Annotated in this window: 34 protein-coding genes, 2 tRNA genes and 1 pseudogene (2 of these 37 running past the window's edge); 16 read left to right on the top strand and 21 right to left on the bottom strand. The window is 62.3% G+C overall.

Features of this window, described 5'->3' with window-relative positions; all coding sequences use genetic code 11:
* Together ispH and ACT01B_RS07240 are read left to right on the top strand one after the other, a co-directional pair.
* On the top strand, window positions 1-154 hold the 3' portion of the coding sequence (ispH, locus tag ACT01B_RS07235) for a 4-hydroxy-3-methylbut-2-enyl diphosphate reductase (RefSeq protein WP_445146694.1). Its footprint begins 806 nt before the window's first position; 154 of the gene's 960 nt are visible here — the last part of the coding sequence; the start codon falls outside the window, past its left edge; the stop codon is at window positions 152-154.
* 52 nt (window positions 155-206) lie between these two features.
* A tRNA-Thr gene (locus tag ACT01B_RS07240) sits at window positions 207-282 on the top strand.
* 224 nt (window positions 283-506) lie between these two features.
* Here the strand turns inward: ACT01B_RS07240 and ACT01B_RS07245 are convergent.
* Window positions 507-1,646 (bottom strand): hypothetical protein, encoded by a 1,140-nt coding sequence (locus tag ACT01B_RS07245; protein WP_445146695.1) that lies wholly within the window; start codon window positions 1,644-1,646, stop codon window positions 507-509.
* A 716-nt stretch (window positions 1,647-2,362) separates the two neighbouring features.
* Between ACT01B_RS07245 and ACT01B_RS07250 the strand changes: the two genes are divergently transcribed.
* The 6 genes from ACT01B_RS07250 (at window position 2,363) to ACT01B_RS07275 (ending at window position 9,352) form a co-directional block, all read left to right on the top strand.
* The gene (locus ACT01B_RS07250) at window positions 2,363-2,869 is read left to right on the top strand and encodes a GspH/FimT family pseudopilin (RefSeq protein ID WP_445146696.1); all 507 of its coding nucleotides are present in this window, start codon (window positions 2,363-2,365) and stop codon (window positions 2,867-2,869) included.
* Window positions 2,870-2,970: 101 nt separating this feature from the next.
* Entirely contained in the window at window positions 2,971-3,471 is a 501-nt protein-coding gene (gene pilV / locus ACT01B_RS07255; protein ID WP_445147444.1) for a type IV pilus modification protein PilV, read from the top strand.
* Window positions 3,468-4,484 carry a prepilin-type N-terminal cleavage/methylation domain-containing protein gene (locus ACT01B_RS07260; RefSeq protein ID WP_445146697.1) on the top strand — a complete coding sequence of 339 codons (1,017 nt, stop codon included), beginning with the start codon at window positions 3,468-3,470 and terminating at the stop codon, window positions 4,482-4,484. Before pilV ends, ACT01B_RS07260 begins: the two co-directional genes overlap by 4 nt.
* A gap of 40 nt (window positions 4,485-4,524) precedes the next feature.
* Window positions 4,525-5,130, top strand: a complete 606-nt coding sequence (locus ACT01B_RS07265; protein ID WP_445146698.1) for a pilus assembly PilX family protein — start codon at window positions 4,525-4,527, stop codon at window positions 5,128-5,130.
* A gap of 58 nt (window positions 5,131-5,188) precedes the next feature.
* Window positions 5,189-8,839 carry a pilus assembly protein gene (locus ACT01B_RS07270; protein ID WP_445146699.1) on the top strand — a complete coding sequence of 1,217 codons (3,651 nt, stop codon included), beginning with the start codon at window positions 5,189-5,191 and terminating at the stop codon, window positions 8,837-8,839.
* A gap of 9 nt (window positions 8,840-8,848) precedes the next feature.
* Complete coding sequence (locus tag ACT01B_RS07275) at window positions 8,849-9,352, top strand: type IV pilin protein (protein WP_445146700.1); 504 nt, start codon at window positions 8,849-8,851, stop codon at window positions 9,350-9,352.
* 74 nt (window positions 9,353-9,426) lie between these two features.
* On the opposite strand, the gene recD is transcribed toward ACT01B_RS07275, so the two are convergent.
* The 3 genes from recD to recC are packed head-to-tail and all read right to left on the bottom strand — an operon-like array spanning window position 9,427 to window position 18,609.
* Window positions 9,427-11,409 (bottom strand): exodeoxyribonuclease V subunit alpha, encoded by a 1,983-nt coding sequence (gene recD, locus ACT01B_RS07280; protein WP_445146701.1) that lies wholly within the window; start codon window positions 11,407-11,409, stop codon window positions 9,427-9,429.
* On the bottom strand, window positions 11,399-15,058 hold the full coding sequence (gene recB, locus ACT01B_RS07285) for an exodeoxyribonuclease V subunit beta (protein WP_445146702.1): 3,660 nt from the start codon (window positions 15,056-15,058) through the stop codon (window positions 11,399-11,401). Before recB ends, recD begins: the two co-directional genes overlap by 11 nt.
* Complete coding sequence (gene recC, locus ACT01B_RS07290) at window positions 15,055-18,609, bottom strand: exodeoxyribonuclease V subunit gamma (RefSeq protein ID WP_445146703.1); 3,555 nt, start codon at window positions 18,607-18,609, stop codon at window positions 15,055-15,057. The genes recB and recC overlap by 4 nt, the downstream gene beginning before the upstream one ends.
* 703 nt (window positions 18,610-19,312) lie before the next feature.
* Between recC and ACT01B_RS07295 the strand changes: the two genes are divergently transcribed.
* Window positions 19,313-20,077, top strand: a complete 765-nt coding sequence (locus ACT01B_RS07295) for a hypothetical protein (RefSeq protein ID WP_445146704.1) — start codon at window positions 19,313-19,315, stop codon at window positions 20,075-20,077.
* A gap of 60 nt (window positions 20,078-20,137) precedes the next feature.
* Here the strand turns inward: ACT01B_RS07295 and ACT01B_RS07300 are convergent, their stop codons facing one another.
* Both ACT01B_RS07300 and ACT01B_RS07305 read right to left on the bottom strand, forming a co-directional pair.
* Window positions 20,138-20,590 (bottom strand): hypothetical protein, encoded by a 453-nt coding sequence (locus ACT01B_RS07300; RefSeq protein WP_445146705.1) that lies wholly within the window; start codon window positions 20,588-20,590, stop codon window positions 20,138-20,140.
* Window positions 20,591-20,920: 330 nt separating this feature from the next.
* The gene (locus ACT01B_RS07305; protein ID WP_445146706.1) at window positions 20,921-22,732 is read right to left on the bottom strand and encodes an FTR1 family protein; all 1,812 of its coding nucleotides are present in this window, start codon (window positions 22,730-22,732) and stop codon (window positions 20,921-20,923) included.
* A 440-nt stretch (window positions 22,733-23,172) separates the two neighbouring features.
* On the opposite strand from ACT01B_RS07305, the gene ACT01B_RS07310 reads away from it, so the two are divergent.
* Window positions 23,173-23,967 (top strand): SDR family NAD(P)-dependent oxidoreductase, encoded by a 795-nt coding sequence (locus ACT01B_RS07310; protein WP_445146707.1) that lies wholly within the window; start codon window positions 23,173-23,175, stop codon window positions 23,965-23,967.
* Between the two features lie 66 nt (window positions 23,968-24,033).
* On the opposite strand, the gene ACT01B_RS07315 is transcribed toward ACT01B_RS07310, so the two are convergent.
* From ACT01B_RS07315 to ACT01B_RS07345, 7 genes are all read right to left on the bottom strand, one after another.
* Window positions 24,034-25,332, bottom strand: coding sequence for an amino acid permease (locus tag ACT01B_RS07315; protein WP_445146708.1), 1,299 nt, complete (start codon window positions 25,330-25,332; stop codon window positions 24,034-24,036).
* A gap of 33 nt (window positions 25,333-25,365) precedes the next feature.
* Window positions 25,366-27,699, bottom strand: coding sequence for an Orn/Lys/Arg decarboxylase N-terminal domain-containing protein (locus ACT01B_RS07320; protein WP_445146709.1), 2,334 nt, complete (start codon window positions 27,697-27,699; stop codon window positions 25,366-25,368).
* A 106-nt stretch (window positions 27,700-27,805) separates the two neighbouring features.
* Entirely contained in the window at window positions 27,806-30,121 is a 2,316-nt protein-coding gene (locus ACT01B_RS07325; RefSeq protein WP_445146710.1) for an Orn/Lys/Arg decarboxylase N-terminal domain-containing protein, read from the bottom strand.
* A gap of 197 nt (window positions 30,122-30,318) precedes the next feature.
* Complete coding sequence (locus ACT01B_RS07330) at window positions 30,319-31,809, bottom strand: DcaP family trimeric outer membrane transporter (protein ID WP_445146711.1); 1,491 nt, start codon at window positions 31,807-31,809, stop codon at window positions 30,319-30,321.
* 60 nt (window positions 31,810-31,869) lie between these two features.
* The gene (locus ACT01B_RS07335; RefSeq protein ID WP_445146712.1) at window positions 31,870-32,820 is read right to left on the bottom strand and encodes an amino acid ABC transporter substrate-binding protein; all 951 of its coding nucleotides are present in this window, start codon (window positions 32,818-32,820) and stop codon (window positions 31,870-31,872) included.
* 35 nt (window positions 32,821-32,855) lie between these two features.
* The gene (potE, locus tag ACT01B_RS07340) at window positions 32,856-34,187 is read right to left on the bottom strand and encodes a putrescine-ornithine antiporter (RefSeq protein WP_445146713.1); all 1,332 of its coding nucleotides are present in this window, start codon (window positions 34,185-34,187) and stop codon (window positions 32,856-32,858) included.
* 292 nt (window positions 34,188-34,479) lie between these two features.
* Window positions 34,480-36,159 carry a SulP family inorganic anion transporter gene (locus ACT01B_RS07345; RefSeq protein ID WP_445146714.1) on the bottom strand — a complete coding sequence of 560 codons (1,680 nt, stop codon included), beginning with the start codon at window positions 36,157-36,159 and terminating at the stop codon, window positions 34,480-34,482.
* 918 nt (window positions 36,160-37,077) lie between these two features.
* On the opposite strand from ACT01B_RS07345, the gene ACT01B_RS07350 reads away from it, so the two are divergent.
* Genes ACT01B_RS07350 through ACT01B_RS07360 form a run of 3 tightly spaced genes read left to right on the top strand, consistent with a single transcriptional unit; the run spans window position 37,078 to window position 43,179 of the window.
* On the top strand, window positions 37,078-38,535 hold the full coding sequence (locus ACT01B_RS07350) for an efflux RND transporter periplasmic adaptor subunit (RefSeq protein WP_445146715.1): 1,458 nt from the start codon (window positions 37,078-37,080) through the stop codon (window positions 38,533-38,535).
* A complete protein-coding gene (locus ACT01B_RS07355) occupies window positions 38,532-41,717 on the top strand; it encodes an efflux RND transporter permease subunit (protein ID WP_445146716.1) in 3,186 nt (1,061 codons plus the stop codon). The genes ACT01B_RS07350 and ACT01B_RS07355 overlap by 4 nt, the downstream gene beginning before the upstream one ends.
* A 43-nt stretch (window positions 41,718-41,760) precedes the next feature.
* Window positions 41,761-43,179 (top strand): efflux transporter outer membrane subunit, encoded by a 1,419-nt coding sequence (locus tag ACT01B_RS07360; RefSeq protein ID WP_445146717.1) that lies wholly within the window; start codon window positions 41,761-41,763, stop codon window positions 43,177-43,179.
* Between the two features lie 186 nt (window positions 43,180-43,365).
* On the opposite strand, the gene ACT01B_RS07365 is transcribed toward ACT01B_RS07360, so the two are convergent.
* The 4 genes from ACT01B_RS07365 to ACT01B_RS07380 form a co-directional block, all read right to left on the bottom strand.
* Window positions 43,366-43,854 (bottom strand): nuclear transport factor 2 family protein, encoded by a 489-nt coding sequence (locus ACT01B_RS07365; protein WP_445146718.1) that lies wholly within the window; start codon window positions 43,852-43,854, stop codon window positions 43,366-43,368.
* A gap of 324 nt (window positions 43,855-44,178) precedes the next feature.
* On the bottom strand, window positions 44,179-45,141 hold the full coding sequence (locus tag ACT01B_RS07370; RefSeq protein ID WP_445146719.1) for a fatty acid desaturase: 963 nt from the start codon (window positions 45,139-45,141) through the stop codon (window positions 44,179-44,181).
* 34 nt (window positions 45,142-45,175) lie between these two features.
* Window positions 45,176-45,592 carry an SDR family NAD(P)-dependent oxidoreductase gene (locus ACT01B_RS07375; RefSeq protein ID WP_445146720.1) on the bottom strand — a complete coding sequence of 139 codons (417 nt, stop codon included), beginning with the start codon at window positions 45,590-45,592 and terminating at the stop codon, window positions 45,176-45,178.
* A 286-nt stretch (window positions 45,593-45,878) separates the two neighbouring features.
* Entirely contained in the window at window positions 45,879-46,199 is a 321-nt protein-coding gene (locus ACT01B_RS07380; RefSeq protein ID WP_445143612.1) for a hypothetical protein, read from the bottom strand.
* Window positions 46,200-46,751: 552 nt separating this feature from the next.
* Here ACT01B_RS07380 and ltrA point away from each other — a divergent pair.
* Window positions 46,752-47,993, top strand: a complete 1,242-nt coding sequence (gene ltrA / locus ACT01B_RS07385; protein WP_445143493.1) for a group II intron reverse transcriptase/maturase — start codon at window positions 46,752-46,754, stop codon at window positions 47,991-47,993.
* 684 nt (window positions 47,994-48,677) lie between these two features.
* On the opposite strand, the gene pbpC is transcribed toward ltrA, so the two are convergent.
* Window positions 48,678-51,128 (bottom strand): penicillin-binding protein 1C, encoded by a 2,451-nt coding sequence (pbpC, locus tag ACT01B_RS07390; RefSeq protein ID WP_445146721.1) that lies wholly within the window; start codon window positions 51,126-51,128, stop codon window positions 48,678-48,680.
* A gap of 52 nt (window positions 51,129-51,180) precedes the next feature.
* Window positions 51,181-56,169, bottom strand: coding sequence for an alpha-2-macroglobulin family protein (locus ACT01B_RS07395; protein WP_445146722.1), 4,989 nt, complete (start codon window positions 56,167-56,169; stop codon window positions 51,181-51,183).
* Between the two features lie 196 nt (window positions 56,170-56,365).
* Here ACT01B_RS07395 and ACT01B_RS07400 point away from each other — a divergent pair.
* Window positions 56,366-56,524 (top strand): annotated as a pseudogene (locus tag ACT01B_RS07400) (integrase core domain-containing protein); the annotation flags it as partial.
* A 227-nt stretch (window positions 56,525-56,751) separates the two neighbouring features.
* Here the strand turns inward: ACT01B_RS07400 and ACT01B_RS07405 are convergent.
* Window positions 56,752-56,826 (bottom strand) — tRNA-Val (locus ACT01B_RS07405).
* Window positions 56,827-56,960: 134 nt separating this feature from the next.
* Here ACT01B_RS07405 and ACT01B_RS07410 point away from each other — a divergent pair.
* The gene (locus tag ACT01B_RS07410; RefSeq protein ID WP_445147445.1) at window positions 56,961-57,302 is read left to right on the top strand and encodes a lipid-A-disaccharide synthase N-terminal domain-containing protein; all 342 of its coding nucleotides are present in this window, start codon (window positions 56,961-56,963) and stop codon (window positions 57,300-57,302) included.
* Between the two features lie 18 nt (window positions 57,303-57,320).
* Here the strand turns inward: ACT01B_RS07410 and metH are convergent, their stop codons facing one another.
* Window positions 57,321-57,671, bottom strand: partial view of a methionine synthase gene (gene metH, locus ACT01B_RS07415; protein WP_445146723.1) — the final stretch only. 2,337 nt of this gene lie beyond the right edge of the window; 351 of the gene's 2,688 nt are visible here — the last part of the coding sequence; its start codon lies beyond the right edge, outside the window; its stop codon occupies window positions 57,321-57,323.

The raw sequence follows: 57,671 nt of genomic DNA on the forward strand, positions 1-57,671 counted from the left end.
TTCGGCGCCTGAGAAGCTCGTCCGCGACGTGATTGCGCGCCTGCAGTCCTGGGGTGCCGGCGCCGTCAGTGAGCTGGACGGCGAACCGGAAACCATCACCTTCGCGCTACCCAAGGAACTACGCATGGTCGGCAGTTCTTCCGCGAGTCTGTGAGCGCGAACGTCTTGCACGCTTTCCTTCAGCTCCGTAGAATTGGCGGTTCCTCGCCGGAATAGCTCAGTTGGTAGAGCGGCGCATTCGTAATGCGTAGGTCGTAGGTTCGATTCCTATTTCCGGCACCAGCACCAAAAAGTCATTGAGCATCAATCAGTTGCCTCGATGGTCTAGCAGCAAATAGGTCACCTTTTCAGGTCACCAACAAGAAAGCCCCGAGGTTCTACCTCGGGGCTTTTCTTTTGCGTGCTCACGAAACGCGGATCGGCATCGCCGCGACGCCGTCAGCAGTGACTGCGGCGCGAAAACACCCGTGAGATTGATACTTCCTGGCCCGGCGGCACTGGAATATTCACTGTTGCTCTTCGGTGGTCGGGACGAGAGTGACGACGAGGTCGTTGGCGACATCGTCGATCGCCGCGTAGTTGAATACCGGGTTCTCCGCCGACAGTGCCGTGGCCACGCCGAATGCGCCGCCTTGTGAAGCGTCGACATTGACTTCTCCGACGAATTTGCCGGTGCGCGTGAACTCCACGATTTCACTCGGATGCAGAGGGTCTGCATTGACCGCGTCACCGTTGGCGGTGAGTAGATGCCCATTCGGAGCAAATGCCAACGCCAGTGGACCACGCAAATGGGGACTCACAAAAACAAGGTGGCCTTTGTTCACTGCTGTACTGCGCTCGCCCGCGTTGGGCACTGCGAAAATCGCATTGTCCGCTGTAGACGCGACGAACAGCGTGCCTGTGCTCCCGTCATAAGCGAGCCCCGTTGGTCCCAAGACCAGCGCTGCCGCGTTGGGCTGATGAGCGTACCCAACGGCAATCTGTACTTTTTTGGTGACCACGAACCCGGAGGCGCCAATGCTGACATCCAGTCGCGACACGGTGCCGCTGAGCGCGTTGGAGACGAATATTTGCGCATGATTGCCTTGATCGTTGATGGCCAAATCCCAGGGGCTGTCCAGGAACGTGCTATTGGACAGCGTCGTCACCAAGTGGCCATGGGCGTCGATGACTTGGAGCGTTCCCGGCGAAATCGTGTTTATCGTGCCGTCTGTCGTAGGCAGGTTTCCGACGATTACGAAGCCCCGGCTAAGCACACCCAGTGCGGTTGTCAGACCCGCTTGGTGGCTTTGGAAAAACGTGGTGGCGCTGCCGGGAGTACCCGCTGCGACACCTGGCGCCAAATCACCCGTGGGCGTCAACTTGACGATCGTTGTTCCCGTGCCCTGCAGATTGTTAATGTTATTGAAATTCGATACCAGTACGTCGCCGGGCGCTATGGATCCGCCCCGAGGGAAGTTCTGGGGCACGAACGCCACGCCGTAAGGGTTCAAGTCTCCGTTGGCCGGGATCGTGGACGATGTGATGCCGCGCGGCAAGAAAGCGTCCTGCGAATCTGTCGCTTGCGCACTATTGATGGAGTAAAGGAATACGAACGCTAGCCCCATCGCGGATATTCGGGTCATCCTTCGAATATTCACGCCCATGGTTATCTCCTCCTTCAGTCGGGGACACCAGGACCTCTCCACTCCCCTGAAACGTGTGGTCCAGGTGCGGTGCACGCCGGCGCGCCGCCCTAGGGGCGGTCACACGTCAGAGATGTGCATTGCCTAAAGTGATTCCCTCCTCCATGCGAGATGGTTCATCGGTCATGGCGAGAGATTTAGATCACATTCATCCAGCTCTACGTGGTCCGCCACCACGTTCGTAGATGGCTATCGAGTTCATCCGCCTCACGCATAGCACCGACCACCGATATCGGCGAGGGCGATAAGCGGCTCGTTCAATCTCGTGAGGGCTTGCTGGGGCTGCCGCCCACCCAAAGGCTCTGACTGGCCCGCCCTTTGAGGTCTATGGTTGCCAATCGTCAAGTTATTGCGCTCTCCTCCGGCGGTGTCAGCGATGCATGGTGCGTAACCCTTTGATCTTCATGGATCGCACGAGTAATGCTGTAAATCCGGGCGCCATGGCGTAAGAACTTGCCGCCTGTCGGCAGATTCATGCCGCTGGTCGGCGCAAGTATTTACGTTTCCGTCAGCTTGACTAGAGTCTGCTGCGAGATAGCAGGGGGCTCTTTATGCAGATCTTGTCGGGTCGGACCAACGGTGGGCAAACGGGAGGCGGATTCGCTTCGAAGGCAATGCCGAGTGTGCGAGCGCCAGCGCGCGAAACCCCCAGGTTGGATGAGCGCGGATTCACTCTGGTGGAGCTGTTAATTACGCTCGCTGTGGCTGTCGTGCTGATCATGGCCGCCGTGCCGAGTTTCCGTCAGTTGACGATCTCGAATCGGCTCACCACCACCGCCAACGATCTCGTCGCCTCCATCAATACCGCTCGGATGGAAGCAATCAAGCGCAACGCCAGTACGCAATTGTGCAGCGGCAGCGTTTCGGCCAATTCCACGAATGCGCTCGGGACGGCATGCGGCACGTCTGCCGGGGCCGTCTATGCGATGACGGGAACCGATACCACACAAGTGCGCGCCGCCGTGGCGGGCCTCGCGTCGCCGCTCCAACTGAAGGGCGATCTGAAAGCGCTGCGCTTTCGCGGTCAGGGCCAGGGCTATGCGGTAGGTGAGTCGAGCCCCTATACCGGCTTGGTCGCGGATCTCTGCACGACCGCGCTGGAGGTGGACAACCACCGCATCATCTCGATGACCGCAGGCTCGGCGATCGTAACTACGACGGAGTCGGGGAGTTGTTCGTCATGAGGGCCTTTGCAGCACCGGTGCTTTCCCGTTCGCTCCATAACGGCGTCGTTCCCAACGCGCCGTCCATGCACGCAGGCATCTTCATTTCTCGCCGCATCAACATGACACGTCGATTTTCCCCTCGCGTGGCCATTCATCGTGGTGCGTCATCGACATCTGCACAGCGTGGCGTCGGCCTCATCGAAGTACTGGTGGCCGTGCTGATTCTCTCGATCGGCTTCCTGGGCATGGCTGCGTTGCAGGCGAAGTCGCTGTCCACCAATAACAGCGCCATGGCCCGCAGCATGGCCACGATTGCCGGCTACTCGATCCTCGACGCCATGAGGACCGATGTCGCTGCCGCTTCGAGCGGGGCATACAACACGTCTGCCCCATTAAAGGCCAACGCGTGTCCCGCCGCTGATAGCACGCTGGTCAAGACGCAGCTCAATGACTGGTGCAGCCAGCTCGGCGCGACCTTGGGCAAGACGGAAACCACCACAGGCGCGATCAGCTGTTCGGGAATCCGAGGCGACTGCTTGATCACCATCACATTTGACGACAGCCGCGCCGGAACGGGTGGCGCAAGCAACCAGGTTGTTGTCACCAAGGGCATGCTATGAGCGCGCTGCGGACTTTGAAGCGCAACCGCTTGGGGGCGGTGCGCCATCACGCGCACGGCTTCACCTTGATCGAACTCATGGTGGCCATGTTGCTGGGCCTGGTGGTGATCGCTGGCGTGGGTAGCGTGTTTCTGTCTAACCAGCAGGTGTATCGCGCCAATAAGGCACTGAGCGACGTGCAGGACAGCTCGCGCATTGCCTTCGAAATGCTTGCACGGGATATTCGTAACAGTGGACTCACCGCCTGCAGCAACAGCAGTCGCGTGGGCAACGTACTCAATACTGGCCCTAGCAATGGCGGAAGCGTCTGGTGGGCGGACTGGAACAATGCCGTCCACGGCTACGCCGGAAACGATGCGGTGGTTCCTGCAGGCACGGGCCAGGGCGATCGTGTGTCTGGCACACCCTCGCTCCAGCTTATCGGTGGTGACGAAATAAGCTTTAGCGTCGCGACGCACGACGCTTCTGGCGCGCAGTTCACGTTGAACGAAAGCAGCGCGGATCTGGGTTCGGGCGATGTTTTTATCGTGTGCGATTTCGACCACGCGGCCATCTTCCAGTCCAGCTCATTCAGCCATTCGGGCAAGACGATTGGGCACGCTACCAGTGGCGGCAACTGCTCGGCCGGGCTTGGCTATCCCTCGGTGTGCACGGCCGCAGGCAACAGCTACAACTTCAGTCCCAACGCGCTGATTACACGTCTCAACGTATCCGATTGGTACATCGGCCAGGGTTCGGCCGGAGGGACCTCCCTGTTCCGGCTAGGGAGTACCGGCGGTACCCCGATCAGGCAGGAAATGGTGACCGGCGTGACAGGCATGACGTTGTTGTATCGCCAGTCCGGGCTGGCAGTGGCGTTCGTCGATGCCGCCAACGTTACCAACTGGGCAGCCGTAACCGCGGTGAAAGTCACGTTGACGATACAGGGCAGTGACCCGCGCGCCGGCATGAACGCCAGCCCGATTTCCCGTTCGTTTACCGCAACCACAACGTTGCGAAATCGGGTGATGTGAGATGAAGTCTTTATACCGACCCGTAGAACCGACAGCTGCGTTGACTGGCCCTTCAACGCAGAGCCACGCGCGTCGTCACCGTATAAGCACCAATGTCGCCCGACAGCGCGGCGTCGCGCTCGTGGTGGCGCTGATCCTGCTGGTCGTGATCAGCCTGGTGGGGTTTGCCGCTGTGCGCGGAACCATCATGCAGCAGAAGATGGCGGCCAATCAGTACGACAGGCAGATCGCCTTCCAGAGTGCTGAAGGGGCGTTGCGTGCCGCCAAGCTGCGAATTGCCTCATATCCTGGTGACGTCGCGCGCAACTGTCGCACGGGTGCGACGGTGTGTTTGTCCAACCCATTCAATGATCCGAACCTGCCGGCCAACAGTATCCATGACGTTGCCAAGGGCACGGCCGACGGTCAGTTCACGGCGGCTCCGGTGGCGGCGAGCCAGCCGCAGTACGTCATCGAAAACATGGGCAACTGGGCTGACCCCACATCCGATACCGGCTTCAGTCAGAACGCCAGCTCGCACAACTATGGCGTATCCGGCGGTTCCACCACGGCCGTCTATTACCGCATCACGGCGCGCAACGGCGATCCGGCTTTGATTGGCAACCGCGCGGCAGTCGTGCTCCAGGCAGTCATCAAGCAGCGCTAAGTCACCTTGACCCAGCGCGGGCTTGTTTCGCGCGGCCTTCTTCCATAGCGGACTCGTCATGAAGAACACATCCCGTTTGCACCGCGCGCTCGGCCGCTTCCTGGGCAGGCTGCTGTCCGTGAGCCTGACCGTCTGGACCCTCGGCGTCATCTATTCGCCAGCCTGGGCTGCAGTCGCGGTTGATCAGCAGCCGCTGATCATCCAGAAATCGCTGCCGCCGAATATCGTGCTGATGCTCGACGACTCCGGCTCGATGGCGTGGGACGTAATGCCCGATTGGGGCTATCTGAGCAGCACCGCGGCAGATGCCTTGACCAGCAGTACGGTCAACGGCCTGTACTACAACCCCGCGGTCGATTATCAGGCGCCATACGCGGCAGACGGATCGCAATACCCCAACGCCACGTTCGCGTCGGCATGGATCAACGGCTTCAAACAGTCGGCGGGTAGCGTGGATCTGTCGTCGTACGATGGCTCGAACGATGCGAGTCAGAATGGCGCGTCGAAAAGCAGTATCGGTTACTCGCAGAATTTTACCGCGACATCGACATCCAATTATGCGGCGACGACAGGCTGCAACCCTGGGGACACGTTGCAGATCTCTGGCACCTATAAGGGGCAGTGCAAGGTAAATGGGCGCAACTCGTATTACGCCCCTGGGCCCCAATGCAACAGCGGCGACACGTATAGCTCAAGTTCCAAGATGTGTGTCGCTACGACGACCACGAATACTTACCTTTTCAAGTACACCATCAAGAATGCCAACGGCACCTATACGCGCTACTACGTGGGAAAGTCCGGCGCCTGTGCCGCAGCATCGCTCGATGCGTCCGTGTGTACCGAGAGCACCGCAGCGCAGCAGAATGTGGCTAATTGGTTCTCGTATTTTCATACGCGCATCCTGATGGCCAAGAGCGGCTTGATGAATTCGTTCGCGGGTTTGGACGCGACGTTTCGTGTTGGCTTTGGCTCGATCGACGGAAACAACGATGCCAACCTGCCAACCGATCAGACCAAGAAGAACGGCATCAACATCGCCAACGTCAAACCTTTTTCCGATCAGAAGACGGCTTTCTGGAAGTGGCTGGCCGGTGAGACGGCAAACAGCGGCACGCCACTTCGCTCGGCGCTCGATGCCGTGGGCCAGTACTACCAGACCGCGCAGCCGTGGTCGGCGATGTCCTCCGATCCTGATTACGGCACGGGTACTGGGAAGGGCGAGCTGGCATGCCGCCAGTCGTATACGATTTTGACCACGGATGGTTTCTGGAATGGCGCGGCGGCGTCGACCAGCATCGGCGATGCCGACAGCACCAGCAAGACCATCGCGGGGCCGAACAATCAGTCGTATACCTTCACGGCTGCCCCGCCTTACAAGGATGGGGTCTCCGGCACGCTTGCCGACGTGGCCATGTATTACTGGGTTAGCGATCTTCGTTCCACCCCCAACGAGGTGCCGACCAACACCGAAGATCCGGCGTTCTGGCAGCACATGACGACGTTCACCCTTGGACTGGGTTTCACGCCGACAGGCATCAAGCCAAGCGGCACGACAGTGGACCAGATCTTCAACTGGGCACGCGGCGGCACGGCGATCGCCAACTTCAGCTGGCCAGCGACGTCGGCCGACAGCATCAACAATATCGCCGACCTGGCGCATGCCGCGGTGAATGGTCATGGAGGGTTCTATTCCGCCACCAGCCCGCAGGCCTTTACCAGCGGCTTGAAGGATGCTCTCAAACGCGCTACGGAACGAGTCGGTACCGGTGCCAGTCTTGCTGCCAATTCCACCCAGTTGAAGGCGGGTACCGTGGCATATCAGGCGAACTACTACACGGCGAAATGGAAGGGTGATCTCAAGGCGTTGGCTATCGATACCAATAGCGGTGCGATTGCCACGAATCCAAGCTGGACGGCTGCCACGGTACTGCCCGCCTATGCAAATCGCACGATCTACACCTACAACCCCGTGGCGATATCGGCCGACGTGGCGGTGTTTACTTTCACTAGCGGGAATGTCGATCAGCTCTCGGCGGCGCAGAAGAGCGCCTTGGGTAGCACCACGGCAGACCAACAGAGCATGATCAATTACTTGCGCGGTGATTCCTCGCAGGAGCTGCGCAATTCAGGGGCGCTTCGTAGCCGCGACACCGCGCTGGGCGATATCGTCAACTCCCAGCCGATCTATGTGGGTGCTCCCGATCCCAACGAGTTCGTGGGTCAGAGCTTCACCGGTTCGAGCACCTTCGCCACCTACGCCACCAACAAGGCATCGCGCACGGGGCTCATTCTGGTCGCCGCCAACGATGGCATGCTGCACGCATTCGATGCGCGCACCGGCGTGGAGGCTTACGCCTATCTGCCGGGCGCGGTGATCACCAGCAATCTCAAACAGCTGTCCGATCCCAACTACGGCGGCAGCGATATCCCACACCAGTTTTTCGATGACGGTGAACTGACGGTTGCCGACGTCTATTTCGGATCTCCGGCGAGCTGGCACACCGTGGCCGTGGGAACCACTGGGCGTGGTTTGGCGAAAGCGGTCTACGCAATCGATGTCACCGATCCGACTACGTTCAAATTGCTGTGGGAGCGGTCGGCTTCGGATAGCGGCACCAATAGCGGCTTTATCGGCCAGATGACCGGCAAGCCGGTGATCGTACAAACGGCCGCAGGGGCGTGGTCGGTGTTGATGGGCAATGGCTACAACAGCGCCAATGGCTCGGCGGCGCTGCTTCAGTTCGCCGTGGCCGACGGCACGCTGAGCGTGCACGCCACCACGGATACGGGTACCGGCAACGGCATGGCGGCGCCGACTGTATGGATCGGCGACAACACCAAAGGTATCGGCACCGCGGCGTATGCCGGCGATGCCAAGGGCCAAGTGTGGAAGTTCGTTCTCAACGATGGAACCGACGCCAAGCCCAGCAGCACGGGTAGCCTGGTGTTCACCGCGCAAGATAGTGGCGGAGTGGTGCAACCTATCACCGCTGGCATGCTGATGGGCCGTGATCCGGCAACCAGCAACCTCTGGCTGTTCTTTGGCACGGGCAAGTACCTGGCATCCACCGATCTCGGTAGCACCGCCACGCAAACGTGGTACGGGCTGATCGTGCAGTCGAGCGACGATGTGCTGGTCAGCAACCTCGCCACCAAAGGGCGCAGCGCGTTGGTCGAGCGAGACATCATTGTGGAGACGGCCGGTGATTCGGCCGCGACGCCGCCGGTGTCACCGGGGCGCGCGATCACGGCGGCATCCACCTTGAGCGACTTGGTGGGCAAGTCCGGCTGGTATATGGATCTCACGTCGCCACTCAATGGTGCAGAGGGCGAGCGGATGGTCACGCCCAGTCAGTTCCAGGGCAGCTTGTTGGTGGGCACCACGCGCATCCCTCAAGCCACGGACGTCTGCAATCCATCGGGCCGCGGCTGGATCATGGCGATCAATCCGTTTACCGGCAATGCGCCGTCGTCGAGCTTCTTTGATCTGAATGGCAATGGCTCGATCAACGATAGCGACGCGCTCACCTCCGGCGGAAAGACGTACGTCAACAGCGGCATCGGTTTCAGTTCGTTGCCGAACAATCCGATCTTCGTCGGCGGGGTGATGCTGGTGAGCTTCGATAACGGCGCCAATGGCGCGGTGAATACAGCCGGTTCCGACGGCATCTCCGTACGGGTGTCTTGGCGCGAGATGGGCAACCTCTGAGGTATGACGATGAGTGCGACTGGTTCGTTCGAAAGGCCGCTCGCGGCGCGTGCTGGTGGCGCTAACGACCACGTGGTTCGCGGCCGCCAGGAGAGTAAGAATCACCATGCGATGCAGGGGTTTTCCCTGGTGGAAGTGATGGTCGTGGTGGCAATTATTGCGATCCTCTCCGCCATCGCGTATCCGTCGTATACCCGGCACGTCGCCAAGGTGAACCGTGTCGCCGCGCAGGGATGCCTGGGGGAATACGCGAACTACATGGAGCGGTTCTATACGACCAATCTGCGTTATGACCAAACGCCTTTGGGGGTGGCTAATGCCGACCCGCACCTGGACTGCCAGAGTCGAAGCGCCGCCAGCTACACCATCGCACCGACGAGCGCGTCGACGAACTACACCATTACGGCGACCCCGCTAACTGTCCAATCAGCTAGGGAGGGTGGACAGTGCGGCACGCTGACGTTAGACCAAAAGGGCACGCGCACGCCAAGTACTTCCGGCTGCTGGCAGTAGCGCAGTCGTCTATGTTGGAGACAAGGCCGGCGCATGCCGGCCTTTGTTCTTCCCACGAGACATGAAGATCCACGTCATTCGCTGAAAGCTTCCCAGTGCGTATGCAATCCCGAATGGCGGCGTACGGACTGCTGCGTGATGTGAGCGATGATTGACGCAGGCGCGAGCAGGCTAAACCATCGCCGTGCCCGCGTTATCCCGGTATAGAGCAGCTCGCGCGTAAGCACGGCGCTTGCTTCATCGGGCAGGACGAGTGCGGCGTGGTCGAACTCGGAGCCCTGGGATTTGTGCACGGTCATGGCATAAACCGTTTCCCGTTCACCCAGGCGCGAGGGCAGGATGAAGCGGATGCGCGTGTTGGCTTCGTTCGCTTCGCCCGCCACTTCGAAAGCAACGCGCAGATGCAGCCTGCCGTTTTCGTCAGGTACGCGTAGCGCGATACCGACGTCGCCGTTCATCAGGCCGAGGTTGTAGTCGTTGCGTGTCACCAGCACGGGGCGACCCTCGTACCATTCACGGCTTGCGTCGATCAGTCCAGCGCGGTGCAGTATGTCGGTCACCTGGCGATTGAGTCCCTCGGCGCCCATCGGGCCGTGGCGCAGCGCGCATAGCAGCTGGAAACGGCCGAAGCTCTGCAGCACGCCACGCGCCCAGGTGTCGAAGGCCGTCGCATCCGCATCGGCGCGGGGACGCTCGCGGCGCACCCATTCGAGGTAGTGGCGGTAGCCTTGGGGGGAGACGCCGTCAGCGGGCGCGGCAAAGCGGCTGGCGCCGCCGTCGAGTACGAGTTCCGCGAGGCGCTGCGTGTCGGCGGCCGAGTCAGCCCAGGCAATATCGATATGCGGTCTGCTTAGCAGCTGCCGCACCCTGGTGACGTCACCTTCGTTTGTCGCCTGCGCGAGGATGCCGATGCCGCTCTCGGCACCAAAGCGGTGGCTTTGGCGCAGCATCGCCACGTGCTGGTCCAGCGGTGCCGCGTCGGCACGCACCCAGGCGTCGACATCGTCGCCCGTGGTCTGGCGCAGCCAGTCGGCCGTGGCCGGACTGTAGTGCGCCATTTGTGCGCGGCGGCAGAGATCGCCCAGCACGGCACCCGCTTCGACGGAGGAGAGCTGGTCCTTGTCGCCGAGCAGGATCAGCCTCGCATCATCCGGTAGCGCGGCCAGCACGGCCGACATCATCTCCAGGTCGATCATCGAGGCTTCGTCGATGACCAGGACGTCCAGGTGCAGCGGATCGCTGCTGTCGTGGCGGAAGCGGCGCGTATCCGGTCGTGCACCCAGCAACCGGTGCAGCGTATCGACCTGGCTGGGAATCGTTGCGCGCACGTCGTTGTCGACATCGAGTTGTGCGATCTGCGCGCTGATCGATGCCTGCAATCGAGCCGACGCCTTGCCGGTGGGCGCGGCCAGACGGATGCGCAGCGGTCGGGGGGAGTGGTTGCGCTGCAGGGTTTGCAGCAGGCCAAGCAGGCGCACGACGGTGGTGGTCTTACCGGTGCCTGGCCCGCCGGTGATGACGGTGAAGGCGCCGCGTGCGGCCAGCGCACAAGCGATCCGCTGCCAGTCGGGGCCGTGGCTGGCCTCGGCGGGAAACAGCCGCGCCAATTGCTCAGCCAGCTGTGGCGGCGCGCTAGGCGACAGGGCCAAGCGGCGGCCGATGGCCAGCGCCACGCGCTGCTCGTGATTCCAGTAACGGCGCAGATAGAGCCGTTTGCCGTCGAGTACCAGGGGTGAGCCGGCACGATCACCCGCGTCCGGCGAGGCGACGAGTATCGAGTCGGTCAATGAAGTTGGATCGGCGGTTGCTGCTGCAATCAGAGCGCGCCAGTTCGAGGGCCAGGCGAACTCTTCCGCCAGTTGCTCCCACGAGGCCAGGTCGAGGCAAAGATGTCCGTCAGCCTGTTGCCGACTCACCAGCGCGCCAAGCAAGGGGAGCACGGCTGCGGCATGGGCATCCTGCGCGGCGAGGAAGCGGGCGAACGCGACGTCGAGCGCACGCAGCGTGCCGCGCTCGCTGGCCTGGTCCAGCAGGTCGAGCCTGGCGTCATGCCGCATGGGCGTGCACTCCCGTGGCAAACAGGCGATCCATCGCATCGATCAGCGCCCATGGCAAACGCTCCCGGTGAACCCCATGGCCTGCGTCGTCAATACCGCGCAGATACAAGTAGGCAACGCCTCCCATGTGGCGGTCGTAGTCGTAGCCTGGCAGGCGCGCGCGCAACTGGCGATGCAGCGCCAGCGTATAGATCGCGTACTGCAGGTCATAGCGCTCGCGCAGGATCGATTCGCGCATGGCGGCTGCTGTATAGGCGCTGGCGTCGTTGCCGAGCTTGTTCGATTTGTAGTCGATCACGTAGTAACGCCCCTGGTATTCGACCACCAGGTCGATGAAGCCCTTGAGCAGTCCATTGATGTGTTCGGCCAGCAACGGCGTGCGCGACTGGCCATCGAGCGAGTGCGTGGTGACCAGCCGGTCGAGCGCCAGCGTGTCGACCTGTTGGGCCTCGAACCAGAACTCCATTTCGGCGTAGTAGCTGTCCACGCCGGCAAGGCTGGCCGATACGCCATCGGGCAAGGCCAGTGGTGCGCGCAACAAGGCGGGCATCCAGCGCGACAGCAGCGGAATGTCGGCTTGCCAGCCGCGCCGTTGGCAGCGTCGGGCGATTTCCTTTTCCAGTCCGCCGGCGTCATCCGCAACGGCAGCGAATCCCTCGTCGGCCGCCCACTCGAGCAGATCGTGCAGGAAGGTGCCGGCCTCCGCGCCGGCGTGGAAGGCGTGCATACCCTGCGCCTTGGTGGGCAGAAAGTCCGCCATGGCGGGTTGCTCGCTGCCCAGCTCGATAAGCACGTCCTGCGTCGCCGTCTCCGGCGCGGGTAGCGGGACCTGTTCCGCCTCGGCATATTTCAACGAGCTGTAGCTGGCGACCCACCAGCGTTCCTGGGCTCCGCCGGTATAGGCGCGCGCGTCCCACAGCGGCGTGATGTCTTCTTCGGGCGTTTTGAGCGGGTGCTGTTCTGGCTGCTGCAGCGTCTGGATGGACAGGCCCGGATGGTCGCCACGCAGTGCGTCCAGGCGGCGCATCAGCTCGCCCGGCTGGATCACGTCGCCACCGGACAGCACATGGCCAAAGGCCGACGTGTGCAGAGGAGACGTCCTGGCCCCGCCCACGTTTGCGACGCCCAGCCAGCACGCATAGCGCGCACGGGTCAGTGCGACGTAGAGCAGGCGTAGGTCTTCCTGCAGGCGCTCACGATCGGCGAGTGTGCGAGCCGCATCGTCGGCGCGCAGATCCATCTGGGGTTCGCCTTCCGCGTCATGCCACAGGAAGCTGTCATCGCGTTTCACCTCGCGTGCGGAACAGATGAAAGGCAGCAGCACCAGCGGGTATTCCAGTCCCTTCGACTTGTGGATGGTCACCACCTTAATCAACGCGGCCTCGCTTTCCAGGCGCACGATCTGTTCCTCCGCGGTTTCCGCCTGCGGGTCGATCGCCGTGGCCATCTGCGTCGTCAGGTAGCGGATCAGCGCGTGATCGCCGTCCAGGCTGGCGGCCGCGTGCTGCAGCAGCTCGGCCAGGTGCAGCAGATTGGTCAGCGCGCGTTCGCCGTCGGGCTGCGCGAGCAGGTGAGCCGGGAGATCAAAGGCATGCAGCAAGTCGTGGAGCATGGCCAGCACGCCATGGCGCTGCCAGGTGTCTTGCAATTGGCGGAAGCGCTCGCCACAGGCTTCCCAGTGATGCTCGTCGAGATTGAGGCGGTCCAGTTCCGCGTCGCTTTGTCCCAGCGTCGGTGTGGCCAAGGCGGCGCGCATGCTGCGGTCGGACCCCGGGTCTGCACACGCTTGCAACCAGCGCAGCAGATCGGTGGCCTCGGCCGAGGCATACACCGACTCGCGATCGGACAGATAGACGCTCTTGAGACCACGCCGCTGCATTTCACCGCGCACCTTCGCCGCTTCGTTGCCGTTGCGCACGAGGATGGCGATATCGCCTGGCTTCAGTGGAGTGAGAGTGCCGTCCTGGTCCAGGAAGCCGCAACGTCCTTGCTGTGCCGCAGTCAGCCATTGCACCAGGTAGGCAGCGGCGTGCCGGGCCATCAAGTCCACATAGGACGAACCGCTCAGTGCGTCCGGGTTGCCTTCGACAGCTAACTGCAGGGGCGGAAGCGGTTGGCCATCGAGCACGAGGCGATCGTCTCGCCCGCGCGCTGCAACCGGATGGAACGGCAGCGCGTTGCTGCCATGACCAAAGCCGAAGGCACCTTCGGCGTGGGTGTCGGCGTGCTCGAAGATGCGGTTGACCGCGCTCACCAGTGCCTCAGTCGAACGGTAGTTGGTGTCGAGTGTCCAGGTTGGCTGCTGCGCGGTGGCGCGGGCGCGCAGGTAGGTGTGGATGTCCGCACCGCGGAAGCCATAGATGGCCTGCTTGGGATCACCGATCAGCAACAGGCCGCTGGGCCCGCGTCCGGCGTAGATGCGGCGAAAGATGCGCCACTGCAGCGGGTCGGTGTCCTGGAATTCGTCGATCAGCGCGATCGGGTATTGCGCGGCGATGGTGTCGGCGAGCCTGGCCCCCGCGTGGCTGTGCAGTGCGCCATCAAGGCGCTTGAGCATGTCATCGAAGCCGAGCTGGGCGCGACGTAGTTTGGTCTGTTCCAGCCGCTGGGCCACCCAGGTGGTGGCATGCGCCAGCATCGATGCCTGCAGTGTGGCGAGTCCTTTCTGCGCCCCGACGGAAGCTTCGACGGCCAGGAAGGCGTCGTGGATAACCGGCACGGCGTTCTTGTTCTTGGCGGCGATCAGTGCGGACTGGGCGTAACGAGGCAGGATCTCGCCGGCATCGGCTAGCCCCAACGACCATTGCCGCAGCAGGGCGAGCTCGGCCACGACCTTCTCGCGCTTCATCTTGGTGCCATTGAGCGCACCGCTGTCCAGCGCGACGGCGAACATGGCTTCGATCGGCTCCACGTGCTCCAGCCACTGCTGTCGCGCGCCGGCTTCGGACGTGCTCAGTGCTTCGATGCTGCGCCTGAATTCACTGAACGCGCGTTGCGCTTCGGGCAGCGGCTTGCCGTCCAGGCGCAGGTTCTTCAGCGGCTGGCGCAGAAGTGGCCGTAGTGCCTTCAGCAGCGAGGGCGGACTATGCCACCAGCGCGAGACAACGGCGGCGCCGTGGCGGTCGAGCGGGAAAAAGTACGTACGCCAGTAATCACGCACCGCTTCGGCGAGCAGCTCGCTCTCGTCGATCTCGGTGTCCTGCACGAAGGCATGGCCGCTATCGAACGCGTGTTGGCCAAGCATGCGCTGGCACCAGGCGTGAATGGTGTGGATGGCGGCTTCGTCCATCCATTGCGCGGCCAGCTCCAGCTGTCTTGCGGCGCGCGCGCGGGCGTCGGCATCGGGATAGGCAGCGATGAGTTCGCGCAGGAAGTCATCGGACACATGCTCGTGACGGAACGCCTCGGCGGCTTCACCCAGGCGCTCGCGGATGCGCTCGCGCAGCTCGGCGGTGGCCGCCTTGGTGAAGGTGAGCACCAGGATCTGGGCGGGCAGCAGGGGTTTACCGTCAATGCGGCCGTGACCTAGTACAAGGCGCAGATAGAGTGCTGCGATGGTCCACGTCTTGCCCGTGCCTGCACTCGCCTCGATGAGCTGGATGTCGTACAGCGGCAGCTGCAAGGGTTGGAGCGGTGCGCTGGTACTCATGCGACGTCTCCCTGCGAGATCACATCCATCAGCGGACGGTAGAGCTCCAGCCAGTCAGTGAATCCAGCGGCTTCCATGTTGGCGAAGCTTGGCCATGCACGGGTGAGGCAGGCGTCCTCCTCGACTTCGCCGGGAACCTGGCTGAAGGTGCTGCCCTCGTAGGCCAGCTGGGCCTGCTTACGGGCCTTGTCCTCATCCTTGGCATGCTGCAGCCATGCATAGGCTGCCTTGCGGGCGATCGGCAACGGCGCGTTCATGCCTTCGCGTAGTGCCGCCAGCAGGTTGTCAGTCCACCTGGCCGCTTCAGCCGCATCCAGTGCGCGAAGGATCACCTGCGCATCCGCACCGATGACGCGCGTCTGCAGGCGCAAGCCTTGGGCGTGAGCGAGCAGGTGGATCAGCCAGGCGTCGATCAGCTTGTCATGGCGAAGCTCGCCATTCTTTTGCCGCAGTTTTCCGGTCGCCAGCTCCAGGCGAACGAAGGGTGTCTCGTCACCCATGCGCAGATCGGTCAGCCAGTCTTCGATGCGAATGCCGTGTGCGCTGTACTGCAGCTCGATCTTGTCGGCGGCCTGCGGCCAGCGTCGGCAGGCCGCGAGCCAGCTGGCGGCCAGTCCGCCGGCGTCCCGCGCCAGCGTATCGCGCAGCAACTCGCCGAACCCGCCGGGCGGCAGGGCGCCCTGCTCGGCGAGGCGGCGCGCGGCCGCGTCAGCCGCTTCGCCGGCGTCGTCCTCCTGCACGGCAACACGTACCACCGTGGCGTTGGCGACGTGCCGCTCCAGCGCGTTCAGTGCGAACGGCTCGTCATTCGCGGCTTCCTCATCCAGTGCGGCGAAATGCACTTTCAGGCGATGGTTGAAGAAGTAGCGCACCGGCCGGTTGAGGAAGCTTTGCAGCTGGCCGATGCCGAGCGTGGCGTCCGGTTCCCATCGCGCCAACTCTTGGTCGGTATGCGCAGCGGCATGGGTGGCGTGCGCCTGCCGCCATTCGCGCGCATAGGTGAAAACGTGGGTATCACGATTCGCGCTGAAGTAGCGTCGGCTGAAGGGTTGCAGCGGATGCTCCGTGGTCATGCTCGCGAGCAGCGCTTTGCCGGTCGCCGTATCGTTGGCGTCATCGCCCTGGCGTTGCCAGCCGGCGGCGATGTAGTCGCGCAATTGGCCAACCAGCACCGAGGGCGGCAGTACGCTATTGTCGCGCACGTTGCGCCCCACCCAGCTGACGTACAGCGCATCGCGTGCGGAAATCAACGCCTCGAGGAACAGGTAGCGATCGTCTTCGCGACGGGATCGATCGCCAGGCCGTGCGTGGCCGGGCTGCGCCATCAGGTCGAAGTCGACGGGCGCCTGGCGTCGCGGATAATCGCCGTCGTTCATGCCCAGCAGACACACCACGCGGAAGGGGATGGCACGCATGGGCATGAGCGTGCCGAAGCTCACCGCGCCGGCCATGAAGCGCTGCGAGAGACGGCTTTCATCGATCGCCTTGAGCCAATGCTCCCGCACGATGCCAAGCGGCACGGGCTGTGCGAAGGCCGCTTCAGTACAAGCGTCTCGCCAGCCGTCGAGCGCATCGCCCAGGCGCGCCAGTCGGTCGCTGTCGGCCGGATCGTCAGCCGCGAAGAAGTCGGCGAGCAGCGCCTGCAGACGTTCATGCCACTGGGCCGGCGTGCCCGCTTCACGCAGCAGCTGCCAGTAATGTTCCAGTTGATCGAAGAGTTCGGTGATCGGGCCCAGCATGGCCGCATCGAGCCCGCCCACTTCATCGTAGGGCGCGATGCCTTGCCAGGTGCCGGCATCGCCGACGGCGTAGCCGAGCAGCATGCGGCGCAGGCCGAAGCGCCAGCTATTTTGCTCGATGCCAGGTAAGTCGAGGCTTTGCTTTTGCCGGCCGTGCAGGCCCCAGCGAATGCCCGAGCCTTCGATCCAGCGTCGCAGTGTTGGCAGTCCAGCCTCGTCGATATCGAAACGCGAGCGCAGCGCGGGTACATCGAGCAGGTCCAGCAGATCGCTGACGGCAAAGCGCGAATCGGGCAGTGAAAGCAGGTGCTCCAGCGCCACCATCAGCGGCACGGCGCCACGCGTCGGCTGGTCCGCCACGGAGTAGGGCAGGTGCCGCGGGTCGTCCGACGGCACGCGGCCAAACACCGCCTGTACATGCGGTGCATAGGTCTGGATATCGGGCACCATCACGATCACGTCGCGTGGCGACAAGGGAGTGCCTCGGCGACGCGCGTCCTCGAACATCGCCAGCAACTGGTCGTGGAGAATCTCGACTTCGCGCTGCGCGCTGTGGGCGACGTGAAAACGCAACGATGCATCGTTCGTGTGCCACGACTTGCGCTGCGACGGTTGGGGTGGCAGCGGCTCCAGGTCGAGGATGGCCTGCTGGATCTGGCGCAACAGGGAATCGCCATCGGTATCGGCGAACAGGTCGATGCTGCGATTCCAGGCGGCGAAGCGCTGGCGGTAGCCATCGGGTTTGTCGAAGGCATCGAGCAGCCGAATATAGTCGCGGCCCTGACGGCCCCAGGCCGCCAGCAGCGGATTGGCATGGAGATGGAGGTCTTCGTAGCGTGGCTCGGCCGGCAGGCCGGGCTTGCCAGCGTGGCGGCGCTGGTTGGCCTTGAGCAGCTCGCGGTCCTCGATGATGTCGGCCCAGTAGTGGCGGCAGGGATTGGCCACGAGCAGCATCACCTGGCTGAAACGAGCCAGCGCGGTCAGTGCCTCCAGTGTCTGCTGTGGCAGCGAGGAAATGCCGAATACCACGATGCGCCGCGGCAAGGAGGCAGGCCGCGAGGTCATGCTGGCGATGCGCTCGAGGAAGGCATGATGGACCGCCGCGCGATGGTTGCGGCGTTCGTCACCCACGTCGTCCAACACCAGCTGCCACAGCCGAGCCTGCCAACGCTGGTCGGCGCCCAGCGGCGTATGGCGGCTGCGCAGCTCGTCGCGAAGCTGATAGCGGCCTTGCTCCCAATCCGTGAGCCAGTCGGCGCGATAGACCTGGTATTGGTCGAACAGGTCGGCCACCCGCTCGGCCAGCTGGAAGCGTTTGCGTTCGTCCGGGTCGTCGCTGAGAAAATCGCGCAGCGGAGCGAAATCGGTCTCGGGCAGGTGTTCGGGTAGCAGTCGCAACAGTCGCCAGGCCAGGCGCGACTTGTCGAACGGCGACGTGGTGGGTACCGCTTCGCGGCCAAGCACACTGCGATAGGCCGCCCACAGGAACCGGCCGGGCAATTGCACGTCGATCGCCGCACTGATGCCGAGGCCACCCTCGCCGGCCGGGCGCGCCAGCGCCCATTTCAGCCACTGCGCGATGCCATTGCTCTGCACCAGCATCAACTCGTCTTCCAGCGGGCGCAGCGGCGCCCGGGCCAGCCAGGCGGTCAACAGGTCGCGCAGGTCCTCCATGCGGTTGCCATGGATGACCATCAGGCCCGGTTCGATGGGCGACTCAAGGGGCAGGTCCAGGGTGTGGCTCACGGTAGGCAGGGGGCGACTTTGCTCATGGGGGGCATTCTCGCCGAGCGGCTGAAGGATGTCCCGCATCGTGCCCGCTCGCTATCTCAGCGCACGAGAAAGGGGCCGGCAGGATGCAACGCGCTGCCTGGCGATCGTGGCTGATCATGCCAACGTCATGGCCGATGCAGGCACTGGGCGTGCCAGCTTTCACCTTTCCAGCGCGACAGGTTTTACGCGATTTCAGACAAATCTCATAGAAGCGCCCGGTGGCGTGACCCACACTTGCCCTCAGCCTCGTTGGAGTGATGACGGGTCACGGCTCTGGCCGCAGACCCATCACCACACGGTGTGGTGGGGAGTTTAAGGGAGCCTCCATCAAGGGGGAGCGTGCCGCCAGGCACGCGCTAGGGTCCGTGACGGAGTGCGGACGCGCAGGGTGGTAACCCGTCCAGGAGGGACGGCCCACCCAAATTCCCGACTCGCCGGATGTTGCTCCGCCATGAGTCCGCATTCCTGGGCGCATCCACGCATGGCCACCCTCGTTCTCGAGGTTCTTCCATCGCGCGCCTTCGACGACGCGATACACAGGCCTGTCCATCGAACCTCATCGTCTTCAGCACGGGGACCGATCCCTTGAAGAGCGGTGCGTTGAGCGCGGCGTCCATCCGCATGTGTGAGCGCAAGAAAATGCAGCGCTGCCGGGGCGCCGAGGCTGTCATCGCGGCCGTTGCACTGTCCGTTACGATGGGTCGTCATCTCCCCATACCCCATCGATCGAGAGCGCAACATCATGAACACGCACCCATGGACACGGGTATGGCCCATGCAGCTGGCGATCAGTCTTGCGCTTGCCGCGCTGGCGCCGATGCAGGCAGCGGCGCAGGCGGCGAGCACGCCAATGGAACAGGACGGCGATGCTGTCCCGAGCGATGCCGACCTGGCCAACACGAGCTGCACGAGTGGCGAAGAACGTTTCTTGCCGGGCGATTACTACTATTGCCTCGGCACGCAAACGTACGGCGCGCATCGCTATCAAAGTGCGCAGAGATTTTTCACCACGGCGGCCAGCTGGGCCAGCAAACCCGCGCAATACGTGCTTGGTACCATGGCGCTCAACGGCGACCAGCAGCCGGTGAACCGCCCGCTTGGGCTGGCATGGCTGGCGCTGGCGTCAGAGCGTTCCAATGCGGATTACAAGCGCGCCTATGACTCCGCGTACAACAGTGCGACGACCGAAGAGCGGCGTGCCGCCGATGCGCTGCTTGCAACGATGCGTCCAGTCTATGGCGACGCTACCGCAGCGGTGCGGGCGGAGAAGCGCTATGCGCAGGGCATGGCTGAGTTGACCCGGTTGAGCAACAGCGGAGCCAGCTACTGCATGCAGGACGATCGAGCGATCACGCGGGAGGCGCCCGGGCCCAGCGGCTGTCCCACGGCCAAGGCCGTCATACAAGCGGTCGATACCGCCGCGGTCAACGTATTCGACGGATGGGTCGGTCACGTCCAGGTGGGCCCGTTGGAACAGGCGGGCGCCCCTGCGAAGAAAGGCGGATGAGCTGAGTCGAACGGGACGGCAACTCGAGGTGTTGCCGTCAAACGCGCGCGCCGGCTTGGGTCAGTTGCTTACGGTGACCGCGGGCAGGTCGACCACGCTCGCCATGACACTGGCGTCGGCCATCGATCGATCGGCGCGTTCCAGGGCATTGCAGGCCGATTCGGCGGCGTAGCGCATGAGGTAGGCAAGGTGCGCCCGATACTGCGAGCCGATGCCGTAGGCGCGGATCATGCCCGCGGCTTCGGCCAGGCACTCTAGATCCGAGTAGACCCGATCCAGGTCGGCATTGATGGAGCACTGCGCGAAGGCGTGCGCAACGACGGCGTCATGCAGGCGGGCGCCGATGACGTCTTCCACCAGTTTGGCGGCCTGGCGTGCGGCGAACACGAGTACGTCGGCCGCCGCATGCGAGAGTTCGCTGTCGGACACCGCGCGGTCGGTCAGTTCTACCAAGCTGCGCGTAACGGTAAGCAGTTGCGTCACGGGATACGCCGTAGCGTCGCTCTGACTCATGATCCCGATCCCCCCGGAGAAATTGATCGCGCATTCTCTACCGAGGCGGGCGATTTGTGTATCGGAATATTGGGTCAATGGGGATCGGCGGGTCGATGGCCCGTAGGACGGCGGGCCCCCACGCCGGTGCCGGAGCCTTAGGCTGCTCCGGGCAGGCGGCTTCGCTGGCTGACACGAAGTAGGGCTATGCCTGTCAATGGCTATCGGAAATTCGATAGTTTGTTTCAATCGCCAGTCGATGGGTACTGGCCGGGCAGGGCGGCCCTGGCGGGCCGCGAGTGGGATGGTTTGTTGATTCTTTGAGCGGGGGCGGCTCGGGACCGCCGATGCTCAAGCGGCGCGCGCCCGCCATCGATTGATGGCGAAACCCAGGGCCAGCATCAGTGCCACCGCCAACTGCGCCAGCAGCGATTGCCAGGTGGGATAGATGCCCAGCAACTCGATCGAAGGCACCGGCGCCACCGAAACCGCCGTCCAGCCTGCTTCCTGCAACGCGGCCACGCCCTTGCCAGTCAATACGATGGCCAGCACGGCGATGATCATCGAGCTGACCGAGAAGAACACGCCCAGAGGGAGCCGCCGACTGGTGCGCAGCAGCACATACGCGATCAGGCCCAGGATAAGGGCCCCCGCGGCGATGCCGGCCAGCAGCCAGTGCCCCTGACCTTCGTTCCACAGCGCCGTATAGAACAGGATGGTCTCGAACACCTCGCGGTAAACCGAGATGAAGGTCAGGCCGAAGACGAACCAGGCGGACTTGCGATCGAGAGCCGTGGCCATCTTTGCCTTTAGATAGGTCTGCCAGCGCCCACCGATGCTCTTCTGATGCATCCACAAGCCGACGCCGAGCAGCACGGCCGCCGCGAACAGCGACGATAGCCCCTCGGTCAGTTCACGGCTGGCTCCACTTATCGATATGGCGTAGCTGGCCACGGCCCAGGTCACTGCACCCGCCAACAAGGCGAGCAGCCAGCCCGCATGGACATAGCGCGTGGCATCGTGTCGGGCGGCTTTGCGCAGAAAGGCGAGCAGGGCCACGACGACCAGCAGGGCTTCCAGTCCTTCACGCACCAGTATGGTCATCGCCCCGAGAAAGATCGTCAGCGGGCTGCTCGCCGCCTCGGACGTCACCTCGGCGGCACGCGCCAGCATGGTGTCGATCGCCGCTGCCTGTGCGGCGAGCTCATCGCCCGAGGTGTCGTTCGACAAGGCGCTGCGATACGCACCCATGGCCGTCTCTATACGTGCGCGCAGTTCGCTGTCGCGGGTATTGAGTTGAGCTTCCACCGGCTCGACGCCATCCAGGTAGGCGGACAAGGCGAGTTGCCTGGCTTCGTCCACGTTGCCGGCGCGATACGCGGCCGTGCTGGCGGCAAGACGGGCGCGTGCAAGCGCCATACCGGTCAACGCCTGTTGCACGGCCTGGGGATGGGCGCGTAGATAACCGACGATCAGCCGGGCCTGTTCCGCGCCGAGCGTGTCGGACAACTGCGTGACCCGCGCGCGGGAAAGTTCGCTGAGCGAGGCGATGTCGCTGCGCGCGGCATCACTGTCATGCCAGGCGCGCTCACCCTTGCTGGCGGCTTCGGGGTAGGCCAGCGTGCCCACGTAGTACGCAAGCGCCCAGCGATCGTCAGAGGAAAGCGCCGTGGCGAAGCTCGCCATGGGCGTGCCCTCCACGCCCTGGGTGATCACTTCATAGAGCGACAACGCACTACGTTGATCGGCGCGTTGCTGACTAGTGAAGTCGATCGGGCGTGGCGACAGGCTGAGCCCGACCGGGCCGTCGCCGCGGCCGCCCGTGCCATGACACGCCGCGCACTGGGTCTGATAGAGCACGGCGCCTCGCGCGAGATCGGGCGCGTGGCTAGGCGCCGTCGGCACCGGATAGCTCTGGAGCAACGCATCAGCCAGTGCATGGGCTTCGCGCGCCACTTGCGCTGGCGATGCCTTGGCGTCGATCGATACCACCAACTGGTCCGCCTGCTGCTGCAGCGTGGCTGATGCGGGCGAGGGTGGTAGTGCGCGGATACGCTCGCGTGCATGACGGGCGAACTCACGCATCTCGTCATATTCGGAAGCGCTGACCACCGCGCCATTGTTCACCGCACCGGCGTAGTCGGTGGCGAGGTAATCGAGCATTTGCCACGTTTGCGACACGCTGGCGGACGAATCCGCTGCGTGCAGCCCGCCCGCCATGCCGAGGCAGGCCGATAGCGCGAGTGTGCAAACAAGCGCCCATCGTTTAAAAATGCGAGTGGTTCTCATTTGTATAGTGTGCGCCTGCCACCCGCCCGCATGGAAGGGGGAGACAGCACACGGTGAGCCGCTGCGGCACTACGACACGATGTGCAAGGGTCCGACGATGCGCGATGGGTGCCCTAGCGACAGCTACGCGAGTCAGCGTGCCGGTGCCCCTGATGACTGAGTGGTTTGCCGCTGAAGTGGGGCACCTGACGTGCCAGGCATTTCGTCCGCGAGAGACAATTTTGCTCTTGCCGTGATCCCCTTGTATCGCCGGGCAGTGACGCCACTTTTGCGGAACAGCGCAACCGCGCACCCCCGCTTTCAGGAGAAGACCCATGCATATTGACTTGACCGGCCGGGTGGCCGTTGTCACCGGATCGACCGCCGGTATTGGCTTGGCGATCGCGCAAGGCCTCGCGGCCGCGGGCGCTCATGTCGTCATTACCGGGCGCACCCAGGCCCGCGTCGACGAGGCCCTCGCCAACGTACGCGCGAGCGTCGCCGGTGCCACGCTCACCGGTCTGGCTGCTGATCTGGGCACGCTCGATGGCGCACAACGGCTCATTGCGACGATTCCGGATGCGGACATCCTGGTCAACAACCTGGGCATCTTCGAGCCGAAGGCGTTCTTCGATATTCCTGACGAGGACTGGTTGCGCTTCTTTGAGGTGAATGTGCTGAGCGGCGTGCGCCTGTCGCGGCATTACGCGCAGGGCATGGCCAAACGCGGCTGGGGACGTATCCAGTTCGTATCGAGCGAGTCGGGCCTGCAGATTCCAGCGGAGATGGTGCATTACGGTATGAGCAAGACGGCGCAGCTTGCCGTGTCTCGCGGGCTTGCCGAGTCGCTCGCGGGAACCGGCGTGACGGTCAATGCGATTCTTCCCGGGCCCACCCGCTCGGAAGGTGTCGGCGATTTCTTCAGCAAGATCGCGGCAGAGCAGGGCGTATCGCTCGAGCAGGTCGAGCGCGACTTCATCCAAACGCATCGTCCATCGTCCTTGATAAAGCGGCTGGCGACGGTGGAAGAGGTGGCGAATCTCGCCGTGTATCTGGCCTCGGAACAAGCGTCGGCGACGACCGGCGCCGCCATGCGTGTCGATGGTGGCGTGGTGCGTTCGATCGCCTGATCAGCTCAGTGCTCTGGCGACACGCTCAGGCTGCCCGGCAAGGTGGCCTGAGTCGCTGAATCCCGTTCACCGCGCACGTTTCATCAGCGCGAAAAGAGGCGTCGTCAGCAAGAGGACGATGAGTGCCCTACGGCCCAGCAGATCGGATTGGCCCACCACCACGCCTACGCAGTACAAGCATGCGATCACGCCGGCGACAAGCAGTACCCGCCGTCTTGGCGTTGGTACCTCGATGGTTTGATTGAGACGCCACATCGAAACCACCGAGTAGATGTAGGGAATCGCCATCAACACCACGGTCGCATTGGTGATGATGGAGAATTGCTTGGCAATCGTGGGCGAGGTAGTGAGCGCTAGCAGCGCCGTCATCAAGATCCCGGTGATGACTAGATTGTGGGTGGGCATGCCGAGTTTGTTGGTCACGGCGAACCGGCGCATAAACATGCCGTCGGCGGCGGCGGCCTGGGCAGACTGCGCGACGATGAGGATCCAGCCAACGAGGGCGCCGGCGGCCTTCAGGATGGCCGCCAGCGAGATCACCACGGCCGCCCAGGGGCCAAGCATGATGCGCGCCGCGTCGGCAAACGGGGCCGCCGATTTCTTGAGTTCGTCATTGGGAAGAATGCCCATGATGGCAGTGCAGCAGGACACATAGATCAGCGTTGCAATCACCAGGCCGATAATGGTCGCCAACGGCACGTTGCGATTGGGATTCTCAATGATACCTGCCGAGACGGCGGCGCTCTCGACACCAAGAAAGGCCCATAACGCGATCGACGCGCTTTGGGCTATGGCGGAATGCGCGGGCAAGGCACCCGGATTCCAGCCGGCGCTGAAGACTTCCGGTCGAAACCAAAACCAGCCAAGCACGCCGACAAAGGCGATCGGGAGGATGCCGGCGATCGTGCTGATGGTGGTGAATTCACCAATCGTCTTCGCGCCGCGGGTATTGAGCCAGATGAAGAGCCAGATCACGGCGGCCGTGCAGACATTCGCCAGCCAGGGGTTCTCCAGTTTCGGAAAGAACTCCCCCAGGTAGCCGGTAACCGATATCGCAATAGCCACATTGCCGATCACGTTCGCGCCCCAGTAAAGCATGTTGGTCTGGAAGGCGGCGAACGGGCCCATATGGTCGCGCGCGTAGGCGTAGGGGCCACCGGCCTGCGGCTCGACCATGCCCAAGTGCGCGAACACCAGGCCAAGCGCACTGGCTCCGATGGCCGAGATGATCCAGCCGTAGATCGAAATGCTGCCGATGTTGGCCAGGCTGGAAGGAAGCAGGAACACGCCCGTGCCGACCATATTCGCCACCACGAGCGACGATGCGCCGAGCAAACCCATCTTCTTTGCCTGTACCGCCGCCATGGATATCTCCCGAGTCGGTGCGCGCCGTTGTGATCAATGCTTTTTGTGGTTCTTGCTCCCCTTGGCAGGCGCCGTTTTCTCCACGATCACGCGCACCCACATGTCGCCATGGGCATCGGCGTGGACGTTTTGTACTTCGCGACCAAAGCCTGGGAAGCGCCTGCCGTATGCCTCGACCGACTTGAGAAACTGCACGATCGGCCCGCCCTTGGCGTCGACCCGCTCGCCAGGCATCAAGACGGGAATGCCCGGTGGATAGGGCACGATCATCAAGGCGGCCAGGCGGCCCGGTAGATCACCAATGCGAATCTCTTCGGTCTCGCCGTGGATCAGCTTCTGGTAGGCCTCTGACGGCGTCAGCACCTGTTCGGAAAGCACTTCACCGGCCTCGTTTGCCATGGCCTGCAAATCGAGATCTGTCATGACCTTGTGCATCTCGTCGCAAAGTTGCGGCAGCGTCATCTCGCGGTAGCGCTCAGGATAGGCCTGGACGAGGTCGGGCAAGGCTTCTTCCAGGCTGGCATCGCGATCGTACAGACGCCTGAAGGCGAGCAGCGTCTCGAGCAGGGTGCCCCATTTGCCTTGCGTCGTGCCCACCGAGAACAGGACCAGGACGGTGTAGTCACCGGTACGAGCGATCGCTTGCCGGCGTGCATCCAAAAACTTGGTGAGAATCGCGCCAGGTATGCCACGCTTGGCGAGTCGGCCCTGTGCATCGGTTCCCGGACAAACGATGGTGACCTTGGTGGGATCGAGCATGCAGAAATCATCGGCGACGACATCATCAGGCAGGCCGTGCCAGGTCTCGCCAACCCGCAGCGTCCAGCATTTGGGATCGTTCGCCAGGGCCTCGGCCGATGCCGAAGAAAACTCCACGCTTTTGCCACCGACCTTGACCATGTCGGGTTGGAAGAGCGAGAAGAACCATTCATCGTCCTTCTTCAAACGCTTGGCCACCGATGCCACGGCCTGCCGGAACTCGACCGCGTAGCCGACGGTTTCGCGCAGCAGGGCGCTGCCAGTCGGCTCATCCATCATGGCCGTGGCGATGTCGAGGGATGCGATCAAGGGATAGAACGGCGACGTCGTGCCGTGCATCATGAACGCTTCCTTGAGCGGCGACCACGCCAGCTCGCCACGCTTGCTGTTGCTGACGTGAATATACGAAGCCATCGAAAACGCGGGCAGCATCTTGTGCGTCGACTGTACCGCAAACACCGTCGGGCGGTTTTTCATGTCCTTCGGGATGCCCATCGCATAGCGATGCTCGTAGATCGGGTGAAACTTGCCGTAGGCATACCACGCCTCATCGAAGTGCACGCGAGGCACGCTCTCCGCGAGCAGTTCGGCCACCTTGTCGACGTTGTAGAGAAGGCCGTCATAGGTCGGGTTGGTGACCACGGCGTAGACCGGTTCCTTGGAGCGGGCGTCGGCCGCCAGCGGTGACTTCGCGATCAGGGAGCGGATATGTTCCTTGCTGAAACGCTTCGGTGGTATGAGCCCGATCATGCCCAGGCCATTGCGGCTCGGTTGAAAGTACACCGGTCGTGCGCCGGACAGCGTCATCGCGTGATTGAGCGACTTGTGGCAGTTGCGATCGGCGATCACCATTTCGTTCGCCCCAATCGCCGCCTGCACGACAATGCGATTGGAGGCTGATGATCCGGCGAGCACATAAAGCGTCCAGTCCGCGCCAAAGATGCGGGCCGCCATACGCTGCGAATCAGCGGGTGGCCCTTCGATGTCAAGCCATGAGCCAAGCTCGGCATTGGATATGCCGATATCCGCGCGCATGATGTTTTCGCCGAAGAATCGATGGAACTCGGCGCCGGCCGGATGTTTCAGGTAGGCGGCGCCGCCCATGTGGCCGGGCGCATCCCATTGGTAGGTGCCTTCTTCAGTCAGCTTCTTCAATGCCTTGAAGTAGGGCGGCAGCAGATCGGAGTGGTAGTTGTCGATGGCAAAACGGATTCGACGCGCAAAGAATTCCGGCGTCTCACCCACCAGGTTGACGTACTCGCGGACCTCGCGGATCACACTCAGTGGAATGTCCTGGATAGTCGAGCCACGGCTGGCCAGGAAGATGGGAATCCTTAGCGATTTCTCGCGCACCGCATGGATGATCTTGAGCACCTCGCTCTCGCTCATTTCTGCGGTTTCGCCGAGATTCCAGTCGACGGCAACGCAGGAATAGGTGGCAGAGCCTCGCGCAATGGCGAGTCCGTCCTCGCAGGTTAACGCTCGCACCACCTCAATCCCGCGCGCCTCGACGGCCTTGCCGATGCGCTCCAGCACAAGTCGGAGGGCGGACCTTTCATCCGGTGGATCGCTCGTGATGTAAAGCAACCAGGGATTGTTCATCGACATGGTGTCTACCCTCGATTTCGCAAAAGCTGTCGCGCAGCGGCGATGGGGCGAGCTCACCCGCGGCGAATGGACCGCGGGTCAGCGGATGGTCTTCCTTGCCGCGAGCTCAAGACGGTATCAAGCACTGCACGTAATACTCACCGTCTTCCGCTTCGACACCGTGCGTGTCGTGGCCAAAGCCCGGGAAGCGCTTGTCCCAGTTTTGCAGCGACTTCAGATAACCGATGTGTGGCCCATTCGCCGCGCCGGCCGATTCACCGGGCATGACCATCGGGATGCCGGGAGGGTAGGGCACGACGCTGGTGGCCAGTACGCGCCCGGCAAGCGCGGGTAGTGCCACTCGTTCCACTTTCCCGCGCACAAGCAGCTGGTAGGCATCGGCCGGGGACATCTTGATCTCGGGGAGATGCGAATAAGCCTTCTGCAGGTGAGCGGTTTGTCCGCCCTTCTTCAGCTCGGCAAACATCTGATCGCCTAGTCCGCTCAGGCCAAGCCCTTCGTAGCGATCCGGATGATTCTTGACCAGGGAAGGCATGATCCGTGACAGCGGGATATCCCGGTCGTAGTCGCGCTTGAAGTCCAGCATGGCCGTCAGCAAGGTGCTCCACTTCGCCTTGGTGATGCCGATGGAAAAGAGGAACAGCACGGCGAAGTCGGTGGTTTTCTCCACTTCAATGCCACGGGCATCCAGATAGGCCGTGAGCAGCGAAGCCGGAAAACCCGTCTTGCCAAGCGAGCCATCATCCTCGACGCCTGGTGTCAGCACCGACACCTTGATCGGGTCGAGCATGCAATAGTCGTCCTCGAGTTTGTCAAACCCGTGCCAGGTATCGCCCGGGTGCATCACCCAGCAGTCCGGATCCGTCGCCAGCAGGTCTTGCGGCGCGTCCTCGAACGCGATGCGCTTGCCGCTCTTCGGGTCCTTGACCTTGTCTGGATTCCAGGTGCGGAAAAACCACTCCTTCTTCTTTTCAAAGTCGCGGCGCAGGCGGCCAACGACCTGGCGGAAGGTGACTGCCTCATCAATGCTCTCGCGCGTCAGCGCGGTGCCGCTGATGCCGTCCATCATGGTCGCGGCGATCTCGTTGGAAGCGATGATCGGATAGAACGGTGAGGTGGAGCCGTGCATCATGAACGACTCATTGAAGCGCTCATGGGGTACCGGATTGCGGCCATCGCGGACATGGATGTACGAGGCCTGCGAGAACGCCGCCAATAGCTTGTGGGTCGAATGGGTGGTGAAAACCGTGGGGCCCTTGGGATCGTGTTCCGAGGCCTCGCCGTGCATGGCCAGGCGCCCGGCATACAGCGGATTGAAGCGGCCATAGCCGTACCAGGCTTCGTCCCAATGCACGCGATCCAGCCAGCCGCCCACCTCTTGCTGCACGCGCTTGACGTTGTAGCAAAGACCGTCATAGGTGGAATTGGTCACCACCATGAAGACCGGGCTCTTGTCCTTGAGATCCTTCGCCAGGGGATTCGCTGCCACCTCCTTGCGAATGGTGTCCCGGACGAAGCGTTCGGGATAGATCGGCCCGATCAGGCCATAGCGATTGCGTGACGGCACCAGGTATTGCGGAATGCCGCCCGTCAGGGTCAGCCCGTGCTCGATCGACTTGTGGCAGTTTCGGTCACATAGAACAACCTGGTCACGCCCGACGCAGGCCATGAAGATGATGCGATTGGATGTCGAGGAGCCGTTCGTCACGGTATAGCTGCGATGCGAGCCAAAGATGCGCGAAATGTATTTCTCGCTGTCGCCGATCGGTCCGTTGTGGTCGAGTAACGAGCCGAGCTCGCCGACGCTGATGGAAAGGTCGGTGCGAAAGACATGCTCGCCATAGAAATCGTAGAACGCGCGGCCGGCCGGATGCTTCAGAAAGGCGGTGCCGCCGGTATGGCCGGGCGTATGCCATGAATACTCGTGCACCTGGTTGAACGACTGGAGTGCGGACGTCAACGGGCCGAACATGTTGCTGAAGTAGACATGCATGGCGGCCTGGACGCGCCCGCCCACGAAGGTGGCGACGTCCTCGAGCAGCCAGACCAGTTCGTTGATGGCCTGGACCAGTTCGACGTTAAGCGTCTTGGCCTTGTCGCGCTCGGTCAACAGGAAGATCGGCACGTTCTCATTGCGCGAGCGGATCAACTTGATCAGGCTGATGGCAGCCTCGTTGTCGTGAGACTTGCCACTGTCGTCCGGCAGCGACCAATCGATCATCATCGCGTGGATGGCCGCGTCCGAGGCGATGGTCGCGCGCGCGTCCTCCAACGCCGAGGCCATCAAGGTTTCGATATTGCGCTCGGCAAATTCCTCCGCCAGGGTTCGGCAGGCCCTTCCGCCCGCACTATCGAGGCTTCCTGCTTGGGCGTGGGCCAGAAGCACGCGGAATTTCTGGCGCTGGTTGCGACGTTCAAGCATGGCATCACACCTCGAATTTATTGATCACGGATAGTCCCGTGGCCAAGTTGGAATATTTTTCATCGACGCCCGCATCTCTCTCGGGGTTGAGTAGAGGTGTCCTGAATTCGCGTGGGCATCGCAATGGTGTCGTTCGCGTGGATCCCGTGATGGAATGACGGCGAGTGGCAAAGGACTCTGGCACCGGTCATCCGCGGTCACGGGTTCAGGTCGTAGCGCAGCGTCGTCTGTATGCGCTGGCCCTGGCCGCGCGCGTCCGTGAGATCGATGTTCTGGCCCCATAGGTATTCGATGCCGACCATGGCGCGCTCACTGAACTGCCAAGCCAGGTTGAGTGAGCCGAACTTGGTGCTCTTCGGCAGGGTTTGATTGATCAACAGATTGGATTGCGGGCTGATGCGCAAGTAGCCATAGGAGAGGCTGCTACTGAGCACATCGCTCCAGCCGTGGGTGTAGCCGGCGCCCGCGCCCCGCGCCCTAATCCCTCTCAGGTCGCCCTGAGTATTAAATGCGGCGTCGAGGCCGAGCCCGGAGATGTCCTGCAGAAAGTTGGCATACCCCCGCCCACTGCTGACCCAGCCCTGCACACTGTCACGCTCGAACAGCTTGCTGCTGCCGGTGAGTTGCGTGGCGTAGCCGTTGGTGCCTCGCGTGCGCGCCGTGGCGCTTTCCACCCGCAGGTCGCGGTACAGATTGGCCCACTGGATATGGTAGGTAGGCGTCTCCCAGCGTAACCCGAAGACGAAGTCTGGCCGCCGGGAATACGTATTGAAGCCTTCGACGGTGGTGATATCGGCGTTCGGTTTCTCCATCGACAGCGGCAAGGTCAGCAAGCTATCGCCGTTCTTGTAGAGGATCGGCGAGAAGCGGATCTGCGGACCGTATTTGAACGTGAAGGAGTTCGGACCTTCGTAGTCGAGCGTGTTGGGGAAGGCGTCGATATCGGTGAAGGCGGAGATGTTGTAGCCCGCCAGCAGAATAAAGTGCGGATTATCCAGTTCGCCATAGAAGTACTGGAGGTTGTACGGCATGTCGCCGGTACCGCTGCCAAAGAAATTGTTCTTGTAGACGACCTTCAACGTGCCGTAATCGGTGTCGCGGCGGAAATCCATGCGGAACACGCTTTGCTTCGAGCTCATGTTGGAGCGCCAGCCCGAGCCGTAGAAAGGCGCCCCGCGAACGGGGATGGATGAAGGAACGAACAAGTCCTGCGCGCCCATGTAGCTTTTATCCGCCATCGCATCGACCTGTGCGACCAGGTCGACCTTGAGCAGGTTTCCGGTATCGCCCAGGCGGACATAGCCTTCAGGCAGCGGCTCGGAGACGCCGGCCGGCGCCGAGGGCGGGTGATATTGCGCGGCCTTCGCCGCCGCCAGTTCGGACGACGGCGTGACCAGGGCTGGCTTCGCTGGCTGGCTAGGAGCTTCCGCGGTGGCCTGCGCCCTCGGCGCCGCCTCCTTGGCCTCAAGCTCATCCAGGCGCTGCTGCATTTTCTGCATCACCTGTTGTTGCGCCTGCATTTGCTGGCGCATCTGCGCGATCTCGGCTTTTAGATCCGCCGACGAATCGGTCGACTGGGCCAGCGCTGCGGGTGCCGACATGCACGTCAGTAGCGTGAAGGCCATCGACGCCATTGCGTGGCGCGCCAAGGGGGCAGGTCTTGCGAGATCCAGTGATCGTTCGCGCATTGCTAAACCCTCGCCAGGTCGTTTGGTCCGGACCGCGTGTGCACGCCGATCCGGGGCGTATCAGTCCGGCAGCCCCGTCTTGCGGAACCACTCGCGCATCGCCGCATCCGGTGCACCGAAAAACTGTTCATAAATGCTGTCGATCTTTCCGGAGCGGTACAGACCGCTCAGGGTGGTGTCGACGAGCAGGCGGAAGTCCTCGTCATTGCGACCCAAGACAAAGGAGAGCGCCTCGCGATCGAAGACGCGATCCAGCACCATCACCTGGCCGCCGGAGGGGTCACGTTTCGCCAGATCGAGTAGTACGGTTCGGTCGCTGACGAACGCATCCGCTCTCCCGTCGACGACCTGTTGCATGCCGGTGGCGAGGTCGGGAACTGCGGAGATAAAGGCATTGACGTTAAGCTCCGACCTGCGCTCGGCCAATAACCGTTCCGCCGAAGAGCCTTTGATAACGGCGAAACGTTTTTGCTCGAGAACCAGAAGCCGCGGAGAGCCACGCCATAGCGGCCGCGCGGCGGCTTCGCGACCTTCCAACAGGTCCCGGAACGCAGCATTCGAGTCCCGCCGCACCAAGATACCGATACCGCTGCTCAATACGGGTATCGAAAAGCTGACTTCGGCACGACGAGCCAACGTTTCCTCGGACGGCCCGCATGCCAGGTCGATGCGCCCATCCTTCACGGCGCTGTATCGCTCGGTCGCATCGACGGCGACAAACTCCGTGGCGAGATTGGGCAGGTTTAGCTTCGACTGCACGTCCGCCGCTATCTGTCGGCAAAGGGTGATGGCATAGCCATCCAACTTGCCGGAGTCATCCTTGAAGGAAAGCGGCCGGGCATTGGCGTAGTACCCCAGCGTGATCTTTCCGGAAGCGCGGATGCGCTCCAAGGTGCCGGATGCCGGACCCTGCGTCTGGGCCAATAGCATCGACGGCGCCATGGCCGCAGCCACCAGCAAGATCCATGACCAGGTGAATGTGTGGGTTGCCTTCAAACGTGCGATCTGCATGTGCCTCTCCTCAGTTCCGCCTGCCGGTCGGTGCGTCAGACAGTTCGCGCTTGTTCGTCTGTAATCGGTGGCGGAAAGCGCGGTGCCAGGAAGCCGAAGATCACAAAGGTGAGCGCCATCGCGATGGTGCCGCCGAGGACGGCATCCTTGCCCGAGGCGTAGATGGCGTACGTGCTGTAAAGCATCGCGACGACTGCGACAAAGGTGTTCATCCGATAGGTGTGCTGAGTGACACCGGCCTTTTGCATCATGATCATCAACGCCGACAGGGAAATGATGTACGGCACGACATTGGTTACGACGGCGAGATTGACCAGCACCGAGAACTGCTTGCTGAGGCTCGGTGAGATGGTCGATAGCGCCAACGCACTCTGTACGACGGCCATGACGATCATGCCTATCACGGGTGCAGTCAGGCGGTTGGTCTTCGCAAAAAACGCGGGGAACATCCGACCCTCGGCGGCCGTCAAGGCGGTCCTGGCGATGGTGAACTGCCAGCCAAGCAAGGACCCGAGGCAGGCGAGAATGGCCAGTGCACGTATGACCGCGCCGATGGTGGGGTTGAACATCTGTGAATAGGCGAGGGCAAACGGCGCGGTTGACTCGGCCAGTTCTGCGTTGGGCACGATGCCCTGGATGACGGTGGTCGAGAGCACATAGACGACGGCCGCGCCGAGCGTCCCAAGCAGGCACGCCAGAGGAACATCGCGCTTCGGGTTCTCCACGGCGTCCGAGTTTTGCGCCGCGGACTCCATGCCGAGAAAGGCCCACAAGGTGAGCGCGATGCTCGAGTCCACGCCTTCGAAGATGCTCAGCCCCTTGGGATTCCAGGCGGCTGCAAACGTGGCGCCCTTGAACCAGAACCAGCCGATGATGGACAGCCCGGCAACCGGAATGATGACACCCCAAACGGTGACAGTGCCGATGCGCCCGGTAATGCTTGGTCCACCGAAGTTGGCGACGGTAGTCAGCCAAAGCAGTCCGATCACGCTGATGCACGTGGCGATGGGTGTTACTGACATCCCAGGGAAGAACACCGCGAGATAACCGACCGCAGAAATGGCGATGGCGACGTTGCCGATCGCCAGAGAAAGAAAGTACAGGAAGAAGGTGAGGAAATAGCCGCCTTTTCCATAGGCATCTTCAGCGTAAGCGGCCATGCCGCCAGCGCGCTGATTGAACAGGCCCGCCTGGGCAAACCCGTAGGCAATGGCCATTGAACCGACCGCCGTGACACCCCAGGAGAGTAGTGATATGGCGCCGACCTGGGCCATGTTGGCTGGCAGCATAATGATGCCGGAGCCCATCATGTTTACAGCGACCAAGACGGTCAGCTGCATCATGGTCATTTTCTTGGTGCCGGCCATCAGATTCCTCCCACACCCTTCGATGTTCAGGAGTTTCGTGTCCGGCTGATGCGTACGCGCACCTTAGCCGGTCCGTTTTTGTCGCACCTGCAAAGGCAATCGCTGTGTCCCCATAGCGCGGCGAGACTGTGCTCTCACTTTCATCAAGCTTGCGTGAATCCGATTGGTCGGCGCTGCTTTACGAGGACTGACTTGCTGGTGATGCATTGTCGGCTCGTTGACTGGCAATGAATGAACCGATTTAGTCGCGGCATTTAGAAGGACGTCCGTACAACGGACAGCGTCCTTGGACTTAACTTTCGCAAGACCTTGGAGTCGCCGTGCCTTCCGCTCCTTTTGCTTGCCATGCGCTTACCGCCTGATCCAGATTGAAGAACAGGCGATCTTTCCCCAAGGTCGCCCCCAATGGCGACCTCTGCACCATGGTCAGCACGCCCGGGTTGAGGCCGACTAGCCACAGCGTGATGCCCTTTTCGGAAAGTTTCCTTTCGGCATCGATCAGCATCTTGAGCGCGGTGTATTCGAGATCGAACACGGCGCGAAAGTGCAGCACGACGACGCGGGCGTTCTCCTGGGCCATGAGTTGCTGGATCTTGTGGCCCAGGTGCGCTGCGTTGGCAAAGAAAATGCGCCCTTCCGGTCTCAATAGCAGGAGGCCGGGGAACACCTCGTCGTCGGGGTGCTCGTTGGATACTGGACGAAATACCGTGGTGCCGGGCTTTCTGGCCAGCACGTAAAGCGGAGGGCTGGAAACCTGGTGAGCGAGTGCCGCCAGCGACACAATAATGGCGACCAGGATGCCCTGCAGCGTGCCGAGCAGCACGACACCGGCGCACGCAACCAAGGCCCACACGAACTCCGTGCGTCGGACGGCGACAATCGCGCGAAATTCTGCGGGCTTGATCAGGCCGATCGAATACACGATGACAACCGCGGCCAACGTCGCATGCGGCATCTGTGCGATAAACGGTGCAAGCAGCAGCATCGTGCCCAGCGTGACCGCTGCCGTGACCAGTTCCGCCAACTGGCTGCGGGCCCCCACGAGCCGGTTTACGGCCGTCTGAGTCGTTCCTCCGCCTGCCGGCATGGAGCCGAGCAGCGCACCGCCCACGTTCGCAAGGCCCGTCGCCACGAGCTCTCGGTTGGGCAGTGGCATAGGCTCCTCGCTCCCGACGAAGGCCCGCCCGGAAGCGATGGATTCGGTAAAGCTCATCAACGCAATGCCTGCCGCGGCCGGCCAGAGTGACGTCAGCAGCGAAAGGTCTGGCATGGTCACAGGCGGGAGTCCCGTCGGAACCAGTCCGACAATCTCGACCCCGTGATGCTGCAGGCCGAGCAAGGCCACCGCACCTATGCCGCAGGCCACCGCTATCAACGGTGCGGGGGCCCGGGGGGCGTAATGCTCCATCGTTACCAGGATCGCGATGGTTACAAGTCCCACCGCAACGGTGGCCAAGGATGCGTGCGGTAGTCCGCTGACGATAGCCAGCACATTGTGGAAGAAATTGCCTTTGGCAAAGTGGATACCCAGCAATTTTGGCAACTGATCGAGAACGATGACGACGGCGATGCCGGCCTTGAATCCCGTCAGCACGGGATCGGAGATAAAGTTGGCGACGAAGCCAAGGCGCAGTAGCGCGGCGAGTACAAGAATGGCCCCGACGAGCAAGGTCAATGTCGCGGTGGCGGTGAGGAGCTCAGTCGCCCCTCCGCCATGTACCGCTCGTGCGAGGGCTGTCCCGGTCAGGATGGCCAGCGTCGCGCTGGTGCTGACGCTGAGTGCCCTTGATGATCCGAAGATCGCGTAGATGATCATCGGCAAAAACGCGGTGTAGAGCCCTACTTGCACGGGTAGCCCCGCGACCGTTGCATAGGCCAGGGCCTTGGGGATGACGACGGCCGCGACGGTCACGCCGGCGATGAGGTCCGGCTTGATCCAGTCCTTGCGATACCCGTGAATCCAGTCCAGCACGGCGAGGTGGGAACCCGTAGCAGGCTGCGTCGTCGAATCGTGTCGCATGGTACGCGAGTACTCCCGATGATCGCCCCATCTCGAGACCGCCCAGGGCTGTTGGAAAGCCGCACAAGAGCTTGCCTGGTTCCCCGCCAATGTGTGCTCGCCATTCAAGCCCGGCTTGCACCCTCCATCGACCTTGCTGACATGTCGGGCGGACGTCGCTCTAGCGATTCGTTCCGGCTCATCCGTTAGCGTGTCGCGCTTGCCGCGCAGCTCCCGTAGGGCTGCCACGGAAAAAAAGTCTACACCCACACCGCACTGAAGGCCGTTCAGGCAAGTGCGCGACGTGTGCATCCTGGTCGCACGCCGCCGTTTTGATCGCAGCTGAGCAATCGCGGGTCTTGCTGGCGTCGAGTGCAGCGACCGGCTCTCGTACGTGGGCTGGTTCAGCCAAGGCGGCTCATCAGTTGCGCTCGGGAGCAGAGAGACGCGCTCCGCCAAGCAGTAAATTTACGATTCTCAAGCTCACTCGAATGGTGTGATATAGGCAGCAATCCCTTCCGGTAGGGAGCTTCGTTGACTATGGCTTGTCAATGTCGGTTGGCAGGCCAGCCATGGCGAGTAAATCGGATTGACCGGTCATAGGTCGCGCGAGGACCTAAGTAAAACTACGGTCTGATCGACCTACGTCGAGTTCGACATGCGGGGCGTCGTTTCGTTACGGAGCCATTGCGGTCATCAGCCCTTTGTCCGACGCCAGAGGGAAGCCAGAAGGCGTGCTGTAGCACGTCGGCAATTCTTGCCGGTGAAAAGGTCTGAACGATGCGCAGACTACATGCCTATATTGCTGTCGCTCTCTTGTCCGCAGGGTTGTGCGGATGTAACGGGAGCAAAGAGGCTCCCGCTGCCGCTGCGCCCACTGAAGTGGCCGCGATGACCGTGTCGCTTCGCGACGTCCCGGTCACCTTTGAATATGTGGGTCAGACTGAGAGCTCCCAGCAGGTAGAAATACGCGCGCGCGTCAATGGCTTTCTCGAGGAGCGGGTTTACAAAGAAGGCTCGATGGTGCACGCGGGTGATGTCATGTTCCGCATGGATCGAAAGCCATTCGAGGCAGCACTGGATGCGGCGCAGGCCGAATTCAACCAACAGCGCGCGCGCCTCGATACGGCACAGGCCAACCTCAATCGGGTCCGCCCGCTTGCCGCCAAGAATGCCTTGAGCCAGAAGGATCTTGACGACGCGACCGGTCAGCAACAGGGCGCCGCGGCGGCGGTTGAGCAGGCGCGCGCCAATGTGACCAGCGCACAGCTCAATCTTGGATACACCACGATCACGTCGCCGGTGACGGGACTGTCCAGCTTCGCCAAGCGGCAGGATGGTTCGTATATCGACACCACCACCAGCCTGCTCACCTATGTGGCGAAGCTGGATCCGATGTGGGTCAATTTCACCCTTTCTGAAAACGAGTTTTTGCGCATGCGCGAGCAGGCGACGTCGGGCGCGCTCAAGTTGCCGGCGCTCGGCTTACTGGAAGTGGAGATCGTGCTTGCCGATGGCAGCGTGTTCCCGGTGCGCGGACGCATCTCCTTTTCCGATGCCTCGCTCAACACGGAAACGGGAACCTATCTCGTACGTGCGGAGTTCGACAATCGAGAAGGTCTCTTGCGACCCGGGCAGTTCGTGCGCGTGAAAGTGTCTGGCGCGGAGCGAACCAAGGCGATCTCGGTGCCGCAGGAAGCCGTGCAACAGGGCGAGCAGGGCTCGTTCGTATGGACCGTAACCGCCGAAGGCAAGGCTCAGCCGCGGCTGGTGGAGATCGGTGAATGGAATGGCACGGACTGGGTGGTCAACTCAGGACTTCATGCAGGCGACCAGGTGGTGGTGGACAACTTTATCCGGCTCGCGCCTGGCGCGGCGGTGAAGGCCCATCCGGCGAAGCTTCCCGCCGCGGCGGCGCCGCAGGCGGTTACCAAGCAGGGTAATGCCGGCGCTGCCAACGCTACACCTTCCCATGGCGGCGCCCCGTCTGCGCGGGCGCACGCTGGGGCGAAGGCCGCGGTGCTGTTTGAGGTTGGCAGTGCGCAGATCTCGGAGGACGCGGCGGCGAAGCTCGCGCCCATCGCCGAACAGCTGCATGGACCGTCGTCGGGACGTGCCGTGATCTCGGGTTATGCCGATGCCTCGGGTTCGCATGAAGCGAATCTCAAGCTGGCTGCGGCCCGCGCGAAAGCCGTGCGATCCGCATTGCTGGTCGCTGGCGTCAAGGAAGACAGGATCGAGCTTCGTCCACCGACCGATATCACGGCCGGGACCAAGGATGATGCGCGCCGGGTTGAGGTCACGGTGGTTCCCGAGGGAAAGCCGGCCGCATCGAGAGAAGCGCAATGAATTTCTCGCACTTCTTCATCGACAGGCCGATCTTTGCATCGGTCGTGTCCATCATCCTCGTCGTTGCCGGCCTGGTGGCGATGGTCAATCTGCCGATCGCGCAGTTTCCTGACATCGCGCCGCCGACGATCACGGTGACCGCCACCTATCCAGGCGCCAGTTCGGAGATCGTCGCGCAAAACGTCGCCGCGCCGCTGGAGCAACAGATCAACGGCGCGGACAACATGATCTATATGAACTCGACGAGTTCATCGACGGGCAACCTGACCATCACGGGTTTTTTCAATATCGGAACCGACCCTGCGCTGGCCCAGGTTGATGTGCAGAACCGTGTGAACCTGGCATTGCCCTTCTTGCCCGATGCGGTCACGGCCCAGGGCGTATCGGTGCAGAAGCGGTCATCAGCTTTCATGATGGTGATCGCCGTCTATGCGCCGGACAACGCCTTCGATCAGGCCTACGTCGCCAACTACGCCAACGTCTATGTGCTCGATGCCCTGAAACGGATTCCCGGCGCCAACCAGGCGGCGATCTTCGGTTCCGCCGACTATGCCATGCGCATTTGGCTGAAACCCGACCGCATGGCAAAGCTGGGCATCACCGTGGGCGATGTTCAGCAGGCGATTGGTTCGCAGAATCAGCAGTTTTCCGCCGGACGTATTGGGCAGGCGCCGACGCCGGCGCCGGTCCAGCAGACCTTTCCGATTGCCACCAAAGGCCGCATGACGCAGCCGGCTGAGTTCGAAGAAATCATCCTGCGCGGAGGGACCGGCGATGCCGCCGCGCTGGTTCGTCTAAAGGATGTAGCCAGGGCGGAATTGGGCTCGAAGGACTACACGTTACGCGGGCGATACAACGGCAAGACGGCGACGCTCATTGCCGTCTATCAACAGTCAGGCGCCAATGCGCTCGATGTCTCCAAGAAGGTACGCAGCACGCTCGCCGAGCTGAAGAAGAGCTTCCCGCCGGGGCTCGACTATGAAGTCGCGCTCGACACCACGGAATTCGTGAAGGACTCGATTGGCGAGGTGGTGCACACGCTGGGCGAGGCGGTGATCCTGGTCATCATCGTCGTCTACCTGTTCCTGCAGAGCTTCCGCGCCACCCTGGTGCCGATTCTGGCGGTGCCAGTTTCCATCCTCGGCACCTTTATCGGCATGAGCGCACTCGGCTTTTCGATCAACATGCTGACCTTGTTCGGCATGGTGCTGGCGATCGGCATCGTGGTGGATGACGCGATCGTGGTGATCGAAAACGTCGAGCGCAACATGACCGAGTTCAAGCTTGCGCCGAAGGAAGCGGCAAAGAAGGCGATGGATGAGGTCAGTGGGCCGGTCATTGCCATCGTGCTGGTCTTGCTCGCGGTATTTATCCCGGTCGCCTTTCTCTCCGGCATTACGGGGCAGTTGTACAAGCAGTTCGCGGTGACGATTGCCGTGTCCGTCCTGCTATCGGGCGTGGTGGCGCTGACGCTATCGCCGGCACTCGCTGCGATCCTGCTCAAGCCGGGAAGCCACAAGAAGAATCGCTTCTTTACCTGGTTCAATACCCAGTTCGACCGCTTCACGGAAGGCTATGGTCGCGCCGTACAGCTGGCGATCAAGCGCGTGGTCGCTTCCTTGCTGATCATCGCGGGCATGATCGCGATCTCGGTAGGGCTGTTCAAGCATATTCCATCGTCATTCTTGCCGACGGAAGACCAGGGCTACCTCTTTGCCGCGGTCATGCTGCCGGATGCGGCCAGTCTGGATCGGACCAGCGATCTATCCAAGCGCGCCGAGGACTGGTTTGCCAAGCAGCCTGGCGTGCAGTCGATCGCCGCGCCCGTCGGCTACAGCCTGATCGATTCCCAGTACAAGGCGAACGCAGGCACCTTGTTCGTGACGCTGAAGAGCTTTGCGGATCGCGGTGAGGGGCAGGGTGCGGCCGACATCATCAAGGACTCACACAAGGCGTTTTCCGCTTTCACCGAGGGAGCGGTGGTGGCGGTGAATCCGCCATCCATTCCCGGTCTCGGTACGACCGGCGGCTTTGAGTTCTGGTTGCAGAGTACCGGGAGCGGTAGTTACCAGATGCTCGAAGCGACTACGCGCGCGTTTATCGCCAAGGCGAAACAGCGACCGGAGCTGCGCGGGGTGACTTCACTAATCAATACCCGATCGCGCCAGCTGTTGGTGGAAGTCGATCGTGAGCGAGCCGAGTCGCAAGGGGTTGCTGTACAGGACGTCTATTCCGTTCTGCAGACCATGTTTGGATCGCTTTATGTAAGCCAATTTCCAAAGAGCAGTCGACTGTTTCAGGTGATCATGCAGGCGGAGCCGCAATTTCGCATGCGGCCGGAGGATCTCCAGCAGCTCTATGTCAGGAACAAGAGCGGCGACATGGTCCCGATCAAGTCCATGACCACCAGTCGATATGTGGCGGGCGCCGATATCGTTTCCCGTTTCAACAACTTCCCCGCCGCCAAGATCACCGGCGACGCCGCCCCTGGCTACAGCTCCGGCCAGGCCATTGCGGCCATGGAGGACACGGCGCGCGAAGTGCTTGGCGGCGGCTACAGCTACGGCTGGAGCGGCCAGGCGTACGAGGAAAAGACGGCGGGGTCGACGGCCGCAGCGGTGTTCGCGTTCGCGCTTGGCATGGTGTTCCTCATTCTTGCGGCGCAGTACGAAAAGTGGTCGCTGCCGCTCGGTGTGCTGATGGCCGTGCCGTTCGCGCTGTTTGGCGCGCTCATCGGCATCTTGATGCGCGGCATGGAAAACGATGTGTACTTCCAGATCGGCCTGACCGTACTGATTGCGCTGGCAGCGAAGAACGCCATTCTTATTTTCGAGTTTGCCGTCGAGATGCGCGAGAAAGAGGGGATGAACGCCTACGACGCGTCCCTGCATGCGGCCAAGCTGCGCCTGCGCCCCATCATCATGACGTCGCTGGCCTTCATCCTCGGCTGCGTGCCGCTGGCTATCGCCAGTGGCGCCTCCGCCGCCAGCCGCCGCTCACTGGGCACCGGCGTCGTGTTTGGCATGCTGGGCGCCACGGTGATCGCGTTGCTGTTCATTCCAATGTTTTTCTGGGGACTGGAAACAATGTCGGGCCGCAAGAAGCGCGCCGAAGCAGAGCCATCCGGGGCGACGCCGCCCAAGCCCGACGATGATCATCCGTCGGTCCGTCAGGAGGGATGAGATGGGACGCCAGTGGCTAGGGTGGTCTTGTCTGGCATGCAGCGTGGCCCTTTACGGTTGCGCGGTTGGTCCGGACTATCACCGGCCAACCGTTGAGACGCCGGTCACCTATCGCTTTGCGGATGTGCAGGCGATGCAGCAGAGCTCGGCGGACTGGTGGTCCCAATTCAATGATCCCGTGCTCGATGCACTGATCCAGAAGGCGATCGCGCAGAACAAGGATCTGGCCGTCGCCGCCGCGCGAATCGATGAGTATTACGGCCGCTTGATGACCACCCGGTCTGCACTCTATCCGCAGCTCTCCGCCGGCTTTTCCGGCGGCCGCGAGCGTTATCCCGCCACGCCACTGACGCGCGAGTATGAGGCCACCGAGGTACAGGCAAGCGTGATGGCCTCGTGGGAGATTGATTTGTTTGGCCGCCTGCGCCGCTTGCGCGAGTCGGCTCGCGCCGATCTGCTCGGCACGAAGTACGCGCGCGACGCCACGCTCATCTCGCTGGAGGCCAGTGTGGCAACGGCCTATATCAGCCTGCGCGATCTGGATCAGCGCCTGGTTATCTCCCGCTCCACGGTTGATCTGCGTGCTGCGGCGCTGAAGCTGTACGAGGAGCGATTCGGGGGCGGCGTGGTATCCCAGGTCCAGGTTAGCCAGGCAGAATCCGAATACGCCACGGCGCAGGCATCGGAGTATCAGTTCGAGCAGGAGATTGCCCAACAGGAAAACGCCTTGTCGCTCCTGCTCGGCGAGAACCCTGGGCCGATCCCCCGCGGCAAGCCCATCGACCAGATCGCCGTGCCGAGCATTCCGACGGGCCTGCCGTCCTCGTTGCTGGATCAGCGTCCCGATATTCGCGCGGCCGAGCAGGCCCTGGTGTCGGCGAATGCCCAGATCGGTGCTGCGAAGGCGCAATACTTCCCCACCATCAGCCTGACCGGCTTGTTCGGTGCGGCGAGTACGGCGCTGTCTTCGTTATGGAGCGGGCCGGCGAAGATGTGGTCGTACGCTGGCGCGGCGACGGTGCCGATTTTCACGGCCGGAGCCATAGCGGGCACGGTCAAACAGGCGGAGGCGCGCCAACAGGAAGCGTTGTTCACGTATCAGTCGGCGATACAGAACGCGTTCGCTGACGTTGAAGATGCGCTCGTTGGCGAACAGCGGACCAAGGACCAGCTGGGAGCCGTCGATCGGCAGGTCAAGGCGCTGGATCAATATGCCTCGCTGGCGCGTCAGCTGAACGAAGGCGGCTATACCAGCTACCTGGAAGTACTCGACGCCGAGCGCAGCTTGTTCAATGCGCAGTTGTCGCAGTCGGGTCTGCAAGGGCAGCGCCTCATCGAAGTCGTGAACGTCTACAAGGCACTCGGCTACGGCTGGCCGACCGAGGGTTCACCTGTGGCATCCAGTGCCGCGCCCGAGACCGGCATGCCGGCGAATAGCCCGGCATCGCCAGGGCAGAAGTGAGCGGCTGATTCGGCCAAGCCGTCGAGCGTCTTCAGCCGGTCAGCGCAACACGCGATAGACGCCCCACCCATAGAGAACAAAGCCCGGCAAAAGCCTGCCAGGCTTTTTGTTCCGCCAAAATTTGGTTCTTACAATGGCTCCCAAAGAAACTATCGCTACCCCGTCATTTTTTGGAGCAGGCGCAAGTCACAGTTTGTCGACCTTGCCCACGCGGATGTCCTTGACCAGCCAATGCCCGTGCAGCCGCACGAGTTTCATGTCGGAGAAGGAGTGGGCGCCAATCGCCTCCTTGTCCACATCCATCCACAGGCACTCGAAGTAGAGCGTCGCTTTGTCGCCGTCGACCTCCGCATGCATGCGCATCGCGGGCGTGTAGCCGATCCAGCGATGCTCGGGGCGGAACGGGCCGCTTACGTCCGCCCAGTAGCGCCGCACCTCAGCCTTTCCACGGTAGACATTGTTGTCGTGCGCGGTGTCGGTGAGCACCGCATCGTCGGCATAGATGCTCATCATGAGATCCAGGCTCTTCTCGGGCAGCACGCTCCCGGCGGTGTGGAACGTGATCTCGATGTTGCGCAAGGCGAGGATGTCTGCCGGCGGGCCGCGGTCGCCCTGCGATCCGGCGAGCGCCGGCATAACAAGCATGAGACCCAGCATGAGGAATAGACTTTTCATGGGATACCTCCGCGGGTGGGCACGCCACCTCGGGGCTTGGGCCGCCGCACGGACTCCGACTAGCCCCGCGCCACGGCTCTCGCCTACGGGCTTGCCGTGATTTTGGCGTGATCTTGCAGTCCACCTGGAGCACACCCCTTCGTGAATATGTTCCCGCAGATGTCTCTCGTCAACCGTGCCATGGAGCGCTTGGCACCAAGCAGATCCGACGACGGCTAGCAAAGCATGGACCAAAGGCCATCTCTGACTTGATGTTCATCCACTGAATCGATGTGAGATTCGGGAGGACGCACGGAGCACGCGCTGGGCGCAGGCGCGCCTCCTTTAACGTACTCTGCCAAACCCCCGAAACTGCCGGAGCGCCGCTCTGAAGTAACCAACGTCAGTATCGGTTGCAGAAGCCGCGGCACCAACGCGAGCGAGCGTCGGAAGTGCCGTCCAGGGTAGTGTTGGATGCTGGTGATGCAGGCGGTGAAGATGATGATTCATCAACACCGGTCGCCAGATGGCCGGCGCGCGAAAGTTGCGAGCCCGCTCCTGTTCGTCGAGCGTGACGTCGTAGTGGGGCAGGTTATCCGCCAGTGAGTGCCACAGTCCACGCAGAAACATGGTTATGGCAAGCGCGGGCCACCACGGCCCGTACAGATAAAATGCACAGGCATGGAGTGTGACCGACAGCAACCAGTCACGCCGTATACGGATGCGCCGTTCCTGATTTCCGGCAAAACCCAGAAACAAGCGCTGGACATCCCGGCCTATCGGGTCTTCGCCGCGTATCGTATGCATGACGAGTCGACACACCCGGGTGGTCGGCAGAAATGCGAGCAACGGCAGCACGAGCTCCCCCAGATACAAACCACCCAACAAACGCGTGTAATAGCCGATGCGAGCAAGCATGTGATGCGTCACGCCGTCATGCACATCCGGCCGGTCAAAGGGTTCGCGTGTAAAGCGGTGATGCATCAGGTGACCGAAGCGCACGGCGTCGTACGGCAGCATGAAGGCGATGGCCAATGCCCGTCCAAGCCATTCGTTGAGCCGACGTTGGGGCCATAGCTGTCCATGAATGGACTCATGGATCAGCCCCCAATGCGTCGGGGACAGCACCACGAGCGGCACCGCAACCCACAGCGCGGAGACGCCCCACTGCCGCAACAGGAATGGCCATGCGATGAGCTGTATCAGTACAGCGGCCGCGACGAGTCCAAGCAGCGCCACATTGGCGCGATGGTCGATGGGAACACGTCGAGACGTTCGCTGTTCTGCCGCTATTTGGCTGCCATCCATCCCCGCCGCCTGTAGGTCCGTGTATTCCTCATAATTACAGAATAGTCGCCGCATAACCTAGTAGCGCCCTTCGGGGGCCAAAAGAGCGTGCTAGCGATTGAGGCCAACACACCACCGCCGATCCAAAGCGGGCGAGGACGTTGCTGCCGACGATGTTCATGAGGATGTGGAGGCCGCCCGCTTTCTGCTTAATTTGATCAACGGCGACATTCCAGTGGTCCTGATTGACCACATCCAGTTCGATGAAGTGCGCCTTGCCGCCGGCTTCGTTGATCTCTACAGCCAACGCATTGCCACGCTCGTGGCTTCGTCCGGCAACGAAAAAGGTAGCGCCCTCCCGGGCGAAGAGCCGGACGGACGCGCGGCGCATGCCCTGGTAGCCACCGGTGATCAACGCGATCTGGTTCTCCAGCCACATGACGAGCCTCTTGCGCGGATCGTTGCGGATCATTGATCGGACGACGCCTTTCGCCCGACCGAATATGTACGCGCGTGATGTTACAAAACAGTAGCGTGAACGTGCCGTCCATCGACGTCCTGCGAATCCGCCGCCCCCGTTTTCCGGGAAAGCACGAACTTCTGCGTAGGGCACAGCGGATCTGCGGATAAGCGCCGGCGGCGATCCGTGTGAGGTAAAGCCCTTTTTCGGAGTAAGGCGTCACCAAGGTGCGGTGCACCGCCCAACCGGCCGGTGCACCGCGGGAACGATCACAAGGACGCGCTTACCCGTTCATCGGTCAGTCGTTGCTAAGCTGCCGGGCGTACTGCTCCAGGCACTGAATCGCCACGGCTACTCCGTCCTTGAAAAGCGTTGGGAGTGGCCATGTCAGGGGCTCGGCCTTGGGGTGCCTTGCCTTCGCCTTTCGATACGACTCGTCCTCAAACCACAGTCGCGAAAGCGCGTAATGCGCTAGCGCAACGTCGTCGAAGGTCGTGCCGCGTGGCGAGTGTGCCAGTGGACGATGAGCCGGTAGATCGGCAGCGGGCGGATCGGTGAACGGGTCACCCAAGGAGCACAAAGACGGGCGTGCGGGTGCCGTATGATCGTGGACAGCCATGATCAACTCGTGTGCCAAGAACGCGTAGCTCTGTAAGAGCTAGCGATGCTTTATCGAAGATGAGGGAAGGCCCCTCGCGGTCAACGTACAGGCGTGGATCGCAAACCCCTCCAAGCTGCGCGAGTCAAGAGCTCGGGTGGTGAGCGTTGGAGTTAAAGGCGTGGACAACCACGTCAGGTGTGGATTACCGAGACGAACGCAAGTGAATCGCTGTCGACGTGTCGAAAAATGGTTAGACGTTGCCGAAACCGTGCTGATGAGTTGCAGCGCGCGACCCAAGATCAGGGGGCGACCTGCCTACCGCCTGATTGGCAACCGGCATGAAGGCGACGTGACGGTAATCCAGGCTTTGATAAGGAACTTGGGAACCTGTCGTGCCGATGCGAAGGGAGAACCTCAAGGGGAAGGCCTCCCCAAGAGGGTGAGTACCGATGCGGCGCACAGGGGCGGAAATGCCCGTAGTAGGGAGGAAGGTGCCGTAATGGCACTGGACCGAAGGGGCATTGTTATCCCGGTTGGACTTAGCGAACAACTCGCAAGAGGAGGATTTGCATGAGCCTGGCCAAACCCTTTGTTATTTCCAAGCGGGAAGTGTGGGAGGCATACCAGCAGGTCAAGGCGAACCAGGGTGCGGCCGGTGTGGACGGCCAAACGTTGAAACAGTTTGCGCAGAATGAGAACAATCATCTGTACAAGCTGTGGAACCGAATGAGCTCGGGAAGCTACCGACCGCAACCGGTGCGACGAGTGGACATACCCAAGAAGGGCGGGACAACGCGTCCCCTAGGCATACCCACCGTCGTGGACCGGATTGCTCAAACGGTGGTCAAACGGGCTCTGGAACCCACGTTCGAAGCCATCTTCGATCGTGATTCCTTTGGCTATCGCCCCGGTCGCTCAGCCCATCAAGCGTTAGCGGTGGCGCGTCGGCGCTGCTGGGAACGCGACTGGGTCCTGGACCTGGACATCCGGGGGTTCTTCGACACCATTGACCATCGATTACTGATACATGCAGTACGCAAGCACACCCAGTGTGCCTGGGTGCTGTTATATATCGAGCGATGGTTGGCCATGCCGGTCCAGATGCCCGATGGCAATCAGGTCGTCAGTACGGGTCGGGGAACACCGCAAGGGGCGGTTATCAGCCCACTGCTAGCTAACCTGTTTCTGCACTATGTGTTTGATCGGTGGATGCGGGAGTCTCATCCAGGCATCACCTTCGAACGCTATGCCGATGACATCGTTTGTCACTGCCGAAGCGAGCAGGAAGCGAAAGCACTCAGGCAGTCCATTGAGGATCGGCTGGCCCGCTGCAAGTTGGCACTGCACCCGGAGAAGACGAAGGTTGTCTATTGCAAAGATGCCAATCGGAAGAGCATCTATGTCAGCTGCTCTTTTGATTTTCTTGGCTACGAGTTTCGGCCAAGAGAAGCGCGGAATCGGCGAGGGCAATTTTTCACCAACTTCACACCCGCGATCAGTGCCAAGGCCGCACGTGCGATGCGGCAGACCGTCCGCGGATGGGCGATACATCGACGCAGCGATTTGGGCTTCCAACAAATCGTGGACTGGCTAAGTCCTGTGTTACGGGGATGGGTGCAGTATTACGGCCACTTCCACCGCTCTGCACTAAACAAAGCCATGTTCACCATCGATCGCTATCTCGTGCGTTGGGCGTTACGGAAATACAAACGACTGAAGAGACACTGGAGCCGTGGGTGGCAATGGTTGAATGGCATCAAGCAACGTCAACCCAACCTCCTGCCACACTGGATCTTCGGTGAGGGTGGATGACAAGAGCCGGATGACGGGAGACTGTCACGTCCGGTTCCGTGAGAGCCTGTGGGGGAAGTTCCCGTGGGCTACTCGACCCAGATAGTTGGTGATGGTTAGCGGGTCGTAGGTGTTTCCAGCACCTGCGGCCCGCGCCTCATGACATTGCTGCCATGGTCACTCGCGTTGCCCCATGGAAAGAACGCGACGAGTGACGGGCCGAAATTAGCAAAGGCAACGGTCCCCGCCTGTCAGGGATTGCCGTTGCGACGCATGGGTGCGCGCGACCTGGCTGCTGTGGTCCTCGGACTTCGGGCTTCCCTGATCGCCGCCCAACGCCGCTTTTTCTCTCACCAGTCGTTTGGTCTCATTGGCTCACATGCAACGATCGACAAGCGCGTACGCTTCAGCGGAGTTGCGACGTCAGTGTCTGTCGAATGGCGCGTCAGCGTTACGCTTTGACATTCTTGGAGGCACCTTCGGTCGGCACTTCTATTAGTAAAGAGGTCAAGGCCTGCCGGCTCAGTAGGCATTCAGGGCATTCATTCTGGCGAACCGGCACGTCACAGGCAGTAAGCCTCTCGTGTCAGGCAACGTTGATAGTCAGTCAGCTGCATCAAACAACTGCGGTGACAACGCTTTTATCAAGCGCTGAATGTTTGCGGCCGTAAGCCGATAGATGGCTGGGCAGCGGATCGTTCTACCTCAGTGCTCGGATGAGGTGCTGAACAGATCGGCCTTGCCATAGGTTCGCGTTGCGTTCGAGCGCTGAGCGTCTACTACCGCGCTCAGGCGTGCGAAGGCGCCATGGCTGGAGAGCGCCGTGATCTGGTGAGGCCCGGGTTGCGTAAGGGTGATACGCATGTCGGCGCCCCCGTGGCTACTACCTTGCAGTCTGCCGTCAAGCAACCATTGCACGTCGTCAGCGGTGCCAAGCGCATGAAGCGTGATGCTCAGTGGTTCTGCGCTGTTCGGCGCCTGTCGCAGCAGGGCCCCGTTGCTTAAGCCCGCTATGCGGATGGGACTGGCGACCTCGAGCGAATCGGGCGCGCAGCCGGGTGCGAGCGTCGGTAGTGCAGACGCGGCGACATCGCCCGGACTCAGCCACGGCGTGGCGAGTGCAGGCCAGCGTGCAAGTGATTGGGCGTGTTCGCCGGAACCGTGACACGTGGCGCTAAGGCGTCGCCCCTTGGCATCCACTCGTAGGGTGAGCAAGCCACCGGTCCACGCCGTGACGTCGCGTTCGGCGAAGGTGGGCGGCAGGGTACCATCCAGTGCCCGGGCGCGATGGCGTTGGCGACACAACGCCGGCGGCGTGCTCGCTTCGGGACCACCCAGTGGCCAGCAAATGTCCACGGCACGCACGCTGCTCGGTTGCGCTAAATGGGCGTGGTCATGGGTCACCGGTAACATGGCGGCCACGCTGAACATGAGAGGGAGCGCTGTCACCGCGCCGTACTGTCCTGGAGAGGGCGTGCCGTCAGGACGGCCGATCCATACGCCAAACGTCCAATCGTCGGTGACGCCTATGGCCCAGGCGTCACGATAGCCATAGCTCGTACCGGTTTTCCACGCGATGGTGTTCTGCGCACGCGTCGTGCCGTCGAGGGGCGCACCCTCCACGTCGGCAGGGTTGCTCGCAAGAATATCGCGGATGATCCATGCGGCACCGGGTGAAAGTAGCCTGCGCTGCTGACGCGGCTGATCGGGTACATAACGCGGCTTGCCGGCCATTCCCTCATTGGCGAAAGCGGTATAGGCGCCCACCAGGTCCTCAAGGCGCGTGGAAGCGCCGCCCAGGATGATGGACAGATTCGGACTGGCCCCGCGCGGCAAACGCAGATCCACGCCTCCGTTGGCGAGCCGCGCGACGAAGCGATTCGGACCGACGTGATCAAGCACGTCCACCGCCGGTACGTTGAGCGAACGTTGAAGCGCCTCGGCCGCGCTGATGGGTCCATTGAACGATTCATCGAAGTTCGCCGGCCGATAGCCACCGAAATCCTGTGGCGCGTCGACCAGCAGACTCTGCGAGGTGATCAGACCATCGTCCAACGCCAGCCCGTAAAGGAAGGGCTTGAGCGTTGAGCCGGGCGAGCGCTGCGCGCGCACCATATCGACATGGCCAAGGCGCAGGGGGTCGGCGAACGCTGCCGTGCCCACGTAGACGCTCGCTTCAAGGCTGGTGTTGTCGATCACGAGCACGGCGGCCGACGTGCGCGGCGGTAAACGGGACAAGTATTCGCTGACCCGATCTTCCATCGCACGTTGCAGGTTCGCATCAATGGTCGTCACGATGCGCCGAGCGCCGGGCAGCTGTTCATGCAGCCGCTCGGCGAGCAACGCGGCGTCCAACGGCGAGCGCAGTGAACGTGCCACTACCGGCTCAATGCTGGCGTCGCGTATCTCGGTATCACTCCACAAACCTTCATCGCGCATTCGGCGCAACACCTTGTCGCGCGCACGATGTGCGGCGTCGGGATGACGATCAGGACGGTACGTGCTGGGGGATTGCGGAAGTACCGCGAGCAGGGCCGCCTCGGCGTGCGAGAGCTGTCCGGCCGATTTGCCGAGGTAGGCCCAAGAGGCCGCCTCCACGCCCTCGATAGGCCCTCCGAACGGCGCGTGATTGAGATACAGGTCGAGGATCTGCGTCTTGCTCAGGTGCGCTTCCAACTGGAGAGCGCGGAAGATCTGCACCAGCTTGCCAGCGAACGTATGGGGCATTGGCATCAGGATGCGCGCCACCTGCATGGTCAAGGTCGAACCGCCGGAGACGATGCTGCGGTGACGGATCGAACTGGTCGTTGCGCGAAACAGCGCCAGCGGATTCACGCCAGGATGGTGATAGAACCCTTTGTCTTCGTAAGTAAGCAGCGCTTTGAGATAGAGCGGCGATACGCGCGCTGCGGAGATGGGATAGCGCCATACGCCGTCGCTGTCGGCAAACGCGCGCAGCGGTGTGCCGTCACGTGCAAGCACCACCGTGCTGCCGGTATCCGGGCCGGGTAGCCGCAGAGGGAACAAGCGATCGAGCGCGACCGCAGCAAACGCCAAGATGACCGCGACAGCCACCAACACAAGCCAGCGCCGGCGAACGGGTCTTGTGGCGCTGGATGATGCGGCCGGTGGCGGGTTGGAGGGGGCGGGGAGCATAGGCTTCGCGTGCCAACGGAGCCTGCAGTGGAGACCGCAGGCTCCATGGTTTTCACGGCTCCTGCACCGTTAGCTGAGCAACCGGCATGGCGCCGATGCCGCGGACAGCGGGACGATACATATCCTCCACCAACGGCGGCGGCACCGTGTACGTACCCGGCGTCACCGCATGCATCACGTAGAAGACATGGGCCGCGCGCCCGCGACGCAGCTTGAGCGCGGCCGCATAACGGTCATCGCGGTATTCCTCATGCACGATCTCGGCACTACCGTCGTGCTGATCGAGGTGGATGCCATCCACCACCACGCCTGCCCACTGCTGGCCTCCACCGAGGTTGAGGTTTTCCACTTCCAGGCCACCGGGCACGAGATCGGTGACCAACGCGTCAGGCATGTCCATGCGTGCCTCGATGGTCAGCTCGACTAGCAGCGTGTCACCTTCCACTAGCTTGTCGCCATTCCACGACTTGCCGTCGGTGGTGAAGTAGCTGCGTCGCACGTCGACCTGACTGGCATCCGGCGGAGGCGCCTTTGTCGGTATGCCGGCGACGTCGAAGGTTGCGAACACCGTGGCCTTGCCTTCGGGCTGGACCGTGACGCCGCTCCCCAGTTCGGCCGCCGTGACTTCGCGCGTCCAGATGGACTTGCCGTCCGGCACCGGCTCCGCCTTGCCTCCCGCATGCACGGTGACGGCGAGCGGCAGATTGCTGCCGGCATCGAACGCGTGCGCCACGCGAGCAATCGCAACCTGCTCCTGCGTGCTGAGATAGGACCAGGACCACAGGTAGTACGGCACCTTCTCCTGTGTGGCACGGACGCGCGTTGTGGCGTTGCGTGCCCAATCGATCAACTTGGTATCGTATTCGGGCTTGCTCAGGCCGTAGGTGTGGGTGAGCGCAACCATCACGCCCAGGTCGCGAAGGTCCGAGCCATAGTCACCCACGTACCAGGGCCGCTCCTTGCTCCATGCAAATGCCTCCTCGATGGCCTTCTGGGCACGTTCGTTGTCGCCCATCAGTTTGAGCGCCACACCGAGATGCACAAGCGGCAGCGGGGCCACCAGCTTCTGTCGATCGTTATCGAAGATGGCGCGCAAGGTGCCCAACGGCGCACGATTGACTCGGGCGAGCACGAAGCCGGAATAAGCCTCGTCAGCAATGCGCAGGTGATCGTGCTGCTCGTAGCTGTAGTAAGGATGGCCGCCCGAAAGCAGGTCGTCGTTGAGTCGCTGCAGTGCCTTCTGCAGTACGTCCTGTGGCACGGCGAAGCCGGCATCGCGTGCGTCGAGCATGAAGTCAACGACGTAGGGCGTCATAAAGGTTTCGATCGGGCTGGTTCCACCCCAAAAGCTGAAATGCGCATTGCTGGCCTGGAACGAGGCGATGCGAGCCAAAGCACTCTCCACGGCGGTCTGCCGCTGGGTATCGCCAAGGCCTGGCGTACCAAGAGAGCGAGCGGTCTTTTCGTCCATGTAGAGCGCCGCGTAACCCTTGCTGGTGGTCTGCTCGATGCAGCCATAGGGGTAGTTCAGAAGTGCACGCAGGGCCGCGCTGTACGGAAGCGGCGGCAGCGTGCTCAGGGTGACCTGGGCGCGCACGGTGGCCGGCACCAATCCGTTCAATGAGGTGGCGTCGAGACGCGCGGGCTTACCGTCTTCAATGGCTATTGGCACCGTACTGACCACTTCAGGCCATGCATTGCGGACCGCAAACTCGAAGTGGCGATCGACCTTGTAATCGTTGAGTTCGGCGTGGATGTCGATCTTGGCCACCGCTACGCCGGCATCGGCGCTGACCGGCAGGGTAAGTGTGGTGCTGGCGCCATCCTTGAGCGGCACGTGACTGGTCGCGTTGCTGACCTTGATCAGGCCGTTGCCCTTCACCGTCACATTGACCACGCCGTCCTTGCCGGAGAGGTTCTTCAGGTCCAGGCTGATGCGCGCCTTGTCACCGCCGGCCATGACGCGCGGCGTGCTTGGCTCTACGACCAGCGGTGCGCGTACCGTGACGTTGCCGTCTGCGTTACCGAAACGCTGGTCGCTGTAGGCCAGAGCGGCGAGCCTCAGGCTTCCGTTGAAGTCGGGCACCTGCACATGCAGTACGGCCTTGCCCTGCGCATCAAAGCGCACCGGCCCCGTGAAGAGATCGACAATCTCCACCTTGGGGTTCAGGCGTGCACCATGCGGCAGGGCCTTGCCCGTGAGATCTCCGCCGTAGCGCAGCTTCGCCTCGACGCCATCCAGCGCCTCGATGACGCGACTGTAGAGATCGTAGGCATCGATGATCATCGCGCGCTTGGCGAACATCCACGCCCACGCGTCCGGCACCGGGTAATTGGTGATGTTGAGCACGCCCTGATCGACTGCCGATAGCGTGACATAGGCCTGCTGCCCGGACAGGCCTTCGGCCTGAACGGTGATATCAAGCGGATTGCCCGGTCGCATCATCGCCGGTGCGCTGAGCTTCAGGGGAATGCGGCGATCGTTTCGATCCATGGTCACGTGTTCGATGCCCATGGCGCGTGCCGGCGTGGTCTTGTCCGAAGCGTCGCCACCACGGAACACCAGTGCCACTACGTGCACGTCATGCCGCTCCCATTCCTTGGTCACCGGGATCTCGAACGTAGCACCCGCCTTGGCACTGATGTTGCGCGTGTAGAGCAGGTGGTCGGACTCGACCAGCAACACACCGGGCCCTTCGTGCGGCGGCGTCACGGTGACCTTCATGGTGTCGCCGGCCCGGTAGCGAGCTTTGTCCAGCGCCAGCTTCACCTTGTCCGGCCTGGCCTCCTTGCCCGTGTTCTCGTCGTCCCAGCTGTAACCGGCGAAGAAGGGGAACACCGTCGTCAACTGCGTCTCGGGGTCGTAGACCTCCAGCCGGTAACCGCCCCAACCGACGGGGAAGTCGACCTGCACGCGCTGCCCGACGCCCACGCTGATGTCCTTCTCGTCCATCAAGGCCAATCGCACATTGGCGTTGGACTTCCAATCGTCGCCGTGCTCATAAAGCCAGTAGAAGTCACGGATCTCGGCTTGCAGCCGCACCTTCAGGTGCGAGCCAGCCACCAGCTTGCCGTCCACGTTGGCGCGCAGGATTTCGAAGGAGGCCTTGCCCTCGCCGGGCGCGCCCTGTTTGGGTTCGAACAACGGGCGCACACCTACCAAGGTCGACGCCGGCCAGTAGACCTTGGCGAGCGTGCGTGTCACGGCGCGACCGCCGCTCTCGTAGACGCTGCCCGCAAGTACTGCGGTAAGCGGGGCCACCGGCTTCACGGCGTCGGGTAGCGCGATGTCCTGCTCAAGTTGGCCATGCGCGTCCAGCTTGGCATCCACGATGTCGTCGGCGCTCTTGGGCAGGTCGATGAGCGGATTGCCGAAGAACGTGTCCGGCAGCGAAGGCAGCGGATGCGCTTCCGGTTTCACCAGTAACTTGGCGGTAAAGCGATTGCCATCGGCAGGCGCGCCATAGAGGTAACTGGAGGCCACCGTGAGCTTGAGCGGTTCCGAGGGTGCCAGCCGCGCCTGAGGGCTGGACAACTCGACTTTCAGCCGCTCAGGCAGGAACTCCTCTACGTGGAATGGGAAGGCCTGCACCGCCTCGGTGCTGGCGGGATCCAGTCGAAACTCAAGCTGCCACAGCCCGGTCGGGGCGTCCTCGGGAATTTTCTGGCTCAACTCAAAGTAGTTCAGGTCCTTGGGGTCCAGCCGCGTGTCCAACAGGTTGCGCCCATCGGGTTGCTTTAGACGGACGAATAGCGGCTGGGCCTTCATCGGCTTGCCGTCGTAGTCACGCAGCAGCGCCGAGGCATGCAGAGTTTCGCCAGGTCGATAAAGGTCGCGACCGGACCAGGCGAATACCTCGAACGGCGCCTGACGACGGCCCGTAATGTCGAAGTTGGATACATCCAGCGCGGGCCGATTGAACGGCAGCACGGATACGTCACTGTGCTTGCGGGCAACCAGCACGTCCGAGGAATTAATCTTGTAGGCCATGAGCGCGTTGCCGTCGCCATCCGTGGTGGCCTTCAGCTTCGCATTGCCCGACGGTCCGTCCACCTCCACCTCGACACCAGCCACCGGCGAGCCGTCGTGCAGCGAGGCGACGTGAAGCAACGCGTTGTCACGGTACACGCGAAGGTGCAGGCCGAGGTCGCTGACGAAGAACACCGCCGTGTCATAACCTCCGGAGAAAGTGCCCCCTTTCTTTAACACGGCCATGTAGACGCCGGGCTGTGCCAGCTCCTTCACCTTCTGCACGGGGATATAGGTAATCGTCCGCGCATTGGGCTCGCCTTCCAGCGTGTAGTGGTTGGCATACACCGAGTCGCCCATGTCGGTGATAGGGCGACGCTCGCGACCGCCCTTGTCGCAACGGTCCCACGCGCTGGCTTCGTGTTCCAGCTCGTAGTTTTCGCGATGTCGGTTGGCCGGATACGCGCAGAACAGATCCGAAAGAGCGTCGTCGTGCACGCGAAAGAATTCGATGTCAAGGTCGTGCACGTTCACCGAAACCACCGGGAGCCCTCGCGAGCCTCGGGCCGGCAGCACGCTGCCCATGGAGGCGAAGCCTACTGCCGCGGGAATGCTGCCGGAGTAGACATCTCGTTTGGCCTCCACCCCCAGGGTGCGACCGTCGGCAGCCAACAGCCCGCTACGCAGCAGCACCGCGTAATGCTGGTTCGGGTTCACGAACGGGAAGGCCAGCGTCCGGCCATCGGCCAGCAGGTTCCAGCTGCCGCTGACGGTCTCGCCCGAGGGGCCTGTCACCGCAATCTGCTCGTCGAACGACTGGGCTGCCGCCAGCGGCGCGCTGAACGTCATGATCAGCGCCGTGCGTGAGTCGGTGACGCGTGAGCTGGCAGCTAGCAGGGAAAACGGCGTCGCCGTCGCGTGGGCAGCCGAGCTGGCCGATGCAGGGGCGCCTTGTAGCGCCGGCTTGCCACCGTCGCTGCGGCCGCAGGCAGCCAGGACACAGATCAGCAGGCACAACCCCAACCCAGCCACGCCACTACGGACGCGGTCGCCATTCGATGCGCAAGTCATAGAGCCCCCCTAAGATACCGACGAGTGTCTCACGCATTTATGGACGGATCGAGGCGACGGCGTGGCTTTAAGCGTGCACCGACATTTATAGAGGGCATAACCGGCCTTGACGCTCACTGCGCTCATGTAGGCCAGGACAAGGTTCCAAGATTCAGGCATGTCACGACCTGTTGGTGAAGCTCACGTGGATCGCCGGATGCGCGTGTTCCGCACACTCAGCGAGATGCGTGAACACACCGAGCAGTGGTTAGCCGACTACAACCGCGAGATTCCCCATGACAGCCTCGGCGGGCTGACGCCCGCCGAATTCCGTGTCCAGCACGACCCGGCGACTTCTAGTTATTCGCCGAACTGATTTGCGGGGCGTCGACAACCCCACTGCCTCAACTAGACAGGGCTCAGGAAACGGGAATCAACGGGTTAGGACTGGGCGTGCACGAACGGGAGGTGTGCACGGTCTCCAATGTTCACATTGAAGCTTGTGCACGAGGGCCCCAAAAGTGTGCACGTGCCTTAGCGCAGGCAACAAAAAAGGCCCCATCTCTGGAGCCTCTTAAGTCCCTTGAATCAAGGGGTATTCGGTGGTGGGCGGTACAAGGATCGAACTTGTGACACCTGCCGTGTGAAGGCAGTGCTCTACCGCTGAGCTAACCGCCCGCCGAGAGCGCGCTAATATACGGGGGATGGGGCGGCGGGTCAAGACTGCGGCCGGGGGCTATGCACGCGGGACGGGGCAGTTGGCTGAAAGGTTGATGGGTACAATAGTCCGTTTTCCCGGCGGCGCCAGGCTCATGGACTTCCTGCAGCACGAATTTATCCACATCCTAGAATCCCTGCGACGATTCGAATTCACCCCCTGGAAGATCGTTGGCCTCCTCGGGTCGGTGATGTTCACCAGTCGCTGGTTTGTGCAGCTCTACTACACCCGCAAGCTGAAGCGCGTGGTCATGCCGTTGTCGTTCTGGTGGTTGTCGGTGGTCGGCAGTGCCTTGCTGCTGTCCTATTTCATTTTCGGCAAGAACGATTCGGTTGGCATTCTCTCCAACTTTTTCCCGTCGTTTGTTTCGGTCTACAACCTGGTCGTGCATTTGCGCGAAGTAAAGCGCCGCTCGCTGGTCGAGAGCGAGGTTTAGGCGCCCCAGGATGGCGTCTCAGTCCGGGTCGTAGTCGAGATTGGGAGCCAGCCAGCGTTCGGCTTGCTCGCGCGTCCAGCCCTTGCGCTTGGCGTAATCGTCGACCTGTTCGCGGGTGAGGCGACCGACCACAAAATACTGGCTGTCCGGATGTGAGAAATACCAACCGGAGACGGCCGCCGTCGGATACATCGCGAAGCCTTCGGTGAGCTCGATGCCCGTGTTGTGGGTGGCATCGAGCAAACGGAACAAGGTGGCTTTCTCGGTGTGGTCGGGGCAGGCGGGGTAGCCGGGAGCAGGGCGAATGCCGGCGTACTTTTCGTTGATCAACGCATCGTTATCGAGCGTTTCGTCCGCCGCATAGCCCCA

Source organism: Dyella sp. Tek66A03, assembly GCF_052567735.1.

Coding starts and splice junctions, on each gene's coding strand:
- ACT01B_RS07245 (WP_445146695.1), bottom strand. CDS start 1,646: ATGGGCGTGAATATTCGAAGGATGACCCGAATATCCGCGATGGGGCTA.
- pilV (WP_445147444.1), top strand. CDS start 2,971: ATGACACGTCGATTTTCCCCTCGCGTGGCCATTCATCGTGGTGCGTCA.
- ACT01B_RS07260 (WP_445146697.1), top strand. CDS start 3,468: ATGAGCGCGCTGCGGACTTTGAAGCGCAACCGCTTGGGGGCGGTGCGC.
- ACT01B_RS07270 (WP_445146699.1), top strand. CDS start 5,189: ATGAAGAACACATCCCGTTTGCACCGCGCGCTCGGCCGCTTCCTGGGC.
- ACT01B_RS07275 (WP_445146700.1), top strand. CDS start 8,849: ATGAGTGCGACTGGTTCGTTCGAAAGGCCGCTCGCGGCGCGTGCTGGT.
- recD (WP_445146701.1), bottom strand. CDS start 11,409: ATGCGGCATGACGCCAGGCTCGACCTGCTGGACCAGGCCAGCGAGCGC.
- recB (WP_445146702.1), bottom strand. CDS start 15,058: ATGAGTACCAGCGCACCGCTCCAACCCTTGCAGCTGCCGCTGTACGAC.
- recC (WP_445146703.1), bottom strand. CDS start 18,609: ATGCGGGACATCCTTCAGCCGCTCGGCGAGAATGCCCCCCATGAGCAA.
- ACT01B_RS07295 (WP_445146704.1), top strand. CDS start 19,313: ATGAACACGCACCCATGGACACGGGTATGGCCCATGCAGCTGGCGATC.
- ACT01B_RS07300 (WP_445146705.1), bottom strand. CDS start 20,590: ATGAGTCAGAGCGACGCTACGGCGTATCCCGTGACGCAACTGCTTACC.
- ACT01B_RS07305 (WP_445146706.1), bottom strand. CDS start 22,732: ATGCTCGATTACCTCGCCACCGACTACGCCGGTGCGGTGAACAATGGC.
- ACT01B_RS07310 (WP_445146707.1), top strand. CDS start 23,173: ATGCATATTGACTTGACCGGCCGGGTGGCCGTTGTCACCGGATCGACC.
- ACT01B_RS07315 (WP_445146708.1), bottom strand. CDS start 25,332: ATGGCGGCGGTACAGGCAAAGAAGATGGGTTTGCTCGGCGCATCGTCG.
- ACT01B_RS07320 (WP_445146709.1), bottom strand. CDS start 27,699: ATGTCGATGAACAATCCCTGGTTGCTTTACATCACGAGCGATCCACCG.
- ACT01B_RS07325 (WP_445146710.1), bottom strand. CDS start 30,121: ATGCTTGAACGTCGCAACCAGCGCCAGAAATTCCGCGTGCTTCTGGCC.
- ACT01B_RS07330 (WP_445146711.1), bottom strand. CDS start 31,809: ATGCGCGAACGATCACTGGATCTCGCAAGACCTGCCCCCTTGGCGCGC.
- ACT01B_RS07335 (WP_445146712.1), bottom strand. CDS start 32,820: ATGCAGATCGCACGTTTGAAGGCAACCCACACATTCACCTGGTCATGG.
- potE (WP_445146713.1), bottom strand. CDS start 34,187: ATGGCCGGCACCAAGAAAATGACCATGATGCAGCTGACCGTCTTGGTC.
- ACT01B_RS07350 (WP_445146715.1), top strand. CDS start 37,078: ATGACCGTGTCGCTTCGCGACGTCCCGGTCACCTTTGAATATGTGGGT.
- ACT01B_RS07355 (WP_445146716.1), top strand. CDS start 38,532: ATGAATTTCTCGCACTTCTTCATCGACAGGCCGATCTTTGCATCGGTC.
- ACT01B_RS07365 (WP_445146718.1), bottom strand. CDS start 43,854: ATGAAAAGTCTATTCCTCATGCTGGGTCTCATGCTTGTTATGCCGGCG.
- ACT01B_RS07370 (WP_445146719.1), bottom strand. CDS start 45,141: ATGGATGGCAGCCAAATAGCGGCAGAACAGCGAACGTCTCGACGTGTT.
- ACT01B_RS07375 (WP_445146720.1), bottom strand. CDS start 45,592: ATGATCCGCAACGATCCGCGCAAGAGGCTCGTCATGTGGCTGGAGAAC.
- ACT01B_RS07380 (WP_445143612.1), bottom strand. CDS start 46,199: ATGGCTGTCCACGATCATACGGCACCCGCACGCCCGTCTTTGTGCTCC.
- ltrA (WP_445143493.1), top strand. CDS start 46,752: ATGAGCCTGGCCAAACCCTTTGTTATTTCCAAGCGGGAAGTGTGGGAG.
- pbpC (WP_445146721.1), bottom strand. CDS start 51,128: ATGCTCCCCGCCCCCTCCAACCCGCCACCGGCCGCATCATCCAGCGCC.
- ACT01B_RS07395 (WP_445146722.1), bottom strand. CDS start 56,169: ATGACTTGCGCATCGAATGGCGACCGCGTCCGTAGTGGCGTGGCTGGG.
- ACT01B_RS07410 (WP_445147445.1), top strand. CDS start 56,961: ATGGACTTCCTGCAGCACGAATTTATCCACATCCTAGAATCCCTGCGA.